A 57671-nucleotide genomic window follows, 5' to 3' on the forward strand; every position below is an offset into this window, starting at 1 on the left:
TGGAGGTGTTCCGGCAGTACGGACTTGCGGATTCGATCTACGCGGTGGGCACTCCCCCGAAGAACATGGGCAGGACCCGCTGGGTGACCTCCCTCGGTGGTGACGGTGAACTCGATGCGCGAACCCTGTTCACTCTCGAGTCCTTCGGCGGCGGCGGTCTGGAGAACAAGTACGCGCAAGACAGCCCATGCCTGTCAAGCAATTACCCGCAGATTCGGCTCGAACCGCTGCTGCGTGATCACGCAGAGCGACGTGCGCCGGGCGCGATTCACTTCAACCACAAGTTGATGTCGTTCACTCTGGACGATGAGGGAGTCGAGGCGACCATCCTCGATCAGGACAATCAGCGGACCTACACTGTGCGCGCTCAGTACATGGTCGCCGCCGACGGCGGTAAGACCATCGGGCCGGCGCTGGGTGTGGTGATGGAAGGCCCGAGCGGGATCCTGGATATGGTCAGCACCCACTTCTCTGCCGACCTGTCGCAGTACTGGGAGGACGATGTCCTGATCACCTGGCTGCTCAACCCCGAAGGCGCCGGCTCCTGGCACAGCGGGGCAATGGCAGCCATGGGTCCGACGTGGGGCAAGCACTCCGAAGAGTTTGTCATCCACTTCACCTTCCGACCCGACGATCCGGCGCGATTCGATGAAGAGGCGATAGTCCCGCGGTTGCGTGAGCTGCTCAAGCTGCCCAATCTGAAACCGAAGGTGCACAAGGTCAGTCATTGGATCCTCGAAGGTGTCCTCGCTGACCGATATCAGGTCGGACGCGTCTTTCTGGCGGGTGACGCCGCGCATCGACATCCCCCCACCACCGGACTCGGGCTCAATACCGCCATCCAGGATGCCCACAATCTGGTCTGGAAGCTCGCGGCCGTACTGCGCGGCGACGCCGGACCGGCACTTCTGGAAACCTACGAATCGGAGCGTCGGCCGGTGGGCATGCGGAACGTCGATTGGGCGATGTTCACCTTCCTCAATCACCTCACCATCGACGCCGGACTCGGCCTCAGCCCCGACCAACCCCTGGAAGCTCGTGTCCAGGTGTTTCGCGACTACTTCTCCGACACGCCGATGGGCGAAACCCGACGGGCCCGGGCATTCGAGGTGGTCAATACCCAGCGCACCGAATTCCAGGCGCACGACCTGGAAATCGGATTCAGCTACGAGCAGGGAGCGCTCGTTCCTGACGGAACTCAACCGCCTCCGCGCGATCCGATGGGGGCTGTCTATCACCCAACCACCCGCCCCGGACACCGGTTGCCGCACGTCTGGCTTGAGCGGGACGGACGGCGAATCTCCACCCACGACCTCACCGGAGCGGGTGAGCGGTTTGCACTCATCACGGGGCCGACAATTGGTCCGTGGGCCGAGGCGGCGCAGCTCGCCGAAGAAAAATATCGAGTGCAGATCGTGGTGGTGGCCGTCGGTAACGGTGGCGAGTATCGCGACCCCACCGGCACCTGGGCACGCGTCCGGGGCTACGAGGACGGCGGCGCCGTGCTGGTCCGACCCGATAATCACGTCGGATGGCGTTGCCCGGCCGGCATCATGAGTCCCGGTGACGAACTCGCCTGCGCACTCAGCAACATCGTGTCGCGATAGCCATGTCAACTGCCGTGCCGACAAGTCAACGAGACGTGCTGTGGACGCCGACAGCCGAGCGCATCGAGGCATCGAGAATCGCCGATTTCCAACGCTGGCTCGCCGCTGAACGGGGCGTGCGTACCACCGACTATGCGTCGTTGTGGCGATGGTCGATCAGCGACCTCGATGGGTTCTGGTCGTCGATCTGGGACTACTTCGACGTGATCGGCATCCGTGGCGATACCGCACTGGCGAAGGCGGAGATGCCTGGTGCTGACTGGTTTCCGGGTTCTCGCCTGAATTGGGCGCAGAACCTGTTGCGCCACCGAACCTCAACCGCACCCGCGATCGTCTCCGTCAACGAGGATGGCAGCGAGTCGACGCTGACCTGGTCCGAACTGGTCAGTCAGGTTGCGAGTCTGGCCGCAGCGCTGCGGACGATGGGCGTACGGCCGGGGGACCGGGTTGCCGCGGTGTTACCCAATATCGCACCGACGGTGGTTGCGGTGCTGGCGACGGCAAGCGTGGGCGCGGTGTGGTCCTGCTGCTCACCGGATTTCGGGTTGCAGGGACTGGTTAGTAGATTCGCTCAGATCGAACCGACCGTCCTTATTGGTACGGATGGATACCGGTTCAACGGCCGCAGGGTCAATCGTCTCGAGTTGATCGAACAGCTACGTGCGCAATTGCGGACGGTTCGACACACCGTGGTCGTCCGCCATCTCGATAGAAAGGGTGAAAATCTCCCCGAAGCAATAGAGTTCGGCGATCTCGTGACCGGCGACGCCGAGCCGGAGTACGAACAGGTCGCTTTTGATCATCCGTTGTGGGTGCTGTACAGCTCCGGTACCACCGGCTCCCCGAAGGGCATCGTGCATTCGCACGGCGGAATCCTGCTGGAGAGTCTGAAAGCCAACGGACTGCACTATGACCTCGGAAGCGCAGATCGAGTGTTCATCGCGGCGAGCACGGCATGGGTGGTATGGAACATGCTCGTCGATGCCATGGTGACCGGGGCCACCGTGATCACCTACGACGGGAGTCCCCGGGCTCAGGGTCCCGGCACCCTCTTCCGGATATGCGCAGATCAACGGGTCACCAGGTTCGGCACCGGAGCCGCCTACCTCATTCAATGCGAGAAGGCCGGTGTCAATCCGGCGACGGAGTACGACCTGTCGGCCTTACGTTCGATAATGAGTACAGGTTCACCGTTACCGGACTCGACATTCCGGTGGGTCTACCGCGACGTTGCGGCGGATGTGCACTTGGGATCGGACAGCGGAGGAACCGATGTCGCCACCGCCTTCGTGGGGGCAAACCCGCTGCAGCCCGTGGTGGCCGGCGCGATTCAAGGACCCTGCCTCGGAGTTGCAGTCGAAGCATGGAATGAGGCGGGGCAACCGGTCATCGATCAGGTGGGTGAAATGGTGATCACCGCACCGATGCCGTCGATGCCGATCTACTTCTGGGCCGATGAAGATGGATCACGTTATCGCGAAGCCTACTTCGACACGTACCCCGGAGTCTGGCGCCATGGAGACTGGATCACGATAACAACGACGGGATTGTGTTTCGTACACGGTCGGTCGGATTCGACCATCAACCGGGGCGGCGTGCGGATGGGATCGGCGGATATCTACGCCGCCGTGGAGGCTCTACCTGAGGTGGCCGACAGCTTGGTTATCGGGGCCGAACTGGATGATGGTGAGTACTACATGCCGCTGTTCATCGTCCCGACCCCCGGACATGCGCTGAACTCCGAACTTGAGAAAAGAATTCGAGACACACTTCGTGACAACGTGTCCCCCCGGCACGTGCCCGATGAGATCATCGAAGCACCTGGCGTGCCGATGACGCGGACCGGCAAGCGTCTGGAAGTGCCCGTGAAGAAGCTCTTGCAGGGCGTGTCGCCACAGTCCGCGGTCAACCGGTTCACGGTTGCCGACCCCGACATCTTGGACTGGTACCTCCGTTTCGCAGAAGAGTTTCGACGAACGACAGGTCGTCGCGGGAGTTGCGCGCGGTGAAAGCGGCGGTCGTCCGCCAGTGGGGTGGGCCGGAACGATTGGGCGTCGAGCCCGTTCCCGATCCGGTTCCACGGGCCGGGGAAGTAGTGGTGGAACTCCGAGCCAGGTCCGTGAATCGGCGCGACGTAATCCTTCGGCAACGCGGGTGTGGTCTGGAGCTACCCAAGATTCTGGGCATGGACGGTGCCGGTATGCGTTGTGACACGGGTGAGGAGGTGGTGATCTATCCGTGTCTGAATTGGGGTGACAATCGGGCGGGGCCGGGTTCGCACTTCGCGATCGTCGGTGATGCCACTGACGGAACCTATGCGGAGCTTGTCGCGGTCCCGGAATCCGTCCTATATCCCAAACCGCCGAAGTTGAGTTGGGAAGAGGCTGCGGCGTTGCCGTGTGCGGCGCTGACCGCATACCGGGCGTTGTTCACCCGCGCGCGAGTGATGGCAGGCGAAACCGTACTGGTGCTCGGGGCCGGCGGCGACGTGTCGACTTTCGCGGTGATGTTCGCCGCTGCGGCTGACGCCGAGGTCTATGTCACCTCCTCGAGTCCGTCGAAGATCCGCGCCGTTCAGAAGATCGGCGCCAAGGGCGGTGTGCTCCACACCGATCCGGATTGGCCGCAACAAGTCCGGGAACTGACTTCCGGGGGCGCCGACGTGATCATCAGCGGCTCTGGTTCGATGGTGACCGGGGCGTTGGACTGCGTGAAGGTCGGCGGTCGAATCGCCGTTTTCGGGCCATGCGGCGGTCGAATGGCGATGATCAACGTTCCCGCTCTTTTCCTCGGACAGGTCTCCATCCTGGGTTCCAACTTGGGAAGTCCCGACGACTTCGGTGAGATGTTGGTGTTCGTCAGACGAAACGATATTCGGCCGGTGATCGACCGTGTTTATCCGTTGTCCGAGATCTCCCGGGCACACTCTTATTTCGAATCCCAGGTGCGTGTCGGGAAAGTCGTCGTGACCACACCAGCGTGACCGCTGTCAACAGAGAGGTTTGTGTCGATGAACCGCCCGGTGATGACTTCGCCGCTGACCGCCGATGAGCTCGATGTCTTGCGCGAGGTGGAGAAACGCGTGCTGTGGCTTTCGACAGCGATAATCGATCATGCCAACCGTGTACGGCCCAACTCATCTGGTTTGAAGGTCGGCGGGCACCAAGCGTCGTCCGCGTCAATGGTCACACTGATGACGTCGCTGTGGTTCCGACATCTTCGTGCCGAGGATCGAGTGTCGGTGAAGCCGCATGCTTCGCCGGTCCTGCATGCGATCAACTATCTACTGGGGCGGTTGGACCGTTCGCATCTGACGCGGTTGCGTGAGTTCGGCGGTTTGCAGAGCTATCCCAGCCGAACGAAGGACCCCGACCCAGTCGACTACTCGACCGGATCGGTCGGTATCGGTGCCACTGCGCCGATCTGGGGAGCCATCGCCCGACGCTATGTCGATACGGCATTCGGCAAGGCTGGTGCGGGACGGCAGTACTCGTTGGTAGGCGACGCCGAGCTTGACGAGGGTGCTGTGTGGGAGGCGGTCCTGGACCCTGCTGTCGCCGAACTCGGGGAGATCGTCTGGATCGTCGACCTTAATCGGCAGTCGCTCGACCGTGTGGTGCCGAATATCGCCGCCGGCAAGCTGCAGGGCATGTTCTCCGCTGCGGGCTGGCAGGTACTCACCTTGAAATACGGTCAACTTCTCGAAGAGTTGTTCGCCCGCGAAGGTGGCGCCGCTTTACGGGCCCGCATTGACGCCATGACCAACCCTGAATATCAGCGCTTGCTGCGATGCGATGCCGACGAGCTGCGTCACCGGCTGCCGGGGGACGGACCGTCAGCCGACGCGATCCGTTCCCTGCTCGAGAGGCTCGACGACGACACACTGCTGAACGCCATCGCCAACCTCGCTGGACACGATCTGAGTTCCCTCGATGAGGCGTTCGCCGCTATCGATGACACTCGCCCTACCGTGATCTTCGCTTACACCGTCAAAGGTTACGGTTTGGCGACCCGGGGCCACCCGCAGAACCATTCGGCGTTGCTGAAAGAACCGCAGATGCGGGAGTTGGCCGAGATACTGGGCACCGACCTCGACGATCCGTGGCGTCCCTTTCCCACGGACAGTCCAGCTGCGCACCTGTGTACGCAAACGGCTGAACGATTGAGGCGGTCGGATCCGGTCATCACCGAGCCTGCCCCGGTTCCGACCGACTTCGGCCGCACCCCGTCCGGCCGCGCGACTACACAGGCATATCTCGGCCGGGTCCTGCTCGACCTGACCCGGCAGGCTCCGGACGTGGCTCGTCGATTGGTGACCGTCAGCCCGGATGTCAGCTCGTCGACGAACCTTGGCGGCTGGGTGAACAAAGTGGGCGTCTGGTCTGCGGCCGAGCGACACAATTGGTTCGCCGATGACAGTGAAACCATTTTGCACTGGCGCGAACGACCCACTGGCCAGCACATTCAGTTGGGCATCGCCGAGGTCAACTTAGTCAGTCTGATCGGTGAACTCGGGGCCACCTGGAGCCGATGGGGTGAACCGCTGCTGCCGATCGGTGTGCTTTACGACCCGTTCGTGGAGCGTGCGTTGGAGCCATGGTCGTTCGGCATCTATGCGGGGGGACAATCCATTCTGGTCGGGACCCCGTCGGGCGTCACTCTGGCACCGGAAGGAGGCGCTCACCAGTCGATCAAGACCCCGTCGATCGGCCTCGAGCAACCGGGATGCGTCAGTTATGAACCGGCGTTTGCGATCGACACCGAATGGGTGCTGTTGGCGAGCCTCGGTCGGCTCGGGAAGCCGGACGGAACGTCGGCCTATCTGAGGTTGTCCACTCGGCCGGTCGACCAACGGCTGGCGGCGGTACCCGACGACCCGGCAGCACGTGAACGTCGACGTCGGCACGTGGTTGCCGGAGGTTACACGCTGCGCCGCTCCGAGCGGCCGAAGGTGACGATTGCTGCGATGGGTGCGGTGGTTCCCGAAGCGCTGTCTGCCGCCGATCGTCTGCAGCAGGTGGGTATCCCGGCCGATCTGATATGCGTGACGAGCCCCGATCTGCTCTATCGGGCGGTGCGGGCACGGGAGGGACGAGATGATGCCCCGTCGTGGATTCTCGAACAGATATTCCCTGTTGAACGAGCAACACCGTTGGTGACGGTTCTCGATGGACATCCACACACGCTTTCCTTTCTCGCCACGATCAACCGGGTCCCTAGCGCCACGTTGGGCGTCACCGAATTCGGCCAATCCGGATCGCTTGAAGATGTCTACCGACACCACGGGCTCGACACCGACAGCATTGTTTCGGCTGCGCTCGACCTTATTGAGTGACATGGTTATTGGAAACTCATCGAGTATTGAAGGAGTGGTATGGACCTCGTCATCCTGATCGGTCGCATTCTCTTCGCATTGGTGTTCGTGGGCGGTGCGGTTGGTCACTTCTCGAACGCCTCGGGGATGTCTGCCTATACCGAATCAATGGGGTTGCGGCCCGGTCGACTCTTCGTGCTCGGGAGCGGACTTTGGACGCTCATCGCCGGCATCATGATCATCCTTGGGGTCTGGATGGATCTCGCTGCATTGATGTTGGCGATCTTCTTGGTGCTCGCGGCTGTGCTGATACACCGATTCTGGTCGGTGCCCGATGCGGACGCCAAGATGAACGAACAGGTTCACTTCAACAAGAACCTCTCACTGGCGGGAGGCGCACTCATCCTCTTCGGGTTCGTGGTGTCAGCCGGCGATGGCCTCGGATACTCGCTGACCGGGCCGCTGTTCGGCTGAGTATGGATGCGTGGGCGTAGGAAGTCAGGCTCCCGCCACGTCAGGCCAGGCGTTTGGCCAGCGGTCCCACCCGCTCGATGAACCGGTCGAAGAATGTCGCCGGATCGACCTCGACCCCGATCAGCGCATTGGGTTCGCGGCCCCACCGCCCCGACCAGTCGGCGATCGTCATGCCCCGGGTCAGGGTGCCGGTCAGCTCGACGTCGACCGCCGCCGCGCGGAACCGCACCAGCTCGGGATCGAGCGCCACCGCCGCCGCCAACGGGTCGTGCAGATGCGCCAGATAGCCCTCGCCCTGGTCGAAGTGGAATTCGCAGTAGAACCGCATCGCATCCTCGATCACCCGGATCAGCGGATTGGCGGCGGTCGAGCGGGTGCCTCGCTCATCGCTCTCACACAGCGGGGTCGACTCGCATCCGGCGGCCGCGGCCAGCCGGCTCAGGATCGTGGGTGTCATCTCGATGTGTTCGGTGAGGTTGAGCCCCAACACCATCGGCAGATGGTCGGGTTCGGAGCCACCCCAGGCGCCCCGCCAGAACGCCAGGACCTCCCACCAGGCCTCGGGGTCGACGCTGACGTTCCACTCGGCCACCGGCGTGGTGTTGCCGCGGTAGTCGAACGCACCGCCCATGATCACCAGCCGCTTCACCAGCCGCGGCAGCTCCGGTTCGGCCCGCAGCGCCAGCGCCAGGTTGGTCAGCGGCCCGGTGGCGATCGCGATCAGCTCGCCCGGATGCGCACGCGCGGCCCGCACCCACGCCTCGGCCGCGTCGTGGTCGGTGAGTTCACCGGCCCCGGGCGGCAGCGTGGCATATCCCAGCCCCTGCGGTCCGTGGGTGTCCTCGGCGGTGCGCAGCTGCGCGCGCAACGGCCGCTCCGCCCCTTTCGACACCGGCACGTCGGTGACCCCGCACATGTGCAGCAGGTCCAGGTTGTTACGGCAGACCTGGTGCACCGGGACGTTTCCCGCGGTCGAGGCGATGCCCACCAGCCGCACCTCGGGGCAGCCCAGCAGGTACATCAGCGCCAACGCGTCGTCCACCCCGGTGTCCACGTCGGCGAAGACCGGGATGCGCTCATCACCAGGCGTCGTCACACCGCCCACGATAGGACCCCGCCCCGGGCCGATAATGCCGGGGAGGAGACCGAAAGGAACGCCGATGCCGCTGGATCCGAACGCCAAGGGCCGCACCACCGAGCCGCGACTTTTCGAATGGACGGACCGGGACACCCTGCTCTACGCGCTGGGGGTGGGCGCCGGGACCGCCGATCTGGCATTCACCACCGAGAACAGCCACGGCATCGAGCAGCAGGTGCTGCCCACCTAAGCCGTCATCGTCAGCCCGGCCTGGGGGGCGATGGGGCTGGTGGGGGAGTTCGACTTCGCCAGACTGCTGCACGGGTCGCAGTCGATCCGGTTGTTCGCCCCGTTGCGGCCGAACGGGCGGCTCAGCGTGGTGGCCGAGGTGGCCGACATCCAGGACAAGGGTCCGGGGAAGAACGCGATCGTGGTGTTCAAGGGCACCGGCACCGACCCAGACACCGGACAGGTGGTCGCCGAGACCGTCTCCACCGCGGTGATCCGCGGGGCGGGCGGCTTCGGCGGTGAGCCCGGACAGCGCCCGCCGGCACCGGAGATTCCCGACCGGGCGCCCGACGCGGAACTCGCCCTGCCCACCCGCGAGGACCAGGCGCTGATCTACCGGTTGTCCGGTGACCGCAACCCGCTGCACAGCGATCCGTGGTTCGCCCGCGAACTGGCCGGCTTCCCCCGGCCGATCCTGCACGGGTTGTGCACCTACGGGGTCGCCGGCCGCGCGCTGGTCGCCGAACTCGGCGGCGGCGACGCCACCAGGATCACCGCGATCTCGGCCCGCTTCACCGCCCCGGTCTTTCCGGGCGACACCCTGACCACCGCCATCTGGCGCACCGGAGAAGGGCAGGCGGTGTTCCGCACCGAGGCCGCCAACCCCGACGGCTCCGACGCGCGGCTGGTGCTGGAAGACGGCGTCGCGGAGTACGCCGGTTAGGAAACGCGGTCGCGCAGCCCGGATTCGCCGCGGACATGGAGTAACTCGAACCAGTCCAGGGTGTCCCAGGCGGTGGTGTAGAACCACTCCTTGGCCTGCTGCGCGGGGTACTCGACGTTGAGCAGGTCGGCGATCTGGTCGTAGCCGTAGTACGCCACCGCGACCGGCTGGGTGGTCAGCAGCAGTTCGTTGATGACGACCTGCATCGCGCGTTTGGCGTCGTCATCGCCTCCCAGCAGCGCGGGAAGGTGCTGCACGATCTCGGTCGCCGGCACCACCACATTGACCCACGGCACCACCTGGCTGCCCCGGTAGGCCGCCTCGAAACCCTCCCGCGCGAACGGCTGGAAGATCTCGGGAAACAGTGCCACAAAGGCTTTCTCGGTGTCATGCAGCAGCGGTGGCATGGAGAACGGCGCCGGGTCGTCGGGGCGGAACGGATTCGGCGACCATTGCGGCCCCGACCAATCCGGCCCCGACCGTTCCGACACCGCATCGGGTTCCACGATCGCCATCGGCGCCGGTGCGGGCGGCAGATCCGTCGTCGCGGCCGCACGGTCGGGTTCGGTCACCTCATCGGAGCGCACCGCCGCGGTCTTGCGCGGCCGCAGCATCTTCTGCAACCGGTCGACCTGTTCGGCCTCGAACTCCGCGGCGCCGGGCTTCGCGGCGGGGGAGAGCCTCGGCGCCGTCGACGCTCTCGCCCGGTCGAGGGACTTCCGCAGCGGATCGGCGAGCGAATCGGCGACGGTGTCGACCCGCCCCCCGACCCGCGCCCCGACGGTGACCTGCGGGCGCCGCACGGACGCGGTGCCCACCTCGCCGCGGGCGGACCGGCCGTCGTCGACGGCACGCGCCTCGGAGTCCGCTTCGGTTGCGCGGGAGTCCGGGCCGGTGTCGGCGTGGGCGACACCCGGGGCGCCCAGCCCCAAACCCAGGCTCAGGGCCCCCACCCACGCCACCGCCCAGCCCCCGAGATGACCGATCCGTCGTGCCGACACCACGCGCTGTCCTTTCCTCAGCCGATGGCCCGTCCAGTGGGCCACCGGCATCGTATGGTCTGCGCACCACCGCGGCGACTCATCCGTGTCAGACTCGAACCGCAGACGAACAGGAGACGACATGGCGATTCCGGCAATCCAGGACAGCATCGTGGCGGGTGTCGACGGATCCCCGTCGTCGGCCGCCGCCGTCGAATGGGCGGCCCGCAACGCCGCCCTGCGGGACCGTCCGCTGGTGCTCGTCCACGTCGTCCCGTCACCGATGGTCACCACCGCACCGTGGCCGCAACTGCCGCTACCCGATGATGCGTTCCGGGTGATGCAGGAAGAGGGTGAACGCCTCCTCGCTCAGGCCCGCGCGGCCGCCGAGCAGGCCGGCGCCGGCGAGGTGCGGACGGCGGTGCTGCAGGCCGGCATCGTCGGCACCCTCACCGAGCTGTCCCGCGACGCCGACCGGATCGTGGTCGGCAGCCGCGGGCAGACCGCGCTGGGCCGGATGCTGCTCGGCTCGGTCAGCACCGGGCTGGTGCACCAGGCGGAATGCCCGGTGGTGATCGTCCGCGACGGCGACCAACCTCCCGGCGACGCACCGGTGTTGGTGGGAATCGACGGGTCGCCGGCCTCGGAGCTGGCCACCGAGGTCGCCTTCGAGGAGGCTTCGGTACGGCAGGTGGAGCTGGTGGCGCTGCACGGTTGGCGCGACACCTCGCTGTTCCACTACCCGGGTTTGGACACCGAGTCCCTGCAGACCCAGGCGGAGGCGGTGCTGGCCGAGCGGTTGGCCGGCTGGCAGGAACGCTATCCCGACGTCACGGTGCGGCGGGTGGTGGTCGCCGAACATCCCGCCCGCGCCTTGGTGCAGCGCGCGGAGGAAGCGCAGCTGGTCGTCGTCGGCAGCCGCGGCCGCAGCGGGCTGACGGGCAAGCTGCTCGGCTCGGTGAGCACCGGTGTGGTCCACTCGGTGCGTGTCCCGGTGATGGTCGCCCGCCCGAGGTAGTTCATCGAACAGTTGTTCGATAGACTGGCCCGGTGGGTTGGCACAACGGGCCGCCGAGCTGGACCGAGATGCAGCGGGTGCTCAACGGTCAGCCCCGCCGCGCCGGATGGCCGATCGACCGACAGCAGGGCGACGGTGGGGACAGCCCGGCCTGGTCCCGCAAACGGGGGCCGTACCGGCCGCCGGACCTGACCCGGGATCCGGCCGCGGTGCCGTACGCCGAACTGCACGCCCACTCGGCGTTCAGCTTCCTCGACGGGGCCAGCACCCCCGAGGAACTCGTCGAGGAGGCCGCCCGGCTGAACCTGCGGGCCATCGCGCTCACCGACCACGACGGCCTCTACGGGGTGGTGCGGTTCGCCGAGGCCGCCAGGGAACTCGGCGTGCTCACGGTGTTCGGCGCCGAACTGTCCCTGAGCAACACCGCCCGCACCGAGGACCCGGATCCGCCCGGGCCGCATCTGCTGGTGTTGGCCCGCGGGCCGGAGGGGTACCGCCGGTTGTCCCGGGAGATCGCCCGGGCGCATCTGGCGGGCGGGGAGAAGGGCAAACCCCGCTACGACTACGACGCGCTGTCCGACGCCGCCGGCGGGCACTGGCACATCCTCACCGGATGCCGTAAAGGTCATGTCCGGCAAGCACTCTCCAGCGGCGGGCCGGAGGCCGCCGAACGGGCCCTGGCCGATCTGGTGGACCGGTTCGGGCGGGAGCGGGTCAGCGTCGAGCTCACCCACCACGGTCAACCCTGCGACGACGAACGCAACGCCGTGCTGGCCGAGCTGGCGCACCGCTTCGGGTTGACCGTGGTGGCCACCACCGGAGCGCACTTCGCCGAACCGTCGCGGGGCCGGTTGGCGATGGCGATGGGCGCGATCCGGTCCCGGCGGTCGCTGGACGAGGCGGCCGGATATCTGGCCCCCCTGGGCGGGGCGCACCTGCGGTCCGGTGCGGAGATGGCCCGGATCTTCGCGCACTGCCCACAGGTGGTGGCCGCCGCGGCCGAACTCGGCGAGCAGTGCGCGTTCGAGTTGGCGCTGATCGCCCCGCAACTGCCGCCGTTCGACGTGCCCGCCGGGCACACCGAGGACAGCTGGCTGCGGCATCTCACCATGGCCGGTGCGCGGGACCGTTACGGGCCGCCGGACCGGGCGCCGCAGGCCTATGCCCAGCTCGAGCACGAACTGAGAATCATCGAACGGCTGAGGTTCCCGGGCTACTTCCTGGTGGTGTACGACATCACCCGGTTCTGCCGGGAGAACAACATCCTGGCCCAGGGCAGGGGATCGGCGGCCAACTCCGCGGTCTGTTATGCGCTGGGCGTCACCAACGTGGATCCGATCGCCAACGAGTTGTTGTTCGAACGGTTCCTGTCCCCGGTCCGCGACGGCCCGCCCGACATCGACATCGACATCGAGTCCGACCAGCGGGAGAAGGTGATCCAGTACGTCTACGACCGCTACGGCCGCGACTACGCCGCCCAGGTCGCCAACGTCATCACCTACCGGGGGCGCAGCGCGGTGCGGGACATGGCCCGCGCGCTGGGGTTCTCGCAGGGGCAGCAGGACGCCTGGAGCAAGCAGATCAGCCGGTGGGGCGGGCAGTCCGACGCGCCGGACGTCGAGGACATCCCGGAACAGGTGGTCGAGCTGGCCACCCAGATCGCCGGCCTGCCCCGGCATCTGGGCATCCACTCCGGCGGAATGGTGATCTGCGATCGCCCGATCGCCGACGTGTGCCCGGTCGAATGGGCCCGGATGGCCAACCGCAGCGTTCTGCAGTGGGACAAAGACGACTGTGCGGCAATCGGTCTGGTGAAGTTCGACCTGCTCGGGCTGGGCATGCTCTCGGCGCTGCACTACGCCATCGACCTGGTCCGCGAACACAAGGGCATCGAGGTGGATCTGGCCAAAATCGACCTGTCCGAACCCGCGGTGTACGAGATGCTGCAGCGCGCCGATTCGGTCGGGGTGTTCCAGGTGGAATCCCGCGCGCAGATGGCCACCCTGCCGCGGTTGAAACCCCGGGTGTTCTACGACCTGGTGGTCGAGGTCGCGTTGATCCGCCCCGGGCCGATCCAGGGCGGCTCGGTGCACCCCTACATCAAGCGGCGCAACGGCATCGAGCCGGTCACCTATGAGCATCCGTCGATGGAGCCGGCACTGCGGAAAACCCTCGGTGTGCCGTTGTTCCAGGAACAGCTCATGCAGCTGGCGGTGGACTGCGCCGGGTTCACCGCCGCCGAGGCCGATCAGTTGCGGCGCGCGATGGGTTCCAAACGGTCCACCGAGAAGATGCGCCGGCTCAAGGACCGGTTCTACGCCGGGATGCGGGATCGGCACGGTATCACCGGCGAGGTCGCCGACCGGATCTACGAGAAGCTGGAGGCATTCGCCAATTTCGGTTTCCCGGAAAGTCATTCGCTTTCCTTCGCGTCGCTGGTGTTCTACTCCGCGTGGTTCAAACTGCACCATCCGGCCGCGTTCTGCGCCGCCCTGCTGCGGGCCCAGCCGATGGGCTTCTACTCACCGCAGTCGTTGGTGGCCGACGCCCGCCGGCACGGTGTCACCGTGCACGGCCCGGACGTCAACGCCAGCCTGGCGGACGCCACCCTGGAGAACGCCGGCACCGAGGTGCGGCTGGGCCTGGGCGCGGTCCGCCACATCGGTGACGAACTCGCCGAGCGGATCGTCGAGGAACGAAAAGCCAACGGCCCCTACACCGATCTTCTCGACCTCACCGGCCGGGTACAGCTCACCGTGCCGCAGACCGAGGCGCTGGCCACCGCCGGTGCACTGGGCTGTTTCGGCATCTCCCGCCGGGAGGCGCTGTGGGCCGCCGGTGCGGCGGCCGGCCAGCGTCCGGACCGGCTGCCGGGGGTGGGGGCGTCGGGCGCCGACCGGGAGAACATCCCGGCGCTGCCCGGCATGAGCGAGCTGGAGGTGGCGGCCGCCGACGTCTGGGCCACCGGGGTCTCCCCGGACAGTTACCCCACCCAGTTCCTGCGCGCCGACCTCGACGCGCTCGGCGTGATCCCGGCGGACAAACTGCTCGAGGTGCCCGATGGCACCCGCATCCTGATCGCCGGTGCGGTCACGCACCGGCAGCGGCCCGCGACGGCGCAGGGGGTGACGTTCCTCAACCTCGAGGACGAGACCGGGATGGTGAACGTGCTGTGCTCACCGGGGGTGTGGGCGCGGCACCGTCGGCTGGCGCAGACCGCCCCGGCGCTGCTGGTCCGGGGCATCGTGCAGAACGCCACCGGCGCGGTCACCGTGGTCGCCGACCGGATGCGCAGACTCGAGCTGCGGGTGGGATCGAGGTCGCGCGACTTCCGGTGAATGTCGGCTTGCCCTACGCTTTTGCTGTGCCGATCTGAATTCGGGGGGTCGAGATGGCACAACAATGGTCCGGTCGCGTGGCGACCGACATCCGGGACCCGCAACCGGACTGGGCGCCGTTCCTGCAGCCGGTGGCACCGCCCGGTGCGCCCAATGTGTTCATGATCGTCTGGGACGACGTCGGATACGGCGCACTGGAGCCGTTCGGTGGGCCGATCGAGACGCCGACGATGCACCGAGGCGTCGGCCGGCTTTCCCGGGTTCTCCGCTCGTATCCCCTTCGAGACCGGTCTGATCTCCGAGGTGCTCAACGCCAGGGGTGGAACACCTACGCCGTCGGGAAATGGCATCTGACGCCGGCGGACGAATGCGACGCCTCGTCGTGGAAGGGCCGCTGGCCGCTCGGCCGGGGGATTCGAACGCTTCTACGGTTTCCTCGGCGGCGAGACCAACCAGTGGTTCCCCGACCTGGTGTACGACAACCCCACCGTGGATCCGCCGGCCACCCCGGAACAGGGCTGCCACCTGTCGGCCGACCTGGCAGACGAGGCGATCCGCGCGGGAATCCTGGCCCGGCAGAAGACGATCGGTCTGCTACCCGACGACGTGGAGTTGTCGCCGATCAATCCGCACGGCGAACCGGACACCACCGGGGCCGCCTGGCCGGCCCTGGCCGGCGGTGGATTTCGTATGTGTCCTCCACCAACCATGAGATCGGCAGGGTCATCGACCATCTCGAGGAGTCCGAGCAACTCGACAACACCGTCATCGTGGTGGTGTCCGACAACGGCGCGAGCGGTGAGGGCGGACCGAACCACTCGTTCAACGAGAACAAGTCTTCAACAACGTTGCATTACGTGTACAACTGGTTGGGCGAACGGATTCAGACGGTCAGCTCACCCGATCCGATCCCGGTGGGCACCCATGTGCTGACCGCCGAATTCCAGATGACCGGTGACCAATCGGAGACCGACAGCGCGGTCGGAACGCTGACGCTGTACGTCGACACCGAAGCGGTGGCCGACGGCCCGAGCACCACCCAGCCGGGTGCGTTCTCGTCGACCGGTGACGGATTGTGCGTGGGGCGGGACAGCGGGTCGGCGGTGGCCGGCTATCCGGTGCCGTTCGCATTCGTCGGCGGCACCATCGACCGGGTGGTCGTCGACGTCAGTGGCGATCACTACGTCGACCGCGAGAAGCAGGTCCTCGCCGCCTACATCGCCCGCGACTGAGCGCCGACAGGCCGCGGCCGGGCGCGGCCACTAGCCTGGCGCCATGGCCCTGAACCTGTCTGTCGACGACGTCCTGACCACCACCCGGTCGGTGCGCAAGCGCCTGGACCTGGAGAAGCCGGTGCCACGCGAGGTGCTGATGGAGTGTCTGGAGCTGGCGTTGCAGGCCCCGACCGGCTCCAATGCGCAGGGCTGGCAGTGGGTCTTCGTCGAGGATCCGGACACGAAGAAGGCCCTGGCCGACATCTACCGGGTCAACGCCGACGCCTATCTCGACCGGCCCCGACCGTCCTACGACGATGTGCGCGGCGAGCGGATGGACCGGGTCAAGTCCTCGGCCCGCTACCTCAGCGAGCACTTCCACGAGGTCCCGGTGCTGCTGGTGCCCTGCCTGGAGGGCCGGCCCGACAACCAGCCGGCCGGTGTGACGGCGTCGTTCTGGGGTTCGCTGCTGCCCGCGGTGTGGAGTTTCATGCTGGCGCTGCGCTCGCGCGGCCTCGGCTCGGCCTGGACGACACTGCATCTGGTCGGCGACGGGGAGCAGCGGGCCGCCGAGGTGCTCGGCATCCCGTTCGACCGCTACAGCCAGGCGGGGCTGTTCCCGATCGCCTACACCAAAGGCACCGACTTCCGCCCGGCCAAGCGGCTGCCCGCCGAACAGGTCGTGCACTGGAACCGGTGGTAGCGCGGCCGCCGACGGTCGGTGCGCCGGTCACGCCCCCGCGAAGCCGTGCTGACGCCACGCCTCATAGACCGCCACCGCGGCGGCGTTGGACAGGTTCAGCGAGCGTCGTCCGGGCAGCATGGGAATGCTGACCTCGGCGGTGATGTGCGGATCGGCCAGCGTCTCGGCGTCCAGACCGGTCGGCTCCGGGCCGAACATCAACACGTCGCCGGGCTGATAGTGGATGTCGACGTAGGTCGTCTCGGCCCGGACGGTGAACGCGAACACCCGCCGCGGTTGCAGCGCCGCCCAGGCGGCGTCCAGATCGGTGTGCACACTCACCGACGCCAGATCGTGGTAGTCCAGTCCGGCCCGCCGGAGTTTCGGCTCGGACAGGTCGAACAGCGGATCCACCAGGTGCAGCTCGGCGCCGGTCGCGGCGACCATCCGGATCGCGTTGCCGGTGTTCGGCGGAATCCGCGGCGAGTAGAACATCACCCGAAACACCAGACGATGATCCCAGCCGGCGATCGGGCTTTGCTCGCACACCGGCGGCTTGACCCAAGACGCTGTTAAGGAGATTGTCTGTTCAGTAAGAATTGTGGAACCGATGCCCTGTGCCTGTCATACTCGTCCAATTGCCAGGCGCAGCAGGAACATTTATGAACGACGCTCGAACAGTTGATCCTCGAACAGTTGATCACGGACATGCGGCCGGACGGCCGGCCGGGTTGCGATGACGGTTTTCTCCCAACTGAGGAAGTCGGACGGAACGAACCGTGACGTCGAACCGCCGGCGCCGGACCCGATCAAGAAGCCGTCCCGGTGGGCACTGACCAACTGGCCGGTGCGCTGGAAGGTCTTCGCGATCGTCCTGGTGCCGTTGCTGTTGATCGCGACGTTCGCCGGATTGCGGGTCTACTCGGGGGTGGCGGAGAACGCGGAACTGCGGCGCGCCGTCGACCGGGCCGAGGTCATCCCGCCGGTGGTCGACTACATGGCCGCCCTGGAGGAGGCGATGGTCGCCGCCACCACCGGCCGGGAGACCCAGCCCGCGCTGGCCCGGTTCGACGAACGCAAGACCGAACTGCGGGAGCGCGCCGAGCAGGGCGAGATCGTTCCGGATGTGCGGGCCGCGGTGGACACGCTGCTCGACGGCGGACAGGACCTCATCAACAAGGTCATGTCGAACGTCGTCGACCTGCGCCAACGGGTCACCGCCTATGCACCGCTGCTGCTCACCGCCGAGACCGCGATCACCGGTTCGGCCCGCGACGACGCCCCCGGTGTGCAGCGCAAGGCCGAGGCGCTGTCCCGCGCGGTCGGCGCCCGCGGCCAGATGACCATGCAGGAGATGTCCGTCACCAGCGGCGGCTACCTGCCCGAGCCCGAGCTGCGCACCTCGTTGATCACGTTGGCCGGCACCGAACCGTCGACGATCAACGGCATGATCGCTTACCTGGGCAACGACTCCCAGCAGGCGGCGACGCTGCGGACCGAGATGGTGCGGCGGATGTCGATGATGTCCGATCCGGCGGTGCCGCTGGCCGCCAATCCGGAGTTGCTGGGGTCGCAGCAGGTGACCCGTTCGGTGGCCGACGCGATGATCGCCGAACTGGCCACCACCATTCCCGACGAGGTGCGGCAGGCCGCCGACGATCAGCGGACCGCGGCGATCCGCGACACCGTGCTGGTGTTGCTGGCCATCGCCGTGGCCGCGGTGGTGGTGCTGCTGGTGGCACGGTCGCTGGTGCGTCCGCTGCGGACGTTGCGCGACAGCGCCCTGAAGGTGGCACACGGCGATCTGGCCCGTGAACTCGACCAGGTGCGGGAGACCGGTGAACTGCCCGAGGTCGAGCCGATCGCGGTGCACACCACCGAGGAGATCGGCCAGGTCGCCCACGCGGTCGACGAACTCCATGAGCAGGCCGTGTTCCTGGCCGGCGAGCAGACCCGGCTGCAGATGCAGATCAGCGACATGTTCGAAACCCTGTCGCGGCGCAGTCGATCGCTGGTGGACCAGCAGCTCGCCCTGATCGACCAGCTGGAACGCAACGAAGAGGACCCGCAGCGGCTGCAGAACCTGTTCCGGTTGGACCATCTGGCCGCCCGGATGCGCCGCAACGGCGCCAACCTGCTGGTGCTCGCCGGCGCGAAGGTTCCGCGGGAACAGGCGGCGCCGATGCCGGTGGCGTCGCTCATCCACGCGGCCGCGTCCGAGGTGGAGGACTACACCCGCATCGTCATGACGACCGTGCCCGACAGCGAGGTGCACGGATCGGTCGCCGGCGACCTGGTCCACATCCTCGCCGAACTGCTCGACAACGCGTTGCGCTACTCGCCGCCGACCGCCCAGGTGCGGGTGTCGGCCGGGCACGCCGACACCGGTGCCCTGGTCATCGAGGTGAGCGACGCCGGGCTCGGGATGTCCGAATCCGATCTGCGGATGGCCAACGCCCGGCTGGAGTCGGGCGGGGAGGTCGACCCGTACACAGCCCGGCACATGGGGCTGTTCGTGGTGGGCCGCCTCGCCGCCCAGCACAACCTGGTGGTCCGGCTGCGCAGCACCGTGCCCGGCGACCCCGGTTCGGGCACCACCGCCGGGGTGTACGTGCCGGCCGAGTTGCTGACCCGCTCGGAGGTCGAACCGGCGGTGCGCCGGCCCACCGGTGCCCACCGTGCCGTCGACCCGGGCGGAGCCCCGGTCACCGGCGCGGCCGACGCGCGGTTCAGCGAGGTTCAGACGGTGCCGCAGCAGACCGCCCCCGAGACCGCCGCCCCCGCCGCCCCGGCCGACGGTCAGGACGCAGGCTCCGCGGAGCTCCCGGTCGGCCTCCTGCCGCAACGGGCGCCCGGTGCCAGCGGCATCACCGAACTGCCCGGCTCGTTGGCGCCGCCGGCCGAACCGGCACCTGCGGCCGAGCCCGCCCAGCCTGCCGAGCAGACCAGTTGGCCGCAGGCCTGGCCGGACGCCACCCCACCGGAACCCGCTGCGCCGGAACCGGCTGAACCGGAACCCGTCGGGCCGGTGCGGCCCAGCGATACCTCGGCGTTCTTCGCCTCGCGGGCGCAGGTGCAGTCCGGGCCCCGATCCCGGCATGAGCCCCGATCCCGGCATGAGCCCCAGCCCCAGCCCCAGCCCCAGCCCGAACCCCAGCCCGAACCCCAGCCCGAACCCCGGCTCGGCGAATCGGCGCCGCCGGCCGCGGACGACGGCGACACCATCTACCAGACGATGCTGTCCGAATGGCTCATCGACCCCACCGAGTTGGGCCGCAGCAGCGATCTCAACTGGGAGTCGGTGTGGGATCACGGTTGGTCGAAGGCCGCCGAAGCCGAGGACACCCCGGTCCGCGCGCACACCGAGGAGGGGCTGCCCATCCGGGAACCGGGGGCCCGGCTGGTGCCCGGCGGCCGGGACTCGGTGCTCGGCGCCGGAACCGAGGAGCACCGCAACGGGGGCGCAGCGGGCGTCGGCGAGCAGGTAGCATCGGCTGCCGAGTCCGAGGAGTCGGCGCCGCGGCCCGATCCGGAGGCGGTCCGGGCGAGCATCAGCAGCCATTTCGGCGGTGTGCAGGCGGGCCGATTACACGCCCGAGAAATCAGAGGAACAGACGACGAATGACCTTTCCGGCGGGTGGGACTGACACGCCCCGGGGATCGGGGCCGCAACGTCCGACAGCCCGGGAGTCGCTCGACTGGCTGGTCTCGAAGTTCGCTCGCGAGGTGCCCGGTGTGTCGCACGCGATCCTGGTGTCCGCGGACGGCCTGTTGATGGCGGCTTCTGAGCACATGCCCACCGAGCGGGCCGATCAGCTGGCTGCGGTGGCGTCCGGGCTGGCCAGTCTGTCCACCGGTGCGGCGCAACTGTTCGACGGCGGACATGTGCTGCAGTCGGTGGTCGAGATGGAACGCGGCTATCTGCTGCTGATGCGGGTCGGCGACGGATCGCACCTGGCGACGCTGACCGCCCGGTCCGGCGACATCGGGCAGATCGGCTACGAGATGGCGATCCTCGTCGAACGGGTCGGCAACGTGGTGCAGGCCGGACGCCGCACCGCGCAGCACTCGTGAGACGTCGATGGACGCCTGGCAACCCGAACCCGGACCGGCCGATGAGCCGAGTCTGGTGCGCCCCTACATCCTGACCGCGGGCCGCACCGACTCACGGGTCGACCTGCCGCTGGAGGCGCCGATCCAGGCGGTACCCACGCAGGCGCCGGTGCACTGGCCGCGCTCCGATGTGCGGGGGCAGATCGTGGAGTTGGGGGCCCGCAGCCTGTCGGTGGCGGAGATCGCAGCGCATTTGTCGCTGCCTCTCGGCGTGGCGCGCGTGCTAATCGGGGACCTGGTGACGCAGGGTTATCTGCGGGTGCAAAGCACCCTCGGCGCCGTCTCCACCGACGACGAGCGCCGCGAGCTCATAGGAAGGACATTGCGTGGCCTACGGGCGCTTTGACGGGCCGGGCAACCGGGCTACCGCGTCAACCAAGATCGTCATCTCGGGCGGGTTCGGCGCCGGCAAGACGACCTTCGTCGGCGCGGTTTCGGAGATCATGCCGTTGCGGACCGAGGCGCTGGTCACCAACGCCTCGGCCGGTGTCGACGGCCTGGAGGCGACCCCGGACAAGCGCACCACCACGGTGGCGATGGACTTCGGCCGCATCACCCTCGACGAGGACCTGGTGCTGTACCTGTTCGGCACGCCGGGGCAGCGCCGGTTCTGGTTCATGTGGGACGACCTGATCCGCGGGGCGATCGGCGCCATCATCCTCGTCGACGTGCGCCGGCTGCAGGACAGCTTCCCCGCGGTGGACTTCTTCGAGGCCCGGGATCTGCCGTTCCTGGTGGCGATCAACGAGTTCGACGGTGCGCCGCGCTATCCCACCGAGGCCATCCGCAAGGCGCTGGCGCTGCGCGACCACGTTCCGGTGATCTCCGTCGACGCCCGCGACCGGCAGTCCGCCAAGGAGGCGTTGATCGCCATCACCGAATACGCGCTGGACCGCATGTCCACGCTGCCCGGGTAGCGATTTCGGCGTGCTGACGATCGCTCAGCGACCGTGAGCACGCCGAAATCACTATGCGCGGGGGAGTCGGATCTTCCAGCGCACCAACGCCAGATAGAACACGCTGAGCACGGCCAGCATCGCCATGTCGAACAACCAGGTGCCGGAATCGTGTTCCCAGTGCCGGTCTTTCGGCGTCAACGGGCCGGGCACCAGCGTGATCAGATCCGCCGTGGACGCCGAGGCGGCGAAGCCCCACCTTGCCGGGGTGAACCAGGACAACTGGTCGAGCCCGATGCGGTCGGTCACCGGGATCATGCCGCCGGAGAACACCAGCTGGCTCATGATCGCCACCACCAGCAGCGGCATGATCTGCTCGCTGGTCTTCGCCAGCGCCGACAGCAATAACCCGAGCATCGCCGCGGCGACCGTGGTCGCGGCCATCCCGAAGAACAACTCCAGCTTCGGGTTTCCGAACACCGAGCCGTGGTCCACCGCCCCCTTGTCGACATCCCAGCCCTTACCGGCGATGGTGATCGCGGTGACGATCGCCGACTGCACGATCGCGAACACCGAATACACGCAGACCTTCGCCAAAAGGTACGCGGTGGTGGACAATCCGACCGCCTGTTCGCGTCGGAAGATGGCCCGTTCGCCGATCAGGTCGCGGATCGTCAGCGCGGTGCCCATGAAGATCGCACCGACGTTGAGCAGCACCAGGATCTGGCCCGGCTCGTTGGGGGCGTCACCCATGGGGTTGGGGACGCCGAACCCGACGTCCCCGGGGACCGACAGGGACAGCACACCCATGATGAACGGCAGCAACGCCAGGAAGACGAAATAGCCGCGGTCGGACACGATCAGCCGGATCTGGCGGCGGGCGATCGTGGAGAACTGCCGCCGCAGGCTGGTGCGGGTCGGGCTGCCCAGATCGGTGGGTTTGGCCGACTCGGCCGGCAACTCCCGGGGCGGGCCCTGGCGTTCCAGGAACCGCCGGTTCGCCGCGTCCGGGTCGCCGGCGACGGTGCTGAAGATGTCGGCCCAGTTGGTGGTGCCCATCGTCGGGCCGATCTGGCTGGGCGGGCCGTAGAAGGCGGTCTTGCCGCCGGGCGCGAGCAGCAGCACCTGATCGCAGACGTCGAGGTAGGTCAGCGAGTGGGTGACGACCAGCACCACGCGGCCGGCGTCGGCCAACTGCCGCAGCATCGTCATGACCTGCCGGTCCAGCGCCGGGTCAAGCCCCGACGTCGGTTCGTCCAGGATCAGCAGCGACGGGCCGGTCAGCAGTTCCATCGCCACCGACGCGCGTTTGCGCTGCCCGCCGGAGAGCTTGTCCACCCGGGTGTCGGCGTGGGCGGTCATCTCGAGTTCCTCGAGGACCTCCGCCACCACCTGCCGGCGGTCCTCCTCGGTGGTGTCCGGCGGCAGCCGCAGTTCCGCGGCATACATCAACGCCTGGTTGACGGTCAGCTGGCCGTGCACCACATCGTCCTGCGGCACCATCCCGATCCGGGAGCGCAACGACGCGTACTCGGCGTGGACGTTGTGTCCCTCGAAGGTCACCGTGCCGCTGGTGGGATGGGTGTAGCCGGCGATGAGCCGGGCGAACGTCGACTTCCCGGCGCCGGACGGGCCGATGATCGCGGTGAGCGTGCCCGGCCGCGCGGTGATCGAGATGTTGTCCAGCAGCGTCTTGTTGTTCTCGATGGTCCAGGTGACACCGCGGACGTCGAGGCCGCCGGCGTCGGTGGCGGCCTCGGTCTCGGTGCGCCGGACCAGCGTGCCGTTGCGGAAGACCAGGTCGACGTTGCCGATGGTGACGACGTCGCCCTCGTTGAGCACAGCCGTCTCGGTGCGGGTGCCGTTGACGAAAGTGCCGTTGATGCTTCGGTTGTCCCGAATCTCCATACCGGCCGGAGTCGGGACCAGCGTGGCGTGGTGGCGGGACGCCAGCACATCGGGGATGACGATGTCGTTGTCGACGGCCCGCCCGATCTTGATCGATCCGGGTGGCGCCTCCTGCGCCCGGCCGGGACGCAGGATCTTCATCATGCTGGTCGCCAGGTTGTTGATCTCCGGCGACCGGGGCGCGGCGGTCGGACCCAGGGCGGTGGCCGGTTCCAGCTCCGACACCGACGGTTGCGGCGCCGGCCGGGGCGGGGGTGTGGCGGCGGGTGCCGACCTGGCCTGCGGTCCGGTCGGGTAGCGCGGCTGGGCGCCCGAACCCGACGGATATCCCGACGGGGCCGACGGATACGACGGCGGACCGGCCGGATACATCGGCTCCGACCGCGGCCCGGCCGGCGGGGCGGTGTGCGGCCAGTTGCCGCTGGGCGGGCCGGCCGCACGACCGGGCGCCGCCACCGGCACCGCCGTCGTGCGCGCCGGGGTGCCCGCGAAGCCCTGATGCCGGCCGACATCGAAGGTCAACCGTGGGCCGTCCGGGTTGCCGAGGTTGATCGTCGCGCCGTCGTGGATGTCGACCGCCGGCACCCGGCGGCCGTTCACCCAGACCCCGTTGAGGCTGCCGTTGTCGATCGCCACCCAGCGGTTGTGGTCATAGCGCAGCACCAGGTGGGCGCGCGAGATCAGCGGATGGGCGACCCGCACGTCGGCACGCAGATCGCGGCCGATCACCACATCGTTGCCGGGGGCGAAGGTACGGGTCGATCCCTCGTACCGGACGGTCAGGGCGGGCCCCGTAACGGGCCGGGCAGCAGGCGGGATCGGTCGACTCATCGCGACAACTCTAACCGCACGGTCCGGCCGATCCGGGTAGGTAGGAAACGGAGCAAACCCGCTTTGGTATCAGTGCGGAAACGATCCGGCCATCGATGACCTGGTTTGCCGGCAACACCGGATCGGCTTGCTTCCATGGGGGGAGCACATGCGTGACATCAGGAGTGCCCGTGACGTTTCGCCACCGACTGTCCGTCGCCGCGACGACCTGCATCGCGCTGCTGTTGGCCGGATCGCCGATCGCGGCGGCGGCGCCGGCCAGCGACGACCGCGGATACATCGATTCCACCGCGCGCTGCGCGGCGCCGTCGCTGGCGGTGATGTTCGGCCGCACCGCCCACTCGCGGGTAGCAATCTGCAGGCAACCCGACGGCAGCTATCAGTACCGCGGGGTGCGGGTGCGTGACGGCGCCCGGCTCATCACCGCCGCCACCCCCGAGGGCGCCGGATTCACCGCCGCCAACGGCGGAGTCACCTACACCATGACCTCCGACGCACTGGTCATCGCCGAGGGTGACCGGGTGCTCCGAGAGGAGCGGATGGTGGAGTACGAGAAGCGCGATGCCGCACCGGCGTCGGGGCAGTCGGGGACGTCAGGGCAGTCGGGGGAGCCGACACCCACCACCCCGCTGCCGCCCCCGCTTCCCGCCGAGGTCGGCCATTCGGGACGTTAGCCGCCGGCCTTCACCGCGGCGTCGGGCATTCCGGTGCGCACGCACAACGTGTGGCTGTAGATCGTCGGCATGCACAGGTTGCAGTGGTCGCAGATCGACTGCACGCCGGGGTCGGCCTTGATCCGGTTCAGCAGATCCGGTTCGGCCAGCAGCGCCCGGCCCATCGCGACGAAGTCGAAGCCCTCCGCCATCGCGCGGTCCATGGTCTCGCGGTTGGTGATGCCGCCGAGCAGGATCAGCGGCATCGTGAGTTCGGCGCGGAACTGGCGGGCATCCCGCAGCAGGTAGGCGTCGTGGTAGGGGTACTCGCGGAAGAACTTCGTACCGGTCATGCGGATACCCCAGCTCAGCGGCGGTTTGAACGCGCCGGCGAACTCCTTGACCGGCGCGCCGCCGCGGAACAGATACATGGGGTTGACCAGTGAGCTGCCCGCGGTGAGCTGTATCGCGTCGAGTCCGCCGTCCTCCTCGAGCCACTTGGCGGTCTGCAGCGACTCCTCGATCGTGATGCCGCCGCGCACCCCGTCGGACATGTTGAGCTTGGCGGTGACGGCGATCTGATCGCCGACGGCGCGTTTGACCGCCTGCACCAATCCGCGCGCCACCTTGGCGCGGTTCTCCAGCGAGCCGCCGAACTCGTCGGTGCGGCGGTTCAGCAGCGGGCTGAGGAACGAGCTGGCCAGGTAGTTGTGCCCGAGGTGGATCTCGACGGCGTCGAACCCGGCGTCGACGGCCAGCTTCGCGGCGGTGGCGTGGGCCTCGGTGACCTCCCGGATGTCTTCGCGGGTGGCCTTGCGGGCGAACCGCATCGACAGCGGGTTGAAGAACCGGATCGGGGCCAGGGCCTGCGCCTTGTTGGTGCGGGCGTTGGCGACGGGTCCGGCGTGTCCGATCTGCGCGCTGACCGCCGCGCCCTCGGCGTGCACCGCGTCGGTGAGCCGCCGCAGCCCGGGCACGGCCTCCGGGCGCATCCACAGCTGCCAGCCGTCGGTGCGACCGCCGGGCGAGACGGCGCAGTAGGCCACCGTGGTCATGCCGACTCCGCCGGCGGCCGGAAGCCGGTGGTACTCGATGAGGTCATCGGTGACCAGCGCATCCGGGGTGCGGGCCTCGAAGGTGGCGGCCTTGATGATGCGGTTGCGTAGCGTCAGCGGTCCGAGCTTTGCCGGAGCGAACACATCGCGTCGAGTGTCCATACCGGCAGCCTAGCGACATCGCGTGCTGCAACAATGAGCGCGTGGGAGCTATCAGGCTGGACGGCAAGGCCACGCGCGACGAGATCTTCGCTGAGCTGAAGGAACGGGTGGCGGCGCTGACGGCGGCCGGCCGCACACCCGGGCTGGGGACGGTGCTGGTCGGCGACGATCCGGGGTCGCACGCGTATGTGCGCGGCAAGCACTCCGACTGCGCCAAGGTGGGCATCACCTCGATCCGCCGCGACCTGCCCGCCGACATCAGCCAGGCCGAACTCGCCGACGTCCTCGACGAGCTGAACGCGGATCCGGCGTGCACCGGCTACATCGTGCAGTTGCCGTTGCCGGGGCATCTCGACGAGAACGCGGCGCTGGAGCGCATCGACCCGGCCAAGGACGCCGACGGCCTGCACCCGATGAACCTGGGCCGGCTGGTGCTCAACGAACCGGCTCCGCTGCCGTGCACACCCCGGGGGATCGTGCACCTGCTGCGGCGGTTCGACGTGGAGATCGCCGGGGCGCACGTGGTGGTGATCGGCCGCGGGGTGACCGTCGGGCGGCCCCTGGGGCTGTTGCTGACGCGCCGGTCGGAGAACGCGACGGTGACCTTGTGCCACACCGGAACCCGCAACCTCCCCGAGATCGCCCGGCAGGCCGACATCATCATCGCCGCGGCCGGGGTGCCGCACATGGTCACCGCGGACATGGTGCGCCCGGGTGCGGCGGTCGTCGATGTGGGCGTGAGCCGCGACGAGCAGGGCAAGCTCGTCGGCGACGTGCACCCGGACGTCTGGGACGTGGCGGGTCATGTGTCGCCGAATCCGGGCGGCGTCGGGCCGCTGACCCGGGCCTTCCTGTTGACCAACGTCGTGGAGCTGGCCGAAAAGGCGTGACGCTCAAGGAGTTCGCCCGCAAGGTGTTCGCGGGGCAGTGGCCGATCCTGCTGGTCGGCCTGATCTTCATCGCCGCCTTCGTCCTGGTGATCGCCGGTTACTGGCGGCGCGGAGCGTTGGTCCTGGGCTTCGGCGTCGGCCTCGCCGCCGTGTTGCGGTTGACCCTGCCCGACGACCGCGCGGGGCTGCTGGCGGTGCGGTCACGCGGCCTGGACTTCGTGACCACCGCGGGTGTCAGCGCGGCGATCCTCTATATCGGCTGGACCATCGACCCGCTCGGCACCAGCTAGGGCGGAGTGGAGCCATCGGCGAAACTCGCCTTGGCGCAAGGAGGCCGAGCCGCTGCCTGCCGGTGACAGAGCCCGTGTCACGATGAGGGTCGGAGACGTCACCGGCCAGGAAGCGAGGACCCGGGTATGAACGACAAGCCCACGAGCGAGCTGCTGAAGATCGCATCGAGCGACGTCACGCTGGCCGCGGACGCCTACGGCGACCCGTCGGACACGCCCGTGGTGCTGCTGCACGGCGGCGGGCAGACCCGGCATTCGTGGGGGGCGACGGCGACGGATCTCGCCGCCAAGGGCTGGTACGCGGTCACCGTCGACCTGCGCGGACACGGTGACAGCGGCTGGTCACCGGACGGCTACTACGGGCTGGACCGCTTCGCCTTCGACGTCATCGCGATCGCCGAGCACCTGGGCCGTCCGCCGGTGTTCGTGGGCGCCTCGCTGGGCGGTGTCTCGGCGCTGGCGGCGATCGGCCACCGGCCCGACCTGGCACTCGGCCTGGTGCTCGTCGACGTCTCGCCGTTCCTGCAGCCGAAGGGGACGGACCGGATCCGCGACTTCATGATGGCCCACGCCGAGACCGGCTTCGGGTCGCTGGAGGAGGCCGCCGACGCGGTCGCCGCCTACGTGCCGCACCGGCCGCGGCCGAAGAACCTCGAGGGGCTGAAGAAGAACCTCCGGTTCCGTGACGGCCGGTGGTACTGGCACTGGGATCCCAAGTTCCTGGCCGAACCGTTCCAGCCGGTGCAGCGCGATCCGCTGATCGATCCGGCCCGGCTGGGCGCGGCGGCGCGCGATCTGCGGCTGCCCACGCTGCTGGTGCGCGGCGGCGAGTCCGACGTGCTCAGCGTCGAGGACGCCAAGCGGTTCATCGAACTGGTGCCGCACGCGGAGTTCGCGACGGTGGTCGGCGCCCACCACATGGTGGCCGGCGACGACAACGCGGTCTTCGAGGAGGTGCTCGACGACTTCCTGGAGCGCCGGATCCGGTCGCGGCTCAAGCTGTTCGCGAGCTGACAGTCCGGCGCGATCGTCGGGCCGCCACTCACGCCAGCGTGGCGCGGATGCACACCGTGATGTAGGGCAGCGCCAACCCGCTGTTGTTGGCCAGCGCCGGATGGGTGGCCAGCAGCTCCCGGACCCGCTCCAGGGTGCGGGCACGCACCTTCGCCGGAGAGGTGATGCAGTAGCTGCGCGAGGCGACCAGGTCGATCAGCGCCTGCGGAGTCAGATAGTTCGTCCACTCCACCTGGTGGCGTTGCACATCGGTGAACGGTTCCGGCAACGTCACCGTCTTGCTCAACGGATCGTGTTCGTCGCCGATGATGCGGCCGAGCTCCTTGACCCAGCCCATCCGTTCGTCGCGGGTGTTCCACACCAACCCGAGTCGGCCGCCGGGCCGCAGCACCCGGGCGACCTCCCGCACCGCCCGGTCCACGTCGAACCAGTGCCACGCCTGGGCCACCAGCACCGCGTCGACGCTGTTGTCCGGCAACGGGATCTCCTCGGCGGTGCCGAGCAGTGCCGGGGTGTCCGGCAACGACTTGGAGAGCAGTTCGAGCATCTCCGGGATCGGATCGACCGCGGTGACGTTCAGGCCCCGCTCCACCAGCCGGGTGGTGAGCTTGCCGGTCCCGGCGCCGAGGTCGAGCACATCGCGGGCGTCCGAGGGCAGCAGCCAGTCGATCGCCTCGGGTGGATACGACGGCCGGCCCCGTTCGTAGGCCGCGGCTTCCGCGCCGAACGACAAGGACCGCTGCCGTCTACCGCTCACCGATCCGCCAACTCCAACGTGCGCCGGATCAGCTTGCCGACCGCTTCGGTCTCGACGAGGAACCCGTCGTGTCCGTACATCGAATCGATGATGTCCAGATCCCTGCAGCCGGGAAGACGTTCGGCCAGCTCCTCCTGCAGCCGCAGCGGGTAGAGCCGATCCGAGGTGATCCCGCCGACCAGCGCGGGCACCGGGCAGCTCCGCAGCGCGGCCTCCACACCGCCGCGGCCGCGGCCGACGTCGTGGCTCGACAGCGCCTCGGTGAGGGCCACATACGTGCCCGGGTCGAACCGCGCGGCCAGCTTCTCACCCTGGTGCTCCAGGTAGCTCTGCACCGCGTAGCGCCCACCCGCCAGCGGGTCCTCGTCACCCTGCGGTTTGTTGCCGAACCGGTTGTCCAGTTCCACTTCGCCGCGGTAGGTCAGATGGGCGAATCGCCGGGCGATCATCATTCCCGTCAAGGGGGCGCGGCCGGTGCCGTAGTAGTCACCGCCCTGCCAATCCGGATCGGCCTTGATCGCGGCGATCTGCGTGCTCTGGGTGCCGATCTGATCGGCTGTGGCGCGGGCGCCCACCGCCAGCACCAGTCCGGCACGCACCGTGTCGGGATGACCGACCATCCACTCCAGCGCGCGGGCGCCGCCCAGCGAGCCCCCCACCACGGCGGCGACCTCGGTGATGCCCAGCGCGGCCAGCGCGGCGAGATCGGCGTTGACCTGGTCGCGCACGGTCACCGTCGGGAACCGGGATCCCCACGGTTTACCGTCCGGCGCAATCGAACCCGGTCCGGTGGAACCACGGCAGCCGCCCAGCGCGTTGGTGGCCACCGCGCACCAGCGGTCGGTGTCGATCGGCGCGCCGGGACCGGCCACGCCGTCCCACCAGCCGGGCGTCGGGTGCTGCGGTCCGGCCGGACCGGTGATGTGCGAGTCGCCGGTCAGCGCGTGCAGCACCATCACCACGTTGTCCCGGTTGGGCGACAACTCACCCCACCGCTGCACCGCGATGGAGACGTTGTCGAGCACCTCGCCACACTCCAGCTGCAGTGGCCCGATGTCGACCACTGCCAACTCGCCCTCGGCGGGCAACGTGGGGGTTCTCGTCACGTCCAGGATCGTCACTTCGCTGCTGCTCTAGAACGATGCGACCGTCTGCGGATCGCCGCCGGCCGATGCGGTGAACGGTTTGGCGGCGGCGAAGCCCTGCTCGAGGTCGGCGATGATGTCGTCGATGCCCTCGATGCCGACGGCCAACCGCACCAGGCCGGGCGTGACCCCGGTGGCCAGCTGATCCTCGGGCGACAACTGCGCATGCGTGGTCGACGCCGGGTGGATCACCAGCGAGCGTACGTCGCCGATGTTGGCGACGTGGCTGTGCAGGGTCAGCGCGTTGACGAACGCCTTGCCCGCCTCCACACCGCCGGCCAGCTCGAAGGCCAGCACCGCGCCGGTGCCCTTGGGCGCCAGCTTCTTTCCGAGGTCGTACCACGGCGAGCTGGGCAGCCCCGCATAGTTCACCGACACCACGTCGGGGTGCGCCTCGAGGTACTCGGCGACCTTCTGGGCGTTCTCCACATGGCGTTCCACGCGCAGGCTCAGCGTCTCCAGGCCCTGGGCGATCAGGAACGCGTTGAACGGCGCCGCGGCCGAACCGAGGTCGCGCAGCAACTGCACCCGCGCCTTGAGCGCGAACGCCGGCGGTCCCAGCTCGGCGAACACCACACCGTGGTAGCTCGGATCGGGTTCGGTGAAGCCGGGGAACTTGCCGTTGGTCCAGTCGAAGGTGCCGCCGTCGACGATCACGCCGGCGATCGCGGCGCCGTGCCCGCCGAGGTACTTGGTGGCCGAGTGCACGACGATGTCGGCGCCGTGGCTCAGCGGCTGGATCAGATACGGCGTCGCGATCGTGTTGTCGACGATCAGCGGCACACCTGCCTCATGCGCGACCGCGGCGACGTTGGGGATGTCGAGGATGTCGATCTTCGGGTTGGAGATCGACTCACCGAAGAACGCCTTGGTGTTCGGCCGGACCGCGGCCCGCCAGGAATCGAGGTCGTCGGGGTTCTCGACGAACGTCGTCTCGATGCCGAGCTTGGGCAGGGTGTGCTGGAACAGGTTGTAGGTGCCGCCGTACAACCGGGGGCTCGCGACGATGTGGTCCCCGGCGTTCGCGAGGTTGAGGATCGCGAAGGTCTCGGCGGCCTGCCCCGACGCCAGGAACAGCGCGGCGACGCCGCCCTCGAGCGCGGCGATGCGCTTCTCGACGACGTCCTGCGTCGGGTTCATGATCCGGGTGTAGATGTTGCCCGGCTCGCTGAGCCCGAACAGCGCGGCGGCGTGCTCGGTGCTGTCGAAGGTGTAGGAGGTGGTCTGGTAGATCGGCAGCGCCCGAGCGTTGGTCGCTGGATCCGGGGTCTGGCCGGCGTGGACCTGCTTGGTCTCGAACGACCACTTGGCAGTGGGGTCGTCCTGTTCGCTGTTGGTCATCGTCGAGTCGTTCTCCTGGGTACGGGATTCACACGGGGGTGCTGTGGGGTGCGTGGAGTCACCGCCGACATGGCGGGATCACCGGCAGCCGGATCAACAGCGACAACACATGGGCTGGGGGAATGTCCGCATCAGTCGTCCCTACTCTCTCGGGGGTCCGAGCCTGCGGACCCGCGCTTGCCGTGTAGCCCGTTGCAGCTACTCAACCTGGTCATCACCCGGGGCACCCCACCGCGGTTGGAGGGTTGCCGGCCAGCGAGCCGGGGCTTGACGCTGGCGCTCATGACCTGCCAAAAGCCTATCGCACCCCGGCGACCGGCTGCCAGCGGGCCGTGACACCCGTGTGACCTGCGTCAACCTCGGGATGTGGAGAATGGGGGTGGAGTCGGGCCAGAAGGGGTCGGCGCCACAGCCGGGAGCTCCGGACGCAAGCCACGGACAAAAGCTCCGGAGAAAAGCTACTGGTCAGTAGCCAAAGCTGGGGCTTCGCCGTGCCGCCGCCCCTTGTAGTCTGGCCCAGCGACGCAGCGCAGCGCGTTCCGCGCGCAGATTGCCGATAGGACCGATACCGACGCCGGGAGAGACAACATATGAGCGCCGAGAAGCCGACCATCATCTACACACTCACCGACGAGGCGCCGCTGCTCGCCACCTACAGCTTCCTGCCGATCATCGAGTCGTTCGCCAAGCCGGCCGGCATCGACATCAAGACCAGCGACATCTCGGTGGCCGCCCGGATCCTGGCCGAGTTCCCCGACTACCTCACCGAGGAACAGCGAGTACCGGACAACCTCGGCGAGCTCGGCCGGCTCACCCAGGACCCGGACACCAACATCATCAAACTGCCGAACATCAGCGCCTCGGTGCCCCAGTTGCTCGCCGCGATCAAGGAGCTTCAGGGCAAGGGCTTCAACGTGCCCGACTACCCCGGCGATCCGAAGACCGAGGAAGAGCAGAAGATCAAGGATCGCTACGCCAAGGTGCTGGGCAGTGCGGTCAACCCGGTCCTGCGGGAGGGCAACTCGGACCGGCGCGCCCCCAAGGCGGTCAAGGAGTACGCCAGGAAGAACCCGCACAGCATGGGCGAGTGGTCGCAGGCGTCGCGCACGCACGTGGCGACCATGAAGAAGGGCGACTTCTACGCCGGTGAGAAGTCGATGACGCTGGACCGGGCGCGCCGGGTGAAGATGGTGCTGAACACCAAACGCGGTGAGACGCTCGTCCTCAAGCCCGAGGTGAAGCTCGACGAGGGCGACATCATCGACTCGATGTTCATGAGCAAGAAGGCGTTGTGCGAGTTCTACGAGGAACAGATGCAGGACGCCTACGAGACCGGCGTGATGTTCTCGCTGCACGTCAAGGCGACCATGATGAAGGTCAGCCACCCGATCGTGTTCGGCCACGCGGTCAAGGTGTTCTACAAGGACGCGTTCGCCAAGCACCAGAAGCTGTTCGACGAACTCGGCGTCAACGTCAACAACGGGATGTCCGATCTGTACGAGAAGATCTCCACGCTGCCGGCCTCGCAGCGGGAGGAGATCATCGACGACATCCACCGCTGCCACGAGACCCGCCCCGAGCTGGCGATGGTCGACTCGGCCCGCGGCATCACCAACTTCCACTCGCCGTCCGACGTCATCGTGGACGCCTCGATGCCCGCGATGATCCGGGCCGGCGGCAAGATGTACGGCGCGGACGGCAAGCTCAAGGACACCAAGGCGGTGAACCCGGAGTCGACCTTCTCCCGGATCTACCAGGAGATGATCAACTTCTGTAAGACCCACGGGCAGTTCGACCCGACCACGATGGGCACGGTGCCGAACGTCGGGCTGATGGCGCAGAAGGCCGAGGAATACGGCAGCCACGACAAGACTTTCGAGATCCCCGAGGACGGCGTCGCCGACATCGTCGACATCGACACCGGCGAGGTGTTGATGTCGCAGAACGTCGAAGAGGGCGACATCTGGCGGATGCCGATCGTCAAGGACGCCCCGATCCAGGACTGGGTCAAGCTGGCCGTCACCCGGGCCCGCGCCTCCGGTATGCCGGTGGTGTTCTGGCTGGACATCGAGCGTCCGCACGAGGTGGAGCTACGCAAGAAGGTCAAGAAGTACCTGAAGGACCACGACACCGAGGGCCTGAAGATCCACATCCTGCCGCAGGTGTGGGCCATGCGGTACACGCTGGAACGGGTGATCCGCGGGAAGGACACCATCGCCGCGACCGGAAACATCCTGCGCGACTACCTCACCGACCTGTTCCCGATCCTGGAGCTGGGCACCAGCGCCAAGATGCTGTCGATCGTCCCGCTGATGAAGGGCGGCGGTCTGTACGAGACCGGCGCCGGTGGCTCGGCGCCCAAGCATGTGCACCAGCTGCTCGAGGAGAACCACCTGCGCTGGGACTCGCTCGGTGAATTCCTCGCCCTGGGCGCATGTTTCGAGGATGTGGCGCGCAAGACCGGCAACAAACGGGCCGACCTGCTCGGCAAGACTCTCGACACCGCCATCGGAAAACTGTTGGACAACAACAAGAGCCCGTCGCGTAAGACCGGTGAGCTGGACAACCGGGGCAGCCAGTTCTACCTCGCCATGTACTGGGCGCAGGCGCTGGCCGAACAGGACGACGACGCCGAACTGGCCGAGCGGTTCGCCGCGCTGGCCCGGGCGCTCGAGGAGAACGAGGACACCATCGTCAACGAACTCAACGAGGTCCAGGGCAAGCCGGTCGACATCGGCGGCTACTACTACCCCGATCCGGAGAAGACCGCCGCGGTGATGCGCCCGAGCAAGACCTTCAACGAGGTGCTGGCCGCCGCCGCCAACTGACCGGCGCGTCGGCGAGCCTCAGCCGACCGCACCGGGGGAGGCCTGACGGCGTTTCCCGGTGTGGTCGTCGAGGAAGTCCACGATCAGGTCGGCCACCCGCTGCGGGGCCTCGAACATCGGGATGTGCCCGACGCCGTCGAGCTCGGTGTAGCGGGTGATCTCCCGCAGGTTCTTGTGGAAGTGGTCGACGAACCGTGGGTTCGGCAGCACCCGGTCCTTCTCGCACACCACCAGGTGGGTGGGGACCGACGTCTCGGCCAGCTCCATCAGGCCGGGCAGCAGCAGCGCCTTGACCAGCAGCTGGTAGTACGCCGCGCAGTGGGTCACATCGTCGATGATCTGGACCAGGTCGTCGTCGCTGATGCCGTCCGGGTAGGCGCTGACCGCGACGAACGCCAACTGCCGGGCGATCGGCAGCCGGGCGGCGCGGCGGCCGAGCAGCTTGGCCACCGCCCACACCGGGAACCCGAGCACGAACTTCCCGACGATCTCGTACTTGGCCGGGGACCAGCGGTGCCAGCCGCCGGCCGGTGCGATCCCGGTCAGGGTGCGGGCCCGGCCGCGTCGCTCGAGTTCGAACGCCACCCAGCCGCCCAGCGAGTTGCCGACGATGTGGGCGGTGTCCCAACCCAGCTCGTCGAGCCGGCGTTCCATGTCGTCGGCCAGCTCGGCGGTGTCGAGGAAGAACCGTCCCTTGACCCCGCCGTTGTGGCCCGGCATCGTCGGCGCGTAGACCTCATAGCGGCCGGTGCCGGCGATGCGCGGAGCGACGTCCTTCCACACGCTCTGCGACATCATGAACGGGTGCAGGAGGAGGACCGGCTCGCCGGAGCCGAGGTGAATGGGCGCGCGTTCGCTCATCTGCCCGAGGTTAAGGTGATACCGCCGGTATCGCAACATCGTCGGCTATGGTTCCGGGCTGATGTCCCGCCTGATTGTGACCACCATCAATGTCAACGGCATCCGCGCGGCGGTCCGTCGCCGCTCGGAATCCAACCTCGGCCTGCTGGCCTGGCTCGACGACACCGCGGCCGATGTGGTCTGCCTGCAGGAGACGCGGTGCGACGACGATCAGCTCGCCGCCGCGTTGGCGCCGGCCCTCGACGACGGATGGCAACTGGTGTCGGCATGCCCGCACCTCAAGGGGCGCAACGGCGTCGCCGTGCTGAGCCGCCGACCGATCGCGGCGGTCCGGATCGGCTTCGACGAGCGGTGCGAGTTCGCGCTGCACGGCCGCTACCTGGAGGCCGACATCGACGGCGTGACCGTCGCCAGTGTCTATGTGCAGACCGGTGAGGCCGGCACCGAGCGGCAGGACGAGAAGGAACGGTTCATGGCCGCGCTGGCGCACCGGATGGCCGCCCTCAACACCCCGGGGCGCGAGGCCGTGGTGTGCGGGGACTGGAACATCGCGCACACCGAGAACGACATCAAGAACTGGCGGGGCAACCTCAGGAAGTCGGGCTTTCTGCCCAATGAGCGGCAGTGGGTGAGTGATCTGCTCGCCACCGGCTGGGTCGATGTGATGCGCGCCCTGCACCCCGACGTCGCCGGACCCTACAGCTGGTGGTCGTGGCGCGGGCGGGCGTTCGACAACGACGCGGGCTGGCGGATCGACTACCACCTGGCCACCCCGGCGCTGGCGGCCCGGGCCACGGCGGCGCGGGTGGAGAAACCGGCCGCCTACGACCTGCGCTGGTCCGACCACGCCCCGGTCACCGTCGAGTTCGCGTGACGCCCGGCCGGCGCCGGAAACCGGCGTGAAAAGATTGGCCCATCATGAACACTTCCGTCCGAACCCGCCCGGTCGTCTTCTCGGGCGCTCAACCCACCTCCGACTCGCTGCACCTCGGCAACGCGCTGGGTGCGATCGCGCAGTGGGTGGGTCTGCAGGACGACCACGACGCGTTCTTCTGCGTGGTCGACCTGCACGCCATCACCGTCCCGCAGGATCCGGAGACGCTGCGGCGCCGCACCCTGGTCACCGCCGCCCAGTATCTGGCGCTGGGGATCGATCCGGCCCGCAGCACCGTCTTCGTGCAGAGCCACGTCGCGGCGCACGCCGAATTGGCCTGGGTGCTGGGTTGTTTCACCGGGTTCGGGCAGGCCTCCCGGATGACCCAGTTCAAGGACAAGGCGCAGAAGCAGGGCACCGAGGGCACCACCGTCGGACTGTTCACCTACCCGGTGCTGATGGCCGCCGACGTGCTGCTCTACGACACCGACCTCGTCCCGGTCGGCGAAGACCAGCGCCAGCATCTGGAACTGGCCCGCGATGTGGCGCAACGGTTCAACTCCCGCTTCCCGGACACCTTCGTGATCCCCGAGGCGATGATCCCCAGGACCGCCGCGAAGATCTACGACCTGCAGGATCCGACCGCCAAGATGAGCAAGTCGGCGGGCAGCGACGCCGGGCTGATCGCGTTGCTCGACGATCCGAAGGTGACCGCCAAGAAGATCCGGTCGGCGGTCACCGATTCCGAACGGGAGATCCGCTATGACCCGGAGGCCAAACCCGGTGTCTCCAACCTGCTCACCATCCAGTCGGCGGTGACCGGCACCGACATCGACACGCTGGTCGCGCGGTACGCCGGCCGCGGCTACGGCGACCTGAAGAAGGACACCGCCGAGGCGGTGGTGGAGTTCGTCACCCCCATCAAGACCCGGGTCGACGAACTGCTCGCCGACCCCGCCGAGCTGGAGGGCATCCTGGCGGCCGGCGCCGAACGGGCACGTGAGGTGTCGGCAACCACCCTCAAACGGGTATACGACCGGCTAGGGTTCCTACCGCCCCGTTCCTGACGAGCTGATCGCTGACCAGATCCGCAGACGAGCCCTGGAGGCGCCGGTGTGACCGAACCGTCCGAACCCGGCGTCCTGCAACGGCTGCGGGCCCGTTACGCGTGGTTCGACCACGTGCTGCGGGCGCAGGAGCGCTACACCGAGGCCCGCGGTAACCACTTCGCCGCCGGCATCACCTATTTCACGGTGTTCGCACTGTTCCCGCTGCTGATGGTGGGTTTCTCGATCGGCGGTTTCGTGCTCGCCGGACGTCCCGATCTGCTGCGGCAGATCGAGGACCGGATCCGCACCACGGTCAGCGGCGACGCCAGTCAGCAGCTGATCGAACTGATGGACTCCGCGATCGCCTCCCGCACGTCGGTGGGCCTGATCGGGTTGGCCACCGCGACCTGGGCGGGGCTGAGCTGGATGGCCAACCTGCGCGAGGCGCTCAGCGAGATGTGGGAACAGCGGCCCGAAAAAGGCAACTTCGTGCGGACCAAGCTGTCCGATCTGGTGGCGCTGCTGTCGCTGTTCCTGGCGCTGCTCGTGACCTTCGGCCTCACCGCGCTGGGCGACCGTGCGGTGATGCGGGGAGTGCTGCGCCGGCTGGAGATATCGGAGTTCCCCGGTCTCGGGATCGGCCTGAAGGTGGCCTCGATCGCGGTGGCGATGCTGGTCGCCTGGCTGTTGTTCACCTGGGTGATCGCCCGGCTGCCGCGCACGACGGTCAGCCTGCGCAGTTCGGTGCGGGCGGGGCTGTTGGCGGCCATCGGTTTCGAGATCTTCAAACAGGTCGGATCGGTCTATCTGGCCTCGGTCACCACCGGCCCGGCCGGCGCGACGTTCGGCCCGGTGCTGGGCCTGATGGTGTTCGCCTACATCACGTCCCGGCTGATCCTGTTCGCCACCGCCTGGGCGGCGACGTCCGCCGACAGTCTGGCCGCCCGGCCGGTCGAACCGCCGGTGGGCGCCCGGATCACCACCCGGATCCAGGTCCGCGAAGGGGTCGGGGTGGTCGGCACGCTGACCGCTGCGGCGATCGGAGCCCTTGGGGCTCTGGGCCTCTCAAGATGGCTGCGTCATTGATCGGGGTTCAGGCCCACGATGCAGCCGATGAGACCGAGCAGCAGCGCTACCTTGAGCAGCGCGCCCATCGAAATGATCACCGCGACAAGAAAAACGATGATCGGGATGGGCCGGGTGAAGCCCTCGGTCCTACTCGGGCTGACGGTGAAGACCGCCTCGAAGGCCCCGGAGACGATCAGTATCAGCCACGCCATCGGACACCTCCACGGGGCTCAGGCCAGCAACGCGGGTAACGTCGGCAGCGATGTCGTTGACGACGCCCTGGTGCCGGACGATGGGGATCGAGGTTCCGATCGTCAACGCGCCGATGGGCGGAACCGCCGGCGCTGAACTGGCCGCCGCGGTGTCGGCAGCCGGTGGGCTGGGGATGATCGGGATGGGCAGTTCGGCGACCGCCGCGGTGCTGCGCCGCGAACTGGCCGGGCCGATCACCCGCCCGTTCGGGATCGGCCTGGTGCAGTGGGTCGTCGACGCGGAGCCGGAACTGCTCGACGTGGCACTGGCGGCGCGGCCGACGTTGCTGTCGGTGAGTTTCGGCGCCGACTACGGCTGGGTGGAGCGGGCCCATGCCGAGGGGATCTCCGCCGCCGCCCAGGTCGCCGACGTGGAGTCCGGTGTGCGGGCCCAGGACGCCGGTGTCGACGTCGTGGTGGCCCGCGGCGCCGAGGGCGGCGGACACGGCGAACCACGCCTCGGGACGCTGCCGCTGCTGACCGAACTGCTCGACCGGTTGACCGTGCCGGTGCTCGCCGCCGGCGGCATCACGTCGGGGCGGGGACTGGCCGCGGTGCTGGCCGCCGGAGCCGCCGGTGCATGGCTGGGCACCGTCTTCACCGCCTGTGCCGAAGCCCTGACCGCGCCCGATGCGCGGGCCGCGCTGCTGGCCGCGCCGAGCACCGCGACGACCACCACCCGCGAGTTCGACATCGCCGCCGGATACCGCTGGCCGGCGACGATCCCCGAACGGGTGCTGACCGATCCGGCCGGCGATCCGACACCGGTGAACGCCGGTCAGGGCGTCGGGATGGTGACGGCCGCACAACCCGCGGCGGCCGTCATCGAGCGGTTGTGTTCGCGAGCCGAGCAGTTGCTGACCCGCTGGGGTGGCTAACGGTGGCTGCGGCGGTTCATCGACCGGGCCGCCATGATCAGCCCGAACACGATGATGGTGCCGATCACCGCGACACCGACCCGCACCGGCACCGCGTCGGCCGGCAGCAGGATCGGCGCGGCCGCGGTGTCGGCCTCGCCTGAGGTGTTGATCTTCTGCCGGGACACCGACGGATCCGGGTCGACCAGCGTGCCCACCCGGGTGCCCGGCGCGGTCGCGAAACCGTAGTCCAACAGCTGTGCCGCCTGCTGCCACGGGGGAATCGGTTGCCGGGTGCCGCGCAGCAGAACCGCCACCAGACGGCGGCCGTCCCGTTCGGCGGCGCCCACGAAGGTCTGCCCGGCGTCGTCGGTGAAGCCGGTCTTGCCGCCCAGCGCTCCCGGGTAGTTCATCAGCAGTTGGTTGTCGTTGAGGATCTCGTACGGTGGGCTGCCCTCCCGGCCCGGAAAGTGGTAGCTGCGGGTCGCGACGATCTGGCTGAACGTCGGGTCCTGCCAGGCGTAGCGGTAGATCAGCGCGATGTCGTAGGCCGATGTGCTCATCCCCGGCCCGTCCAGCCCTGACGGGCTGGCGGCGCGGGTGTCCTGCGCGCCGAGCTTGGCGGCCAGCGCGTTGAGTTTGTCCAGCGCGACGTCGACCCCGCCCATCTGGTTCGCCAGGGCGTTGGCCGCGTCGTTACCGGAGTACATCATCAGCCCGTGCAACAGGTCGCGGACCGTGTAGACACCGCCCGGGCCGACGCCGACCTTGGTGCCCTCGATCGCCGAATCCTGTGCGGTGCCGTGCACCTGACGGTTGAGCGGCAGTTCGTTGATGGCCGCCATCGCGGTCAGCGCCTTGATCACACTGGCCGGCCGGTGCCGGCCGTGCGGATCCTTGGCGGCGATGACGTCGCCGGTGTCGAGGTCGGCCACCAGCCACGCCTCCGCCGAGATCTCGGTGGGCAGCGGCGGGGTGCCCGGGGCGACGATGACTCCGCACCCCGACAGCGCGTCGCCACCGACCGCCGTCGCCGGCACCGGCAGCGGGGCGGGCGGATCCTCACCGGGTTTGGGCACCTCCGACGCGCTGATCGCCGGTGGGGTGGTCTCCCGGTACGGACACGGGTCACCGGCCTCGGCGACCGGGTCGGCCGCTGCGGTCGGCAGCGACGAGATCGCCGGCATGGCCAGAACCGCGATTGCTGCACCCACCGCGACCAGGCGGCGCGTCACGCTGGAGAAGATCGCCATCGCCTGCGCACGCTAGGCGATGGGTGCCGATTTTCGACGGAGGCTCGCTGTGACCAGCGAGGCTGTTGTTGCAATTGTGACTTTTTGTGTCCGGCGCTCAGACGTGGTTCGGGGCGTCCTTGAGCACCGTGCGCAGGATGTCGTGCATCGCGTCGAACTCGGCGGGACCGCTGATCAACGGCGGCGCCACCTGCACCACGGTGTCCCCGCGGTTGTCGGCCCGGCAGTACAGCCCGGCGTCGAGCAGGGCCCGGTTGAGGTGGGCCACCAGGCGGGCGCTCTCCTCGGCGCTGAACGGTTGTCTGCCCGCTTTGTCCTGCACCAGTTCCACGGCGAAGAAGTAGCCCTCACCGCGGACGTCGCCGACGATCGGCAACTCGTAGAGCCGTTCCAGGGTGGCCCGCAGCAGCGGGCTGAGAGTGCGGACCCGGTCGTTGAGACCTTCGCGTTCGAAGATGTCGAGGTTGGCCAGCGCCACCGCCGCCGACACCGGATGGCCGCCGAAGGTGTAGCCGTGCGGGAACACGGTCTTGCCGTCGGCGAACGGCTCGAACAGCCGGTCGGTGGCGATCATCGCCCCCAGCGGGGCATAGCCCGACGTCAAACCCTTTGCGCAGGTGATGATGTCGGGTTGATAACCGAAGTCGTCACAGGCGAACATCGACCCGATCCGGCCGAACGCGCAGATCACCTCGTCGGAGATCAGCAGCACGTCGTAGGTGTCGCAGATCTCGCGGACCCGTTCGAAGTAACCCGGTGGCGGCGGGATGCAGCCGCCGGCGTTCTGCACCGGCTCGAGCACCACCGCCGCGACGGTGTCGGGCCCCTCGAACTCGATCGTCTCGGCGATGCGGTCCGCGCAGTACCGGCCGAACGCCTTCTCGTCGTCGCGGTACGGTGCCGGCGCGCGGTAGAAGTTGGTGTTGGGCACCCGGAAACCGCCCGGCGTCAGCGGTTCGAACGGCGCCTTGAACATCGGCAGGCCGGTGATCGCGAGCGCACCCTGCGGGGTGCCGTGGTAGGCGACCGCCCGGGACACCACCTTGTGTTTGCCGGGCTTCCCGGTCAGCTTGAAGTACTGCTTGGCCAGCTTCCACGCGCTCTCCACCGCCTCGCCGCCACCGGTGGTGAAGAACACCCGATTGAGGTCACCGGGGGCGTAATGCGCTATGCGCTCGGCCAATTCGATGGCCGGCGGGGTGGCGTAGGACCACAGCGGGAAATACGCCAGCTGCCCGGCCTGCCGGGCGGCTGCCTCGGCCAACTCGGCCCGGCCGTGTCCGGCCTGGACCACGAACAGCCCGGACAACCCGTCGAGATACCTGCGGCCGTGGTCGTCCCAAATCGTGACCCCGTCGCCACGGACGATGATCGGCGGGGTGACGCCCGGCCCGTGCCGGGCGAAATGCCCCCACAGGTGGCGGTCTGCCTGCGCGGCCCGGTCCGTCGACATGTTCCCGATTGTGCCCGGGTGGGCCGGTGCCGGCAGCGTCTACGCTGATGTCATGACCGCGAGCACGCGGGTCGACGAGTTCGAAGCACTGCGTCCGCACCTGATGGCGGTGGCCTACCGACTGCTGGGCACGGTCGCCGACGCCGAGGACGTCGTGCAGGACGCCTGGTTGCGGTGGCAGGGCCAGGATCAGGACATCAATGATCTGCGCGCCTGGCTGACCACGGTGGTCAGCAGGCTGGCCCTGGATCGGCTGCGGTCGGCGGCGCATCGGCGGGAAACCTATGTGGGGCCGTGGTTGCCCGAACCGGTCGTCACCGACGTCGGGATGGGCGACCCGTTGGCCGCGGTGGTGGCCGACGAGGACGCACGGTTCGCCGCCATGCTGGTGCTGGAGCGGCTCACCCCGGATCAGCGGGTGGCGTTCGTGCTGCACGACGGGTTCGGGGTGCCGTTCGGGGAGATCGCCGACGTGCTCGGGGTGAGCGCCGCGGCGGCACGCCAACTGGCGTCCCGCGCGCGGCGCGTCATCGCCCGCAACCCGGCGCCCCCACCCGATCCCCGCCACGACGAGGTGGTCGGATCGCTGCTGGCCGCCATGGCCGCCGGCGACATGACGGCGGTGGTGGACCTGCTGCACCCCGACGTCACCCTCGTCGGGGATGCCGACGGCAGGACCAGCACCGCGCTGCGTCCGGTCACCGGCGCCGACAAGGTGGCCCGCTTCCTGTTCGGCCTGGCCCGCCGCTACGGCCCGAACTGGTTGGCCTCCAGCCGGTTGGCCCTGGTCAACGGGGAGCTCGGGGCGTACAGCGTCGGCTCGCAGGACGGCTCGGAGCGGACCCCCGGCGAATACTGGCCGGCTCAGCCCCGGGTGATCGCCGTGACCGTGCGCGACGGCAAGGTCGCCGCGCTGTGGGACATCGCCAACCCGGACAAGTTCACCGGCTCCCCGCTGGGCCGCCGGCCGGCTGGTCCGACCGCGCCGCCCACGGAATCCGGCACGCATCACCGGAGCTGAAGCCCTGTTCGGTGATGCCCAGGGCGGTGTTGATCCGGGCGCGCATGTTCTCCACGCCGATCTGGGTGGTCAACTCGATCACCCCGGCATCGCCGAACCGGCGGCGCAGATCGGCCACCTGCTCGTCGGTCACCGTGTGCGGATCGGTCGTCATCGCGTCGGCATAGGCGATGGCGGCCCGTTCGTCGTCATCGAAGAGGTCCGAGGTGGCGTAATCGTCGATGCGGCTGAGCTTCTCGATGTTCAGGCCGTCGAGGCGAGCGAGCATCGCGCCGAAGTCCACGCACCATGAGCAGCCGATCTTGCGGGCCGTCCAGTACACCGCGAGTTCCCGCACGTTGGCGGGCAACCTGCTGGACGTCTTCTCCAGCAGGGTCTCGTGCACCGCGCTGCTCAACAGCAGGCCGGGGTGGTGCGCCGCCACCGTGAACGGTTCGGGCACCTCGCCGAAGCGGCGCCTGGCGTACCGGTACATCAGCCGCACCCACCAGGGGGCACGTTCGGGGGAGAGGGGTTCGATTCGGGTTTTCTGGTTCTCGCTCATACCTGTGAGACGAGGCGGTCCGGGAAAATGTGACGGCCGACGTGAGAGGGCACGACGAGGAACCTCGGCTGGATCGAGAGGCCGGCGTGCGGTGCGACGGCATCCCGTCCTGGGGTGTCCCGGGTGAAGTGCCCGAAGTGAAGAAGATCGCGAAGTTCTCGGCGAACTTCGCGATCTTCTGCACGCTCGGCGAAAGGTCAGCGGGCGAACATCAGCGCGCGCTTGACCTCCTGGATGGCCTTGGTCACCTGGATGCCGCGCGGGCACGACTCGGTGCAGTTGAACGTGGTGCGGCAGCGCCACACCCCGTCGACCTCGTTGAGGATGTCGAGCCGCTCACCGGCCGCCTCATCGCGGCTGTCGAAGATGAACCGGTGCGCGTTGACGATCGCGGCCGGCCCGAAGTACGAGCCCTCCGTCCAGTACACCGGGCAGCTCGTGGTGCAGCAGGCGCACAGGATGCACTTGGTGGTGTCGTCGTAGCGGGCGCGGTCCTGCGGGCTCTGCAGACGTTCCCGGGTGGGCGGGTTGCCGCTGGTGACCAGGAACGGCTTGACCGCGCGGTAGGCGTCGAAGAACGGCTCCATGTCGACGACGAGGTCCTTCTCCACGGGCAGGCCGCGGATCGGCTCGACGGTGACGGTCAGCTCCTTCTTCGGGTTCTTCGGCAGCAGGTCGCGCATCAGCACCTTGCAGGCCAGCCGGTTGACGCCGTTGACCCGCATCGCGTCCGAACCGCACACACCGTGGGCACACGACCGCCGGAACGTCAGGGTGCCGTCGAGGTACCACTTGACGTAGTGCAGCAGGTTCAGCAGCCGGTCGGTCGGCAGCGTCGGAACCCGGAAACTCTGGAAGCCGGCGGCGTCCGGGTTCTCCGGGTTGAACCGGGCGATCTTCAACGTCACCATCACCGCGCCCTCGGGTACCGGAGGCAGCGGGGCGTCGGTCGTGGCCGGCTTGTCGATGTCAGGAGTAATGGTCATCAGTACTTCCGCTCCATCGGCTCGTAGCGGGTCTGCACCACCGGCTTGTAGTCCAGCCTGATGTCGCTGAGCAGTTCAGTGCCCTGCTTGTAGGCCATGGTGTGGCGCATGTAGTTGGTGTCGTCGCGGTTCGGGTAGTCCTCCCGGGCATGCCCGCCGCGGGTCTCCTTGCGGTTGAGCGCACCGACGACGGTGACTTCCGCCAGCTCCAGCAGGAAGCCCAGCTCGATCGCCTCGAGCAGATCGCTGTTGTAGCGTTTGCCCTTGTCCTGCACGGTGATCCGGGAGTAGCGCTCCTTGAGCCGATGGATGTCGGACAGCGCCGTCTTGAGGGTCTCCTCGGTGCGGAACACCGCGGCGTTGTTGTCCATCGTCTGCTGCAGCGCGCCGCGGATGTCGGCGACGCGCTCATGGCCGTGCTCGGACAGGATGTGGGCGATCCACTCGGTCACCATGCCCGCCGGGTTGTCCGGCAGCGGCACGAAGTCGTGGTTCTGCGCGTAGTCGGCGGCGGCCAGGCCCGCCCGGCGGCCGAACACGTTGATGTCCAGCAGCGAGTTGGTGCCCAGCCGGTTGGCGCCGTGCACCGACACACAGGCGCACTCGCCGGCGGCGTACAGGCCCGGCACGATCGTGGTGTTGTCGGCCAGCACCTGCCCGTGCACGGTCGTCGGGATGCCGCCCATCAGGTAGTGGCAGGTCGGATAGACCGGCACCAGTTCGGTGACCGGGTCGACGCCGAGGTAGGTGCGGGCGAACTCGGTGATGTCGGGCAGTTTGGCTTCCAGCACGTCCTCGCCGAGGTGGCGGACGTCGATGTAGACGTAGTCCTTGTTCGGTCCGGCGCCGCGGCCCTCGAGCACCTCGAGCACCATCGACCGGGCCACGATGTCGCGCGGCGCGAGGTCGACGATGGTGGGGGCGTAGCGTTCCATGAACCGCTCGCCCTCGCCGTTGAGCAGCCGGCCACCCTCGCCGCGGACCGCCTCGGAGATCAGGATGCCGAGCCCGGCCAGGCCGGTCGGGTGGAACTGGTGGAACTCCATGTCCTCCAGCGGCAGTCCCTTGCGGAAGACGATGCCCAGCCCGTCGCCGGTCAGCGTGTGGGCGTTGGACGTGGTCTTGTACATCCGCCCGGAGCCGCCGGTGGCGAACACGATCGCCTTGGCGTGGAAGACGTGGATGTCACCGGTCGCCAGCTCGTAGGCGATCACCCCGGTGGCCACCCGCCCGCTGGGGGTCTCGGTCATCGCGAGGTCCAGCGCGTAGAACTCGTTGAAGAACTGCACGTCGTGCTTGACGCAGTTCTGGTACAGCGTCTGCAGGATCATGTGGCCGGTGCGGTCCGCGGCGTAGCAGGCCCGGCGCACCGGCGCCTTGCCGTGGTCGCGGGTGTGCCCACCGAACCGGCGCTGGTCGATCTTGCCCTCGGGGGTGCGGTTGAACGGCATCCCCATCTTCTCGAGGTCGAGCACCGCGTCGATGGCCTCGCGGCACATGATCTCCACCGCGTCCTGGTCGGCGAGGTAGTCACCGCCCTTGACGGTGTCGAACGCGTGCCACTCCCAGTTGTCTTCCTCGACGTTGGCCAGTGCGGCGCACATGCCGCCCTGGGCCGCCCCGGTGTGGCTGCGGGTCGGATACACCTTGGTCAAGACGGCGGTGCGGACCCGTGGTCCGGCCTCGACCGCTGCGCGCATACCGGCACCGCCGGCGCCGACGATGACGACGTCGTAGCGATGTTCCTGAATCATGTTGACAAGCTCCCCGTCACGAGATGTTCGCGTCGAACGTCAGCAGCACGTAGGTGCCCAGCACCAACGTGAACACGATCGACAGCGCCAGTAGCGCATTCAGCCAGAACCGGGTGGAATCCTTCCGCGCGTAGTCCGCGATGATGGTGCGCATCCCGTTGCCGCCGTGCAGCTGGGCCAGCCACAGCAGCAGCAGATCCCAGATCTGCCAGAACGGCGACTGCCAGCGCTCGGCGACGTAATTGAAGTCGATGCGGTACACCCCGTTCTCCCACATCAGCATGATGAACAGGTGTCCCAGGGCGAGGAACACCAGCACGATGCCGGAGAACCGCATGAACAGCCATGCGTACTTCTCGAAGTTCGGCATGCCGCCGCGGCGCCGCGGCGCGCGCGGGTTGTCCAGCGCGGCGGGCCGGTCGTGGCTGGTTTCCAGCACGGGGGCCGGGGGACGTTGAGCAGGAACTGACGCGGTCACAGGAATCGCTCCGCCATGTGCATACCAATCATTCCAACCGCCGCGATGAGCACGGCAATGAAGATCGCGGCCACGACCCACAGCATCTGACGCTGATAGCGCGGCCCCTCCGACCAGAAATCGATCAGGATGACCCGGACGCCGTTGAGCGCATGGAACAGCACCGCGGCGACCAGGCCGATCTCCATGAGGCCGACGATCGGGGTCTTGTAGGTCTCGATGACCGCGTTGTAGGCCTCCGGGCTGACCCGCACCAGGGCGGTGTCGAGCACGTGGACAAACAGGAAGAAGAAGATGGTGGCACCAGTGATGCGGTGCAACACCCACGACCACATACCGGGGTCGCCACGGTAGAGCGTGCGCCGGGCCGACGGTCGAGCTCGTGTCGGCACCGGGGTGCTCGTCTCAGTACTCACTTGGACCTCCAACGCCATCTGCGGAGCCGGGTCGCGTAGGTGACCTGAGCGGCTGGTCCGCGCCCGAACCCCCGGGCGACTTTAGACCTCTTGACGCGAAGTAACGAACTACGGTGGGGGCGTATGACGCTGGCAGCGGCGAAATTAGGGTGGCCTAACTTGATTTTCGGACGGGGCGCCGGGGCTCCCGCGACGCCGCCCGACGTGCTCCGGAGGCGGTGACATGGCACCAGTTGTCGACTGGAATGTGTTGCGCGACAAAGCAATCGAGGTCATGTCACGGGCATATGCGCCGTACTCGGGGTTCCCGGTCGGGGCCGCCGCGGCGGTCGACGACGGCCGGATCGTCGCCGGATGCAATGTGGAGAATGTCTCATATGGCCTAGGTCTCTGTGCCGAGTGCGCAGTGGTCTGCGCCCTACATTCGGGCGGGGGTGGCCGGCTTCTCGCGCTCGTCTGCGTGGGCCCGGACGGCGAGGTTCTGATGCCCTGCGGACGGTGCCGGCAGGTGCTGCTCGAGCACGGGGGTCCGGATCTGCTCATCGCCCATCCGGCCGGCCCGCGGCGGCTCGCCGAGTTGCTGCCCGACGCGTTCGGTCCGGCCGACCTGGACCGCGGAACGCGGGAAATATCGTGACGCGCGCCACATTTCATGCCTCCGGCGCGGGGTCCGCGTTTGACGCGCCCACCGTCATCCGGATCAAACGTGACGGCGGGGTGCTCAGCGACGAGGCCATCGACTGGGTGATCGACGCCTACACGCACGGCCGCATCGCCGACGAGCAGATGTCGGCGTTGTTGATGGCGATCTTCCTCCGGGGGATGACCGGCCCCGAAATCGCCCGCTGGACCTCCGCGATGGTGGCCTCCGGCGAACGGTTCGACTTCACCGATCTCCGTCGTGACGGCCGTCCGCTCGCGCTGGTGGACAAACACTCCACCGGAGGGGTCGGCGACAAGATCACCATCCCTCTGGTTCCGGTGGTGATGGCCTGCGGCGGGGCGGTTCCGCAGGCCGCGGGGCGTGGGCTCGGTCACACCGGCGGGACCCTGGACAAGCTCGAGTCGATTCCCGGGTTCAGCGCCGAACTGACCCAGGCGCAGATCCGCCGGCAACTCGAGGAGATCGGCGGGGCGATCTTCGCGGCCGGCGAGCTGGCGCCGGCCGACCGCAAGATGTACGCGCTGCGCGACGTCACCGCCACCGTCGACTCGTTGCCGCTGATCGCCAGCTCGGTGATGAGCAAGAAGATCGCCGAGGGCACCCGCGCGCTGGTCCTGGACACCAAAGTGGGCTCCGGAGCGTTCCTGAAGACCGAGGCCGAGGCCCGGGAGCTGGCACGAACGATGATCGACCTGGGCACCGCCCACGGGCTGGTCACCCGCGCCCTGCTGACCGACATGCACCGCCCGCTGGGCGCCGCGGTCGGCAACGCGGTCGAGGTCGCCGAATCGGTGGAGGTGCTGGCCGGCGGCGGACCGTCGGACGTCGTCGAGCTGACGCTGGCGTTGGCTGCCGAGATGCTCGATGCGGCCGGGATCGACGGCGAGGATCCGGCCGACACCCTGCGGGACGGTTCGGCGATGGACGCGTACCGGGCGCTGATCAACGCTCAGGGCGGCGACCCGGACGCGTCGCTGCCGAGGGGCGCGCATACCGAGACCGTCACCGCCCCGCGCAGCGGCACGATGGGTGATCTCGACGCGATGGCGGTGGGGATGGCGGTGTGGCGGCTCGGCGCGGGCCGGTCGGCGCCCGGCGAGCAGGTGCAACACGGGGCCGGGCTGCGCATCCACCGGCGGCCCGGAGACCCCGTCGCGGCGGGGGAGCCGTTGTTCACGCTCTACACCGACACCCCGGAGCGGTTCGAAGCGGCAATCGCCGAACTCGACGGTGGTTTCAGTGTGGGTGACACAGCGCCCGACCGGCGGCCGCTGATCATCGACCGAGTTGTGTAACAGCCGACTGCATTTCACGCGCTCGGACGAGGGCTGCTTCGGTCCCGAGTTCGTGTCGGATTTTCGGGTTGTCGACGTATGTCCGGATGTAGTTGTTCAGGACGTGGGGATCGACATCGAATTTGTTGCAGTCGAGTTGGAGCACCGGCACCTGCGGCAGGCGATCGATGCGCCACAAGCGAGTCGTGTACCGGCGTATCCAGTTCGCATTGGCACTTCCGCCGACCAAAATCGTTGGGAATCGGGTTCCCTCAAGAGATGTCAGCGGGGCCGCGAAGATCGCCGACCAGTCCAATTTCGACTCAAAGCTCCAACCCCGTTGCGCGATCCCTTGGCCAGACAGCGTGACGCCACCACGCCGGAGGCGTCCGGTTGCCGCAGCGACTGGGAAAGATCCGAAGAAGGCGCTGAGCGCGCCCATCACCACCGCGGCGCCGGTGGATTCATCGTCCTGATCGGCTAGGAAATCGACCGCAGCCATACCAAAGAATGCTGTCCACGACGCCATGATTGCGACCAGGAGCGCGAACGGCCAGATCGACTGACGTATTTGGGTCGCTTGAAAGCCTTCGTGCTCGACCGTCCGGACTGCCGCCGCAAGATCCTTCCGTCGGTAGCGAACAACCGTGGGGTACGCGATGGTCAGAGCCATGATGAAGGCGAACAGTAGGCAATATCGCGCGGCGCTGACGTTGCCTTCCTGTGCCGTCACGAGTGCGGCAAGGACGGACACCAATGCGATGACGGTCAGTCCCGCCACGGTGACGAAGAACCGGATACCGTCGCGTCGACGAGTGGACGGCAGGTCTTCAGAAGATTGCATTCCAGGCATTCTTCACTAGTCCTCCGACGGCCTCTCCTGCATCACCGACTGCCGCCACGCCGTCACTGATTGCTTGGCCGACACCACCGATGCCATTCTCATACAACGAATCAATCGCGCCGGAAGTAAATATGCCTACGGCCGCGCCGCCAAGAGCGCCCGCCACCGTTCCGACGATCGGCACGGGAATCGCGGACCCAATCAGTGCACCAGCGGCAACCGAAGCGCCGAAACCGACACCGCCAGAGACTATAGCCTGGTCGACATCTTTGCCTTGAGTGATGTCGTACGCAATTCCGCCGACTGCCAAAGCGCCGCCGACTTTAAAGGTCAGATTGCGCGAATCTCGCTTTAGCGTCATCCGCCGCTTTCCGAGCCTCATTCGCGGCGCGCGAGTCAGCTCTAGCCTGATCGAAGTCTCGATATATAACTTCGGCTGGAGTCCCTGGTGGTGCTGACCGCGCCAAGTCCAGGAATTTCGCTGTCCGCTCATCTAGGAATTTCGCTTTGTCAAGCAGTCGAGAGGAATGTTCAGCGAACAGACCGGCAGCCGTACCATTAATCATGTCGCCGACGACAAAGAGCGTTTTGTCGGAAACGTCAGCAAAAGCGTTCTTCAGCTTCTCCGCGGCGAGTTTCGCAACCTCTCGCGCGGCCTCTGCGTCGGTGACCGCGGTCGCGTACGAGCTGACTGTTTCGGCGGTGGCAGGAGATGGGTCCTGAATTATGAAGCCGTTGACCGTCAGTCCAGAAGCTGCTGCATTATCGCGGACCGATTGCATAGCGGACTGAGCTCTTTGCAGTTCTGCTGCGAAGTCATCTATCACCTGCGCATTGCTGGCTCTTCCGAGTTAGCAGGGGCGTACCTGCTTGGTGCTGGGTGGCGTCCGCCGGGATTGGCGGGTGCAGGCCCACCGTACTCGGCGGCGTTGGTTTTCTGGGTTGCGGAATCCGAAGGCGATGCGGCCGACGTGTTTGATGATGCGGTTGTAGCCTTCGCTGCGGGCGTTGGACAGTCCGGTCTGGATGGCCAGGATCATCGGCTCCTGCCATGCTGAGATGGTGCGGGCAAGCTTGCTGATCTCGGGCACCGAGCAGGCGGCGCAGAACGTGTAGAACCGGTACAGCGCATCGCGGATCTCGTAGGTCAATCCGCCACGGGCGGTGCAGGCCAACACATCTCGTAGGAGCTCTTTGGCGATCCAGGCGGCGGCGATGTCGCCATTGGGGTCCGCTGAGGTCAGTTTCACGAACAGCTTGTGGCGTTGCTCATCGGTCAATCGCTCAGCGGCGCGCAGCAGCCGGCGCCGGTTGATCCATTCGGGGTCGCTTTTGCGTCCGCGGCGCAAACGGTGGGCTTGGGTAGTGCGGCGCCGGACCTCATCGACCATTTCGTTGGCCCGCTTGACCAGATGAAACCGATCGACGATCAGCTTCGCGTGCGGCAACGCTTGGCGCGCAGCGTTGGCGTAGGTGACCGACATGTCGATCGCGACGAACTCGATGGTGGCCTTCCAGCCGGGATCACGCTGATCCAGCCAGTCGGTCACCGGTTTGGCCGCACGGCCGTTGACCTGCACCAACAACCCGCCCGTGCCGGTGGTATCGACCAGCCCGGTGTCGAAGCGGTCCACCCAGGATCGGGTACCGGTCTGCGAGCAGGTCTCCCATTTGGCCTTGCCGCGACGGGTCTCGTCGATTCCCAGCACGCTCACGGCTTCGGGTTCGCCGGCCAGCACCGGGTCCGCCGTGGCGATGACCGCGTCGTGACAGGTGTTCCAGGTGCAGCCGTACGCGGCGGCGACCGCCTTGACCGAGCGGTCATCGTCAAGCACCGCCGAGGCCATCTCGCGCTTGGCCCGCACCGTCACCCGTGCTCGCGGCGGGATCGACGGCACCGACTCTGTGAATGACTTGCGGTCACAACACATGTTGGCGCACAACCACTTTCGTTTCCGCCACACGATCCGGGGAATGTCCGGCCCGATCTTGATATCGCGGGGCCGAGTGCTCACCCAGCCCTTCGAGCGAGCTGACCGGACCATGCATCCAGGACACACGCCGACCCACTGCTCGGCGGTGCGGACATAGATGGTGCGGGTTCGGTCGAGGTCGACATGCACAGACTCCACGACGACACCGTCGAGTCCAAGCAGCAGGGAACCACTAGTCTGGGGCAAGCTCGCGCCTTTGCTTCTGGATGCGTCAAGAACACCCAGTTGACAAGGGCGCGAGCCCTCAATCAGTCACCGACACGATCCGAATCGGTCACACCAGACCCCTACCAACTCGGAAGAGCCAGAAAGCGCGTTTGCAGCGTGGGTCGCCCGATGAGAGCGCACTTCTGGTCGTCGAGGGTCCACGTTCCCGGTACCAGCCCAGCCCTCGGTTGTCATTTGCGGAAGCCCGCATCCCGGTTCGGTACCAGCAAAGTGTGCACCGGCCTACCTCCCTGCCCAGGTCAAGATGAATCGCGGTGTGGATACACATAAGTGTCGTTGGTGCAAATTTACGAGGCGTTCTCTCCTCGGCTGATGAGATTAACAGTGCTTCTGTGGACGTCTTCGCACCAATTTCCGAGGCGGGTATCGATAGATGCTGTCGTGCGCCGGTACAGCGGCCGTCGATCGCTTTGGACTCACGCGAGCCCATAGACCGTCGCCCAGACCAATGACCGGGCCGGAAAGCAGCTTGTCACGGATGATGGGGGTATGACCACGCCGCTCACCTTGGAGAACATCGCCAAAGCGCCCAAGGCGCTGCTGCACGACCACCTCGACGGCGGGCTGCGGCCGGCCACGGTCATCGAACTGGCCGAGGAGACCGGCTACGACGATCTACCCACCACCGATGTCGACGAGCTGGCCGACTGGTTCCGCACCGCCGCGCACAGCGGGTCGCTGGAGCGCTACCTCGAACCGTTCGCCCACACCGTCGGGGTGTTGCAGACCCCCGAGGCGCTGCACCGGGTGGCGTACGAGTGCGTCGAGGATCTGGCCGCCGACAACGTGGTGTACGCCGAGGTGCGGTTCGCGCCCGAACTGCACATCGATGGTGGAATGTCGCTCGACGAGGTGGTCGAGGCGGTGCTGGCCGGTTTCGCCGAGGGGGAGAAGGCCGCCGCGGCGGAGGGCCGCACGATCATGGTGCGCTGCCTGGTCACCGCGATGCGTCACGCCGCCCGGTCCCGTGAGATCGCCGAACTGGCCATCCGGTACCGCGACGACGGCGTGGTCGGATTCGACATCGCGGGCGCCGAAGCGGGGCATCCGCCCACCCGGCACCTCGACGCGTTCGAGTTCATGCGGGGCAACAACGGCCGGTTCACCATCCATGCCGGCGAGGCGTTCGGGTTGCCGTCCATCCACGAGGCCATCGCGTTCTGCGGGGCCGACCGGCTGGGCCACGGGGTGCGCATCGTCGACGACATCGAGCAGCGGCCGGACGGCAGCTACCACCTGGGCCGGGTGGCGTCGATCGTGCGGGACAAACGGATCCCGCTGGAGATGTGCCCCACCTCGAATGTGCAGACCGGGGCGGTGCGCAGCCTGGCCGAGCATCCGTTCGACATCCTGGCGCGACTGCGGTTCCGGGTCACCGTCAACACCGACAACCGTCTGATGAGCGACACCTCGATGAGCCGGGAGATGATGCGGCTGGTCGAAACCTTCGGCTACGGCTGGAGCGACCTGCAGCGCTTCACCATCAACGCGATGAAGTCGGCCTTCATCCCGTTTCCGGATCGACTGACGCTCATCGACGACGTCATCAAACCGCGATACGCCGTCCTGATCGGCTGAAACACACAACACACGGAGGTATGAGACTTTGATCACCGGCAGCCATGTCATCCTGTACAGCCGCGACGCCGAGGCCGATCGTGCGTTCCTGCGTGAGGTGTTGAAGTTCGATCACGTCGACGCGGGCGACGGCTGGCTGATCTTCAGACTGCCGCCCGCGGAGGTCGCGGTGCACCCGACCGAGTCCGCCACCTCGCACGAGCTCTATCTGATGTGCGACGACATCGCCGCCATGGTCAGTGTGCTGACCGCCGCCGGGGTGGACTGCGCACCGGTCACCAACGAGGGCTGGGGGCTGCTGACCCGGTTCACCCTTCCCGGTGGCGCCGAGCTGGGCGTCTACGAGCCGCGCCACCCGCGCGCGAACGACGGCTGAGGGCCGCCACCCGGGGATCGCTACTCGGGCCGCAGCCGGGACTCGACGAACGCCTCCAGCTTCTCCCACTGCTGCACCGCCTCGGCGTACGAACCGCGCGGCTTGCGTACCTTGTCCGGGGTGAGCACGTGGCCGACGAACCGGCCCAGCGCCGTGTCCGGCTTCAGGGTGTTCTCGACGATCTTGTCCTCGGCGTACTCACCGACGTCGCGGAGCAGTTCGACGGCCAGCTCCAGCTGATCCCGGTCGACGGCGTCGGGGCCGTCGCCGATGTCGTCGGCCAGGCCGGACAGTACGTAGACGTTGTCGTCGGTGACGTCGATCTCCAGCGAACCGTCGGTGGCCGCGGTGCGGATGTCGTCGTAGGTCGCCAGATCCGACAGGTCGTGGTCGTGCTCGTCGGCCAGGTAGCGGGCCAGCGCCCGTTCGGAGCCGAACACGCTGATGCGGCCGTTGCGGCCGAGGAACACCGGGGCCTCGTCCAGGTAGCAGCGCAGCGTGAAGAACGAACCCGACCGGGTGAGGATCTGGACCGGGTCGATGCCGACCTTGAGCCAGAAGTCCTCGTCGCTGCCGAGCACCACGGACTGGGCCTGACCCGCCAGCGCCGATGCCTCCTCCGGCTCGGCGGCGCTGTCCGGGTCGGCGGCGGTGGCCTCCTCCAGGGCCGAGTCGACGTCCGCGTCGGCGTCCGGCTCGGGATCGGGCTCCTGCAGTTCGGCGGCCGCCTTCTCGGAAGCGGCGGCATCGACCGGCGGAATGGAGACGATCTCGTCGATCGCGTCGATGACGGTGTCCCAGCCGCGGGCGATGACATTCGAGATCTCCGCCCACCGTTTGCGTCCGGAACGGCCCTTGAAGGCCTCCACCCCGCCGCCGACCAGGCTCAGCACCGGGTTTCCGTTGAAGAACTTGGTGACCGCCGGCAGTTCGCACACCGAACCGATGGCCGACGCGATCGCCAGGGTCCGGCGCAGCGCGGCGACCGACTCCTCGGTGGGTTTCTCCGCGACCAGTTCCGGCACGCCGATCAGGTCGGCCTGACCGTCCTCGCCCGGGTTGAGCCGGTGCGCCGACCGCTCGGTGAGCTTCTGCCAGGCCGGGTGGTCGGTGAGGTCGTTGTCGTTGTCCGTCCGGACGAACGCGACCAGGTCCGCGACGGATTCGAAGGCGTACAGATCCTCGTCCTTGCCGAGGAACGCCTCCCACTCGTCGCCGGCGGCGCGCCAGCGCGGTGCCCACAGCGTGTAGAGGTCACCCTTGGTCAGACCGATCCGCAGCGGAACGATGTCAGCAGCCATGGCGCACAGCCTAACGACGCCGATGTGAGGCATTCGACAGGCGGCACCGAAAACCCACGTCGCGCCGCAGGGCTTTGCATCGCACACCGTCCGGACCGGCATAATTGAACAACAGTTGAGTTAACTTTCGGATCGATGTGGGTAACTTTCTCCCCTGACGAGAGGACCTGCAGGTGAGCGGAAGCAGTGTCGGCACCGAGCCGGCATTCGACGATTTCGCCGCCCGGGAGGCAGACCAGGTCAAGTTCGTGACCGCCTGCCCCGGCTGCGGCTACCCGACGTTCGGACCCGATCTGTGCGCGTACTGCCGACCGGCCGACCTGGGCTCCGGGCGGCCGCTCGGCCTGGTTCCGCCCCCTAATTGACCCCCAGCTGAGCGATCAGCTCCCTCACACTCCGGCACCGCCGCCGATGCAGATCCTGCACGGCGGCGGTGCTCGTTTCGACGATCAGATCTCCGACCCGGCCCGGATCCAGCCGAGCCGCCGCCGGGGTCAGGGTCAACCCGATGAGGCACCCGGTGTGGTCGACCTCGGCGGCGGCGTGGCCGCACGGCGACGCGGCGCGGCCGCGCACGGCCCCCAGCTCGTCGAGAGCGTCGTCGAGGATGGTCAACCGGGCGCGTGCCCGGGCCATCGCGGCGTCGAAGCGGCGCGCCTCCCCGAGGAGATGGGGCAGGCCGGAGACCGGACGGTCGGCTGTCATCGGTGAACCCGCCGGCACAGCGCGACGACGGTGGCGGCCACCGCGTCGGCGCCCCGGGCCAGCAGCGCGGGTGACACCTCGACGCGGACGGGACACCCGTCGGGCGACACCCACACCCTGGTGCGGCTGTTCGGATCGACCACTTCGACGGCGTCGGGGACGGGGCCGACGACGCCGGCCGTGCGGATTTCGGCCATACAGATTTCGACGTCGTGAACCGTCCGACGGATCCCGCCACGCTGAATGTCCTCGGGGGAGCGACGCGGGGAGGACGACATGGACGCGTACCGGAGGGTGCTGGTCGGCACCGACGGCTCGGAGACGTCGTTGCGTGCGGTGGACCGGGCGGCCGGTATGGCGGCCGCCACGGGCGCGACGCTGATCATCGCGACCGGCTATATCGGCCACGAGGATGATCTGCGCGCCGCCGATGTCCTCGGCGACGAGGGCTACATGGTGCGCGGGAAGGCGCCGTTCTACGGCATTCTGCGCGACGCGCACGCCCGGGCCCGCGCCGCCGGGGCGACCGATGTCGAGGAACGGTCCATCGAGGGCGCGCCGGTCCAGGCGCTGGTGAACCTGGCCGAGAAGGAGGAGGCCGACCTGTTGGTGGTCGGCGACGTGGGTCTGCACGCGCGCAACGCCATCCTGGCGCGGCTGTTCAGCGTCCCCGGCCAGGTGTCGATCCGGGCCGACACCGATGTGCTGATCGTGCACACCAGCGACTGATCATCCCGTCGGCCGCCAGAAACCCTGAAACCCCTGGCCGGCGTTGGTGGTTCGGATCGGGGACAGCTTCACCGGGTCACCGGCCTCGATCATCATCCCGTTCCCGACCACCATCGCCACATGACCGTCCCACACGGCCAGATCGCCGGGAAGCAGCGCACCCGCGTCGACGGCGGCGCCCACGTCCTGCTCCTGGGCCAGCCGCGGGAGCTGCAGTCCCGCCTGCTGATACGCCCACTGCGTCAGACCGCTGCAATCCAGCCCGACACCGGGGGTGGTGCCGCCCCACTGATAGGGCACACCCAGCTGGGTGAGGGCGTGCCGCACCGCGTCGGCGGCGACGGCGTTGGGCGCGGTCACCGTGCTGCCGTCGGGCAGCCGCACCGCCACCCCGACACCGAACGCCGCCGGATCCGCCGGCCGGGCCGCGCTGTCGGGACGGTCGGTGGCCAGACCGACCAGCTCGGCCAGGCCGCGTGCGGCGCCACCGCCCAGACCCGATCCGGCCGCTCCGCCGGGAGACACCGACGGCAGACCGCCGAGACCGGATCCCATACCGCCGAGAGGTGGGCT

51 protein-coding genes, 3 pseudogenes and 1 riboswitch (2 of these 55 only partly in view) are annotated in these 57671 nt (G+C 68.0%); of the genes and pseudogenes, 30 read left to right on the forward strand and 24 right to left on the reverse strand.

Annotation, left to right across the window (positions count from 1 at the left end; translation table 11 throughout):
* The 5 genes in view from CKW28_RS05310 to CKW28_RS05330 are tightly spaced (at most 39 nt apart) and all read left to right on the forward strand, a layout consistent with a single transcriptional unit that may run on beyond the window.
* Window positions 1-1607 carry the 3' portion of an FAD-dependent oxidoreductase gene (locus CKW28_RS05310; protein ID WP_003928086.1) on the forward strand. It extends 160 nt beyond the left edge of the window, so 1607 of the gene's 1767 nt are visible here — the last part of the coding sequence; its start codon lies off the left edge, out of view; it ends in the stop codon at window positions 1605-1607.
* Between the two features lie 2 nt (window positions 1608-1609).
* Window positions 1610-3616 (forward strand): acetoacetate--CoA ligase, encoded by a 2007-nt coding sequence (locus tag CKW28_RS05315; protein WP_040548757.1) that lies wholly within the window; start codon window positions 1610-1612, stop codon window positions 3614-3616.
* Entirely contained in the window at window positions 3613-4590 is a 978-nt protein-coding gene (locus CKW28_RS05320) for a quinone oxidoreductase family protein (protein WP_040548804.1), read from the forward strand. Before CKW28_RS05315 ends, CKW28_RS05320 begins: the two co-directional genes overlap by 4 nt.
* Window positions 4591-4617: 27 nt before the next feature.
* Entirely contained in the window at window positions 4618-6942 is a 2325-nt protein-coding gene (locus CKW28_RS05325) for a thiamine pyrophosphate-binding protein (protein ID WP_162292330.1), read from the forward strand.
* A 39-nt stretch (window positions 6943-6981) separates the two neighbouring features.
* Window positions 6982-7395, forward strand: coding sequence for a DoxX family protein (locus tag CKW28_RS05330; protein ID WP_003928090.1), 414 nt, complete (start codon window positions 6982-6984; stop codon window positions 7393-7395).
* 40 nt (window positions 7396-7435) lie between these two features.
* On the opposite strand, the gene CKW28_RS05335 is transcribed toward CKW28_RS05330, so the two are convergent.
* Entirely contained in the window at window positions 7436-8500 is a 1065-nt protein-coding gene (locus CKW28_RS05335; protein ID WP_003928091.1) for a nucleoside hydrolase, read from the reverse strand.
* A gap of 55 nt (window positions 8501-8555) precedes the next feature.
* Here CKW28_RS05335 and CKW28_RS05340 point away from each other — a divergent pair.
* A pseudogene (locus tag CKW28_RS05340) lies at window positions 8556-9425 on the forward strand (MaoC family dehydratase).
* Here CKW28_RS05340 and CKW28_RS05345 read toward each other — a convergent pair.
* Window positions 9422-10429: a hypothetical protein gene (locus CKW28_RS05345; RefSeq protein WP_003928092.1), complete on the reverse strand. Its 1008-nt coding sequence runs from the start codon at window positions 10427-10429 to the stop codon at window positions 9422-9424. The pseudogene CKW28_RS05340 and the gene CKW28_RS05345 sit on opposite strands and share 4 nt — an antisense overlap.
* A gap of 118 nt (window positions 10430-10547) precedes the next feature.
* Between CKW28_RS05345 and CKW28_RS05350 the strand changes: the two genes are divergently transcribed.
* The 4 genes and pseudogenes from CKW28_RS05350 to CKW28_RS05365 all read left to right on the forward strand — a co-directional run bounded on the left by CKW28_RS05350 (window position 10548) and on the right by CKW28_RS05365 (window position 16678).
* Window positions 10548-11423: a universal stress protein gene (locus CKW28_RS05350; RefSeq protein WP_003928093.1), complete on the forward strand. Its 876-nt coding sequence runs from the start codon at window positions 10548-10550 to the stop codon at window positions 11421-11423.
* Between the two features lie 32 nt (window positions 11424-11455).
* Entirely contained in the window at window positions 11456-14761 is a 3306-nt protein-coding gene (locus CKW28_RS05355; RefSeq protein ID WP_003928094.1) for an error-prone DNA polymerase, read from the forward strand.
* A gap of 53 nt (window positions 14762-14814) precedes the next feature.
* Window positions 14815-15597 (forward strand): annotated as a pseudogene (locus CKW28_RS05360) (sulfatase-like hydrolase/transferase); the annotation flags it as partial.
* A gap of 439 nt (window positions 15598-16036) precedes the next feature.
* Entirely contained in the window at window positions 16037-16678 is a 642-nt protein-coding gene (locus CKW28_RS05365) for a nitroreductase family protein (protein WP_003928096.1), read from the forward strand.
* 27 nt (window positions 16679-16705) lie between these two features.
* Here the strand turns inward: CKW28_RS05365 and CKW28_RS05370 are convergent, their stop codons facing one another.
* Window positions 16706-17164: a tRNA (cytidine(34)-2'-O)-methyltransferase gene (locus CKW28_RS05370; RefSeq protein WP_003928097.1), complete on the reverse strand. Its 459-nt coding sequence runs from the start codon at window positions 17162-17164 to the stop codon at window positions 16706-16708.
* Between the two features lie 229 nt (window positions 17165-17393).
* Between CKW28_RS05370 and CKW28_RS05375 the strand changes: the two genes are divergently transcribed.
* The 4 genes from CKW28_RS05375 to CKW28_RS05390 are packed head-to-tail and all read left to right on the forward strand — an operon-like array spanning window position 17394 to window position 21687.
* Complete coding sequence (locus CKW28_RS05375; RefSeq protein ID WP_003928098.1) at window positions 17394-20282, forward strand: HAMP domain-containing sensor histidine kinase; 2889 nt, start codon at window positions 17394-17396, stop codon at window positions 20280-20282.
* On the forward strand, window positions 20279-20731 hold the full coding sequence (locus tag CKW28_RS05380; RefSeq protein WP_003928099.1) for a roadblock/LC7 domain-containing protein: 453 nt from the start codon (window positions 20279-20281) through the stop codon (window positions 20729-20731). The genes CKW28_RS05375 and CKW28_RS05380 overlap by 4 nt, the downstream gene beginning before the upstream one ends.
* A gap of 7 nt (window positions 20732-20738) precedes the next feature.
* Complete coding sequence (locus tag CKW28_RS05385; protein ID WP_050812131.1) at window positions 20739-21116, forward strand: DUF742 domain-containing protein; 378 nt, start codon at window positions 20739-20741, stop codon at window positions 21114-21116.
* Entirely contained in the window at window positions 21097-21687 is a 591-nt protein-coding gene (locus tag CKW28_RS05390; protein ID WP_003928101.1) for a GTP-binding protein, read from the forward strand. Before CKW28_RS05385 ends, CKW28_RS05390 begins: the two co-directional genes overlap by 20 nt.
* A gap of 51 nt (window positions 21688-21738) precedes the next feature.
* Here the strand turns inward: CKW28_RS05390 and CKW28_RS05395 are convergent, their stop codons facing one another.
* On the reverse strand, window positions 21739-24405 hold the full coding sequence (locus CKW28_RS05395) for an FHA domain-containing protein (protein ID WP_040548760.1): 2667 nt from the start codon (window positions 24403-24405) through the stop codon (window positions 21739-21741).
* A gap of 164 nt (window positions 24406-24569) precedes the next feature.
* Between CKW28_RS05395 and CKW28_RS05400 the strand changes: the two genes are divergently transcribed.
* A complete protein-coding gene (locus tag CKW28_RS05400; RefSeq protein ID WP_003928103.1) occupies window positions 24570-25079 on the forward strand; it encodes a hypothetical protein in 510 nt (169 codons plus the stop codon).
* Here CKW28_RS05400 and CKW28_RS05405 read toward each other — a convergent pair.
* Entirely contained in the window at window positions 25076-26275 is a 1200-nt protein-coding gene (locus CKW28_RS05405; RefSeq protein ID WP_003928104.1) for an NADH:flavin oxidoreductase, read from the reverse strand. The two genes, CKW28_RS05400 and CKW28_RS05405, sit on opposite strands and share 4 nt — an antisense overlap.
* A 41-nt stretch (window positions 26276-26316) precedes the next feature.
* Here CKW28_RS05405 and CKW28_RS05410 point away from each other — a divergent pair, with 41 nt between their 5' ends.
* From CKW28_RS05410 to CKW28_RS05420, 3 genes are all read left to right on the forward strand, one after another.
* On the forward strand, window positions 26317-27165 hold the full coding sequence (locus CKW28_RS05410) for a bifunctional methylenetetrahydrofolate dehydrogenase/methenyltetrahydrofolate cyclohydrolase (protein ID WP_003928105.1): 849 nt from the start codon (window positions 26317-26319) through the stop codon (window positions 27163-27165).
* Window positions 27162-27455 (forward strand): DUF3017 domain-containing protein, encoded by a 294-nt coding sequence (locus CKW28_RS05415; protein WP_003928106.1) that lies wholly within the window; start codon window positions 27162-27164, stop codon window positions 27453-27455. Before CKW28_RS05410 ends, CKW28_RS05415 begins: the two co-directional genes overlap by 4 nt.
* Window positions 27456-27581: 126 nt before the next feature.
* On the forward strand, window positions 27582-28469 hold the full coding sequence (locus CKW28_RS05420; RefSeq protein WP_003928107.1) for an alpha/beta fold hydrolase: 888 nt from the start codon (window positions 27582-27584) through the stop codon (window positions 28467-28469).
* Between the two features lie 28 nt (window positions 28470-28497).
* Here the strand turns inward: CKW28_RS05420 and CKW28_RS05425 are convergent, their stop codons facing one another.
* Genes CKW28_RS05425 through CKW28_RS05435 form a run of 3 tightly spaced genes read right to left on the reverse strand, consistent with a single transcriptional unit; the run spans window position 28498 to window position 31712 of the window.
* Entirely contained in the window at window positions 28498-29226 is a 729-nt protein-coding gene (locus CKW28_RS05425) for a class I SAM-dependent methyltransferase (RefSeq protein ID WP_040548764.1), read from the reverse strand.
* The gene (gene metX, locus CKW28_RS05430) at window positions 29223-30347 is read right to left on the reverse strand and encodes a homoserine O-acetyltransferase MetX (RefSeq protein WP_040548766.1); all 1125 of its coding nucleotides are present in this window, start codon (window positions 30345-30347) and stop codon (window positions 29223-29225) included. The genes CKW28_RS05425 and metX overlap by 4 nt, the downstream gene beginning before the upstream one ends.
* A gap of 12 nt (window positions 30348-30359) precedes the next feature.
* A complete protein-coding gene (locus CKW28_RS05435; RefSeq protein WP_003928110.1) occupies window positions 30360-31712 on the reverse strand; it encodes a bifunctional o-acetylhomoserine/o-acetylserine sulfhydrylase in 1353 nt (450 codons plus the stop codon).
* 168 nt (window positions 31713-31880) lie between these two features.
* Window positions 31881-32000: riboswitch (SAM riboswitch) on the reverse strand.
* 302 nt (window positions 32001-32302) lie between these two features.
* Between CKW28_RS05435 and CKW28_RS05440 the strand changes: the two genes are divergently transcribed.
* Window positions 32303-34540 (forward strand): NADP-dependent isocitrate dehydrogenase, encoded by a 2238-nt coding sequence (locus tag CKW28_RS05440; protein WP_003928111.1) that lies wholly within the window; start codon window positions 32303-32305, stop codon window positions 34538-34540.
* A gap of 18 nt (window positions 34541-34558) precedes the next feature.
* On the opposite strand, the gene CKW28_RS05445 is transcribed toward CKW28_RS05440, so the two are convergent.
* Window positions 34559-35401 (reverse strand): epoxide hydrolase EphH, encoded by an 843-nt coding sequence (locus CKW28_RS05445; protein WP_003928112.1) that lies wholly within the window; start codon window positions 35399-35401, stop codon window positions 34559-34561.
* A 70-nt stretch (window positions 35402-35471) separates the two neighbouring features.
* On the opposite strand from CKW28_RS05445, the gene CKW28_RS05450 reads away from it, so the two are divergent.
* From CKW28_RS05450 to yhjD, 3 genes are read left to right on the forward strand one after another with little or no spacing between them, the layout of a single operon-like run.
* The gene (locus CKW28_RS05450; RefSeq protein ID WP_040548817.1) at window positions 35472-36275 is read left to right on the forward strand and encodes an exodeoxyribonuclease III; all 804 of its coding nucleotides are present in this window, start codon (window positions 35472-35474) and stop codon (window positions 36273-36275) included.
* A 44-nt stretch (window positions 36276-36319) separates the two neighbouring features.
* Entirely contained in the window at window positions 36320-37342 is a 1023-nt protein-coding gene (trpS, locus tag CKW28_RS05455; protein ID WP_003928114.1) for a tryptophan--tRNA ligase, read from the forward strand.
* A 48-nt stretch (window positions 37343-37390) separates the two neighbouring features.
* Window positions 37391-38410, forward strand: coding sequence for an inner membrane protein YhjD (gene yhjD, locus CKW28_RS05460; RefSeq protein WP_003928115.1), 1020 nt, complete (start codon window positions 37391-37393; stop codon window positions 38408-38410).
* Here yhjD and CKW28_RS05465 read toward each other — a convergent pair.
* The gene (locus CKW28_RS05465) at window positions 38404-38604 is read right to left on the reverse strand and encodes an SMR family transporter (protein WP_003928116.1); all 201 of its coding nucleotides are present in this window, start codon (window positions 38602-38604) and stop codon (window positions 38404-38406) included. The genes yhjD and CKW28_RS05465 overlap by 7 nt on opposite strands.
* A 50-nt stretch (window positions 38605-38654) precedes the next feature.
* Here CKW28_RS05465 and CKW28_RS05470 point away from each other — a divergent pair, with 50 nt between their 5' ends.
* A complete protein-coding gene (locus CKW28_RS05470) occupies window positions 38655-39521 on the forward strand; it encodes a nitronate monooxygenase (RefSeq protein WP_040548769.1) in 867 nt (288 codons plus the stop codon).
* Here the strand turns inward: CKW28_RS05470 and CKW28_RS05475 are convergent.
* Complete coding sequence (locus CKW28_RS05475) at window positions 39518-40753, reverse strand: D-alanyl-D-alanine carboxypeptidase family protein (protein WP_003928118.1); 1236 nt, start codon at window positions 40751-40753, stop codon at window positions 39518-39520. The two genes, CKW28_RS05470 and CKW28_RS05475, sit on opposite strands and share 4 nt — an antisense overlap.
* A 97-nt stretch (window positions 40754-40850) precedes the next feature.
* The gene (locus CKW28_RS05480) at window positions 40851-42206 is read right to left on the reverse strand and encodes an aspartate aminotransferase family protein (protein WP_003928119.1); all 1356 of its coding nucleotides are present in this window, start codon (window positions 42204-42206) and stop codon (window positions 40851-40853) included.
* Between the two features lie 52 nt (window positions 42207-42258).
* Between CKW28_RS05480 and CKW28_RS05485 the strand changes: the two genes are divergently transcribed.
* On the forward strand, window positions 42259-43227 hold the full coding sequence (locus CKW28_RS05485; RefSeq protein WP_040548823.1) for a sigma-70 family RNA polymerase sigma factor: 969 nt from the start codon (window positions 42259-42261) through the stop codon (window positions 43225-43227).
* Here the strand turns inward: CKW28_RS05485 and CKW28_RS05490 are convergent.
* The 5 genes from CKW28_RS05490 to sdhC form a co-directional block, all read right to left on the reverse strand.
* Window positions 43148-43771: a carboxymuconolactone decarboxylase family protein gene (locus CKW28_RS05490; protein ID WP_003928121.1), complete on the reverse strand. Its 624-nt coding sequence runs from the start codon at window positions 43769-43771 to the stop codon at window positions 43148-43150. The genes CKW28_RS05485 and CKW28_RS05490 overlap by 80 nt on opposite strands.
* Before the next feature lie 197 nt (window positions 43772-43968).
* A complete protein-coding gene (locus CKW28_RS05495) occupies window positions 43969-44757 on the reverse strand; it encodes a succinate dehydrogenase iron-sulfur subunit (protein WP_003928122.1) in 789 nt (262 codons plus the stop codon).
* Complete coding sequence (gene sdhA, locus CKW28_RS05500) at window positions 44757-46511, reverse strand: succinate dehydrogenase flavoprotein subunit (protein ID WP_003928123.1); 1755 nt, start codon at window positions 46509-46511, stop codon at window positions 44757-44759. The genes CKW28_RS05495 and sdhA overlap by 1 nt, the downstream gene beginning before the upstream one ends.
* A 16-nt stretch (window positions 46512-46527) precedes the next feature.
* Window positions 46528-46995: a succinate dehydrogenase hydrophobic membrane anchor subunit gene (locus tag CKW28_RS05505; protein WP_050812142.1), complete on the reverse strand. Its 468-nt coding sequence runs from the start codon at window positions 46993-46995 to the stop codon at window positions 46528-46530.
* Window positions 46986-47423: a succinate dehydrogenase, cytochrome b556 subunit gene (gene sdhC / locus CKW28_RS05510; RefSeq protein ID WP_081475626.1), complete on the reverse strand. Its 438-nt coding sequence runs from the start codon at window positions 47421-47423 to the stop codon at window positions 46986-46988. The genes CKW28_RS05505 and sdhC overlap by 10 nt, the downstream gene beginning before the upstream one ends.
* Window positions 47424-47628: 205 nt before the next feature.
* Here sdhC and CKW28_RS05515 point away from each other — a divergent pair, with 205 nt between their 5' ends.
* Window positions 47629-48042: a cytidine deaminase gene (locus CKW28_RS05515; protein ID WP_040548772.1), complete on the forward strand. Its 414-nt coding sequence runs from the start codon at window positions 47629-47631 to the stop codon at window positions 48040-48042.
* Window positions 48039-49364, forward strand: coding sequence for a thymidine phosphorylase (locus CKW28_RS05520; RefSeq protein ID WP_003928127.1), 1326 nt, complete (start codon window positions 48039-48041; stop codon window positions 49362-49364). Before CKW28_RS05515 ends, CKW28_RS05520 begins: the two co-directional genes overlap by 4 nt.
* On the opposite strand, the gene CKW28_RS05525 is transcribed toward CKW28_RS05520, so the two are convergent.
* From CKW28_RS05525 to CKW28_RS05530, 3 genes and pseudogenes are all read right to left on the reverse strand, one after another.
* Entirely contained in the window at window positions 49345-50187 is an 843-nt protein-coding gene (locus CKW28_RS05525) for a hypothetical protein (protein WP_003928128.1), read from the reverse strand. The two genes, CKW28_RS05520 and CKW28_RS05525, sit on opposite strands and share 20 nt — an antisense overlap.
* Complete coding sequence (locus CKW28_RS23510; protein ID WP_131588084.1) at window positions 50174-50548, reverse strand: hypothetical protein; 375 nt, start codon at window positions 50546-50548, stop codon at window positions 50174-50176. The genes CKW28_RS05525 and CKW28_RS23510 overlap by 14 nt, the downstream gene beginning before the upstream one ends.
* A gap of 490 nt (window positions 50549-51038) precedes the next feature.
* A pseudogene (locus tag CKW28_RS05530) lies at window positions 51039-52429 on the reverse strand (ISL3 family transposase).
* 469 nt (window positions 52430-52898) lie between these two features.
* Here CKW28_RS05530 and CKW28_RS05535 point away from each other — a divergent pair.
* Both CKW28_RS05535 and CKW28_RS05540 read left to right on the forward strand, forming a co-directional pair.
* The gene (locus CKW28_RS05535; RefSeq protein ID WP_003923594.1) at window positions 52899-53987 is read left to right on the forward strand and encodes an adenosine deaminase; all 1089 of its coding nucleotides are present in this window, start codon (window positions 52899-52901) and stop codon (window positions 53985-53987) included.
* Window positions 53988-54015: 28 nt separating this feature from the next.
* Window positions 54016-54363, forward strand: coding sequence for a VOC family protein (locus CKW28_RS05540; RefSeq protein ID WP_003923595.1), 348 nt, complete (start codon window positions 54016-54018; stop codon window positions 54361-54363).
* 20 nt (window positions 54364-54383) lie between these two features.
* Here CKW28_RS05540 and satS read toward each other — a convergent pair whose 3' ends face one another.
* Window positions 54384-55664: a protein export chaperone SatS gene (gene satS / locus CKW28_RS05545; RefSeq protein ID WP_003923596.1), complete on the reverse strand. Its 1281-nt coding sequence runs from the start codon at window positions 55662-55664 to the stop codon at window positions 54384-54386.
* Window positions 55665-55837: 173 nt separating this feature from the next.
* Between satS and CKW28_RS05550 the strand changes: the two genes are divergently transcribed.
* Entirely contained in the window at window positions 55838-56029 is a 192-nt protein-coding gene (locus CKW28_RS05550) for a hypothetical protein (RefSeq protein WP_003923597.1), read from the forward strand.
* Here the strand turns inward: CKW28_RS05550 and CKW28_RS05555 are convergent.
* Both CKW28_RS05555 and CKW28_RS05560 read right to left on the reverse strand, forming a co-directional pair.
* Window positions 56022-56369 (reverse strand): hypothetical protein, encoded by a 348-nt coding sequence (locus CKW28_RS05555; protein ID WP_003923598.1) that lies wholly within the window; start codon window positions 56367-56369, stop codon window positions 56022-56024. The two genes, CKW28_RS05550 and CKW28_RS05555, sit on opposite strands and share 8 nt — an antisense overlap.
* Window positions 56366-56566 carry a hypothetical protein gene (locus CKW28_RS05560; RefSeq protein WP_003923599.1) on the reverse strand — a complete coding sequence of 67 codons (201 nt, stop codon included), beginning with the start codon at window positions 56564-56566 and terminating at the stop codon, window positions 56366-56368. Before CKW28_RS05560 ends, CKW28_RS05555 begins: the two co-directional genes overlap by 4 nt.
* 79 nt (window positions 56567-56645) lie before the next feature.
* Between CKW28_RS05560 and CKW28_RS05565 the strand changes: the two genes are divergently transcribed.
* Window positions 56646-57098, forward strand: coding sequence for a universal stress protein (locus CKW28_RS05565; RefSeq protein WP_003923600.1), 453 nt, complete (start codon window positions 56646-56648; stop codon window positions 57096-57098).
* On the opposite strand, the gene CKW28_RS05570 is transcribed toward CKW28_RS05565, so the two are convergent.
* Window positions 57099-57671: the 3' portion of a C40 family peptidase gene (locus CKW28_RS05570; protein ID WP_061252283.1), read on the reverse strand. Its footprint extends 543 nt past the window's final position; the window shows 573 of its 1116 coding nt (coding positions 544-1116); the start codon falls outside the window, past its right edge — the gene reads right to left on this strand; its stop codon occupies window positions 57099-57101.

It is taken from the genome of Mycolicibacterium thermoresistibile (assembly GCF_900187065.1).
Taxonomy (GTDB): Bacteria; Actinomycetota; Actinomycetes; order Mycobacteriales; family Mycobacteriaceae; genus Mycobacterium; species Mycobacterium thermoresistibile.

Coding starts and splice junctions, on each gene's coding strand:
- CKW28_RS05475 (WP_003928118.1), bottom strand. CDS start 40,753: ATGGCGATCTTCTCCAGCGTGACGCGCCGCCTGGTCGCGGTGGGTGCA.
- CKW28_RS05395 (WP_040548760.1), bottom strand. CDS start 24,405: ATGAGTCGACCGATCCCGCCTGCTGCCCGGCCCGTTACGGGGCCCGCC.
- CKW28_RS05465 (WP_003928116.1), bottom strand. CDS start 38,604: ATGGCGTGGCTGATACTGATCGTCTCCGGGGCCTTCGAGGCGGTCTTC.
- CKW28_RS05365 (WP_003928096.1), top strand. CDS start 16,037: ATGGCCCTGAACCTGTCTGTCGACGACGTCCTGACCACCACCCGGTCG.
- CKW28_RS05495 (WP_003928122.1), bottom strand. CDS start 44,757: ATGACCATTACTCCTGACATCGACAAGCCGGCCACGACCGACGCCCCG.
- sdhA (WP_003928123.1), bottom strand. CDS start 46,511: ATGATTCAGGAACATCGCTACGACGTCGTCATCGTCGGCGCCGGCGGT.
- satS (WP_003923596.1), bottom strand. CDS start 55,664: ATGGCTGCTGACATCGTTCCGCTGCGGATCGGTCTGACCAAGGGTGAC.
- CKW28_RS05535 (WP_003923594.1), top strand. CDS start 52,899: ATGACCACGCCGCTCACCTTGGAGAACATCGCCAAAGCGCCCAAGGCG.
- CKW28_RS05350 (WP_003928093.1), top strand. CDS start 10,548: ATGGCGATTCCGGCAATCCAGGACAGCATCGTGGCGGGTGTCGACGGA.
- CKW28_RS05315 (WP_040548757.1), top strand. CDS start 1,610: ATGTCAACTGCCGTGCCGACAAGTCAACGAGACGTGCTGTGGACGCCG.
- CKW28_RS05385 (WP_050812131.1), top strand. CDS start 20,739: ATGGACGCCTGGCAACCCGAACCCGGACCGGCCGATGAGCCGAGTCTG.
- CKW28_RS05485 (WP_040548823.1), top strand. CDS start 42,259: ATGACCGCGAGCACGCGGGTCGACGAGTTCGAAGCACTGCGTCCGCAC.
- CKW28_RS05375 (WP_003928098.1), top strand. CDS start 17,394: ATGACGGTTTTCTCCCAACTGAGGAAGTCGGACGGAACGAACCGTGAC.
- CKW28_RS05560 (WP_003923599.1), bottom strand. CDS start 56,566: ATGGCCGAAATCCGCACGGCCGGCGTCGTCGGCCCCGTCCCCGACGCC.
- CKW28_RS05565 (WP_003923600.1), top strand. CDS start 56,646: ATGGACGCGTACCGGAGGGTGCTGGTCGGCACCGACGGCTCGGAGACG.
- trpS (WP_003928114.1), top strand. CDS start 36,320: ATGAACACTTCCGTCCGAACCCGCCCGGTCGTCTTCTCGGGCGCTCAA.
- CKW28_RS05515 (WP_040548772.1), top strand. CDS start 47,629: ATGGCACCAGTTGTCGACTGGAATGTGTTGCGCGACAAAGCAATCGAG.
- CKW28_RS05490 (WP_003928121.1), bottom strand. CDS start 43,771: ATGAGCGAGAACCAGAAAACCCGAATCGAACCCCTCTCCCCCGAACGT.
- CKW28_RS05325 (WP_162292330.1), top strand. CDS start 4,618: ATGAACCGCCCGGTGATGACTTCGCCGCTGACCGCCGATGAGCTCGAT.
- CKW28_RS23510 (WP_131588084.1), bottom strand. CDS start 50,548: ATGACGCTAAAGCGAGATTCGCGCAATCTGACCTTTAAAGTCGGCGGC.
- CKW28_RS05470 (WP_040548769.1), top strand. CDS start 38,655: ATGTCGTTGACGACGCCCTGGTGCCGGACGATGGGGATCGAGGTTCCG.
- CKW28_RS05405 (WP_003928104.1), bottom strand. CDS start 26,275: ATGGACACTCGACGCGATGTGTTCGCTCCGGCAAAGCTCGGACCGCTG.
- CKW28_RS05435 (WP_003928110.1), bottom strand. CDS start 31,712: ATGACCAACAGCGAACAGGACGACCCCACTGCCAAGTGGTCGTTCGAG.
- CKW28_RS05525 (WP_003928128.1), bottom strand. CDS start 50,187: ATGCAATCTTCTGAAGACCTGCCGTCCACTCGTCGACGCGACGGTATC.
- CKW28_RS05380 (WP_003928099.1), top strand. CDS start 20,279: ATGACCTTTCCGGCGGGTGGGACTGACACGCCCCGGGGATCGGGGCCG.
- CKW28_RS05445 (WP_003928112.1), bottom strand. CDS start 35,401: ATGAGCGAACGCGCGCCCATTCACCTCGGCTCCGGCGAGCCGGTCCTC.
- CKW28_RS05440 (WP_003928111.1), top strand. CDS start 32,303: ATGAGCGCCGAGAAGCCGACCATCATCTACACACTCACCGACGAGGCG.
- CKW28_RS05420 (WP_003928107.1), top strand. CDS start 27,582: ATGAACGACAAGCCCACGAGCGAGCTGCTGAAGATCGCATCGAGCGAC.
- sdhC (WP_081475626.1), bottom strand. CDS start 47,423: ATGGCGTTGGAGGTCCAAGTGAGTACTGAGACGAGCACCCCGGTGCCG.
- CKW28_RS05480 (WP_003928119.1), bottom strand. CDS start 42,206: ATGTCGACGGACCGGGCCGCGCAGGCAGACCGCCACCTGTGGGGGCAT.
- CKW28_RS05330 (WP_003928090.1), top strand. CDS start 6,982: ATGGACCTCGTCATCCTGATCGGTCGCATTCTCTTCGCATTGGTGTTC.
- CKW28_RS05555 (WP_003923598.1), bottom strand. CDS start 56,369: ATGACAGCCGACCGTCCGGTCTCCGGCCTGCCCCATCTCCTCGGGGAG.